This is a genomic window from Siminovitchia fortis (assembly GCF_007681465.1).
Lineage (GTDB): Bacteria > Bacillota > Bacilli > Bacillales > Bacillaceae_C > Siminovitchia > Siminovitchia fortis.
On the sequence record NZ_VEKZ01000028.1, the window covers coordinates 1 to 41,517 of the forward strand.

41 protein-coding genes are annotated in these 41,517 nt (G+C 44.0%); 28 read left to right on the plus strand and 13 right to left on the minus strand.

All coding sequences use genetic code 11. The features are described from left to right. Positions 1-276: 276 nt before the first annotated feature. Genes FS666_RS10510 through FS666_RS10525 form a run of 4 tightly spaced genes read right to left on the minus strand, consistent with a single transcriptional unit; the run spans position 277 to position 8,366 of the window. Positions 277-1,581 (minus strand): TIGR02679 family protein, encoded by a 1,305-nt coding sequence (locus FS666_RS10510; RefSeq protein ID WP_144462179.1) that lies wholly within the window; start codon positions 1,579-1,581, stop codon positions 277-279. Between the two features lie 6 nt (positions 1,582-1,587). After that, positions 1,588-5,709 carry a TIGR02680 family protein gene (locus FS666_RS10515; protein ID WP_144462177.1) on the minus strand — a complete coding sequence of 1,374 codons (4,122 nt, stop codon included), beginning with the start codon at positions 5,707-5,709 and terminating at the stop codon, positions 1,588-1,590. After that, on the minus strand, positions 5,696-6,868 hold the full coding sequence (locus FS666_RS10520) for a TIGR02678 family protein (protein ID WP_144462175.1): 1,173 nt from the start codon (positions 6,866-6,868) through the stop codon (positions 5,696-5,698). Before FS666_RS10520 ends, FS666_RS10515 begins: the two co-directional genes overlap by 14 nt. Further along, positions 6,840-8,366 (minus strand): TIGR02677 family protein, encoded by a 1,527-nt coding sequence (locus tag FS666_RS10525; protein WP_144462173.1) that lies wholly within the window; start codon positions 8,364-8,366, stop codon positions 6,840-6,842. Before FS666_RS10525 ends, FS666_RS10520 begins: the two co-directional genes overlap by 29 nt. A gap of 219 nt (positions 8,367-8,585) precedes the next feature. On the opposite strand from FS666_RS10525, the gene FS666_RS10530 reads away from it, so the two are divergent. Both FS666_RS10530 and FS666_RS10535 read left to right on the plus strand, forming a co-directional pair. Next, positions 8,586-9,017: a hypothetical protein gene (locus tag FS666_RS10530; RefSeq protein ID WP_144462171.1), complete on the plus strand. Its 432-nt coding sequence runs from the start codon at positions 8,586-8,588 to the stop codon at positions 9,015-9,017. A 229-nt stretch (positions 9,018-9,246) separates the two neighbouring features. Continuing rightward, complete coding sequence (locus FS666_RS10535) at positions 9,247-10,386, plus strand: YsnF/AvaK domain-containing protein (RefSeq protein ID WP_144462169.1); 1,140 nt, start codon at positions 9,247-9,249, stop codon at positions 10,384-10,386. Positions 10,387-10,502: 116 nt separating this feature from the next. On the opposite strand, the gene FS666_RS10540 is transcribed toward FS666_RS10535, so the two are convergent. Continuing rightward, complete coding sequence (locus FS666_RS10540; RefSeq protein ID WP_120070372.1) at positions 10,503-10,961, minus strand: low molecular weight protein-tyrosine-phosphatase; 459 nt, start codon at positions 10,959-10,961, stop codon at positions 10,503-10,505. A 169-nt stretch (positions 10,962-11,130) separates the two neighbouring features. Between FS666_RS10540 and tagU the strand changes: the two genes are divergently transcribed. Then, positions 11,131-12,057, plus strand: coding sequence for a polyisoprenyl-teichoic acid--peptidoglycan teichoic acid transferase TagU (gene tagU, locus FS666_RS10545; protein WP_120070369.1), 927 nt, complete (start codon positions 11,131-11,133; stop codon positions 12,055-12,057). Positions 12,058-12,128: 71 nt separating this feature from the next. Continuing rightward, positions 12,129-12,536, plus strand: coding sequence for a VanZ family protein (locus tag FS666_RS10550; protein ID WP_120070366.1), 408 nt, complete (start codon positions 12,129-12,131; stop codon positions 12,534-12,536). On the opposite strand, the gene FS666_RS10555 is transcribed toward FS666_RS10550, so the two are convergent. Beyond that, on the minus strand, positions 12,507-13,691 hold the full coding sequence (locus tag FS666_RS10555) for a M14 family metallopeptidase (RefSeq protein WP_120070362.1): 1,185 nt from the start codon (positions 13,689-13,691) through the stop codon (positions 12,507-12,509). The genes FS666_RS10550 and FS666_RS10555 overlap by 30 nt on opposite strands. Positions 13,692-13,800: 109 nt before the next feature. Here FS666_RS10555 and FS666_RS10560 point away from each other — a divergent pair, with 109 nt between their 5' ends. Beyond that, positions 13,801-14,664, plus strand: a complete 864-nt coding sequence (locus FS666_RS10560; protein WP_120070359.1) for an ROK family protein — start codon at positions 13,801-13,803, stop codon at positions 14,662-14,664. A 76-nt stretch (positions 14,665-14,740) separates the two neighbouring features. Here FS666_RS10560 and FS666_RS10565 read toward each other — a convergent pair whose 3' ends face one another. After that, positions 14,741-15,376, minus strand: coding sequence for a YigZ family protein (locus FS666_RS10565; protein ID WP_144462167.1), 636 nt, complete (start codon positions 15,374-15,376; stop codon positions 14,741-14,743). 153 nt (positions 15,377-15,529) lie between these two features. On the opposite strand from FS666_RS10565, the gene FS666_RS10570 reads away from it, so the two are divergent. From FS666_RS10570 to csrA, 11 genes are all read left to right on the plus strand, one after another. Continuing rightward, a complete protein-coding gene (locus FS666_RS10570) occupies positions 15,530-16,669 on the plus strand; it encodes a sensor histidine kinase (RefSeq protein WP_120070353.1) in 1,140 nt (379 codons plus the stop codon). Between the two features lie 28 nt (positions 16,670-16,697). Then, on the plus strand, positions 16,698-17,378 hold the full coding sequence (locus FS666_RS10575; protein ID WP_120070350.1) for a response regulator: 681 nt from the start codon (positions 16,698-16,700) through the stop codon (positions 17,376-17,378). Positions 17,379-17,627: 249 nt separating this feature from the next. Next, complete coding sequence (locus FS666_RS10580; protein WP_235870286.1) at positions 17,628-18,962, plus strand: ATP-dependent helicase ComFA; 1,335 nt, start codon at positions 17,628-17,630, stop codon at positions 18,960-18,962. Further along, positions 18,955-19,656: a ComFC family protein gene (locus FS666_RS10585; protein ID WP_120070344.1), complete on the plus strand. Its 702-nt coding sequence runs from the start codon at positions 18,955-18,957 to the stop codon at positions 19,654-19,656. The genes FS666_RS10580 and FS666_RS10585 overlap by 8 nt, the downstream gene beginning before the upstream one ends. A gap of 84 nt (positions 19,657-19,740) precedes the next feature. Further along, the gene (gene flgM / locus FS666_RS10590; protein ID WP_120070341.1) at positions 19,741-20,007 is read left to right on the plus strand and encodes a flagellar biosynthesis anti-sigma factor FlgM; all 267 of its coding nucleotides are present in this window, start codon (positions 19,741-19,743) and stop codon (positions 20,005-20,007) included. Positions 20,008-20,026: 19 nt separating this feature from the next. Beyond that, entirely contained in the window at positions 20,027-20,512 is a 486-nt protein-coding gene (locus FS666_RS10595) for a flagellar protein FlgN (protein WP_120070338.1), read from the plus strand. A gap of 36 nt (positions 20,513-20,548) precedes the next feature. Next, the gene (flgK, locus tag FS666_RS10600) at positions 20,549-21,985 is read left to right on the plus strand and encodes a flagellar hook-associated protein FlgK (protein ID WP_120070334.1); all 1,437 of its coding nucleotides are present in this window, start codon (positions 20,549-20,551) and stop codon (positions 21,983-21,985) included. Between the two features lie 13 nt (positions 21,986-21,998). Beyond that, positions 21,999-22,901: a flagellar hook-associated protein FlgL gene (flgL, locus tag FS666_RS10605; RefSeq protein ID WP_120070332.1), complete on the plus strand. Its 903-nt coding sequence runs from the start codon at positions 21,999-22,001 to the stop codon at positions 22,899-22,901. A 58-nt stretch (positions 22,902-22,959) separates the two neighbouring features. Next, positions 22,960-23,529 carry a DUF6470 family protein gene (locus FS666_RS10610; protein ID WP_144462165.1) on the plus strand — a complete coding sequence of 190 codons (570 nt, stop codon included), beginning with the start codon at positions 22,960-22,962 and terminating at the stop codon, positions 23,527-23,529. A 13-nt stretch (positions 23,530-23,542) separates the two neighbouring features. Next, positions 23,543-23,977 (plus strand): flagellar assembly protein FliW, encoded by a 435-nt coding sequence (fliW, locus tag FS666_RS10615; protein ID WP_120070326.1) that lies wholly within the window; start codon positions 23,543-23,545, stop codon positions 23,975-23,977. Positions 23,978-23,981: 4 nt separating this feature from the next. Beyond that, positions 23,982-24,209, plus strand: a complete 228-nt coding sequence (gene csrA / locus FS666_RS10620) for a carbon storage regulator CsrA (protein ID WP_120070323.1) — start codon at positions 23,982-23,984, stop codon at positions 24,207-24,209. A 212-nt stretch (positions 24,210-24,421) separates the two neighbouring features. On the opposite strand, the gene FS666_RS10625 is transcribed toward csrA, so the two are convergent. Then, entirely contained in the window at positions 24,422-25,024 is a 603-nt protein-coding gene (locus tag FS666_RS10625) for a PIN domain-containing protein (protein ID WP_120070320.1), read from the minus strand. Continuing rightward, positions 25,025-25,513, minus strand: a complete 489-nt coding sequence (locus FS666_RS10630) for a helix-turn-helix domain-containing protein (RefSeq protein ID WP_120070317.1) — start codon at positions 25,511-25,513, stop codon at positions 25,025-25,027. A gap of 901 nt (positions 25,514-26,414) precedes the next feature. Here FS666_RS10630 and FS666_RS10635 point away from each other — a divergent pair. Further along, positions 26,415-27,209, plus strand: coding sequence for an enhanced serine sensitivity protein SseB (locus FS666_RS10635; protein WP_186306497.1), 795 nt, complete (start codon positions 26,415-26,417; stop codon positions 27,207-27,209). Between the two features lie 198 nt (positions 27,210-27,407). Here FS666_RS10635 and FS666_RS20480 read toward each other — a convergent pair whose 3' ends face one another. The 3 genes from FS666_RS20480 to FS666_RS10645 all read right to left on the minus strand — a co-directional run bounded on the left by FS666_RS20480 (position 27,408) and on the right by FS666_RS10645 (position 28,574). Continuing rightward, positions 27,408-27,536, minus strand: a complete 129-nt coding sequence (locus tag FS666_RS20480) for a hypothetical protein (protein WP_260842109.1) — start codon at positions 27,534-27,536, stop codon at positions 27,408-27,410. A gap of 90 nt (positions 27,537-27,626) precedes the next feature. Then, entirely contained in the window at positions 27,627-28,229 is a 603-nt protein-coding gene (locus FS666_RS10640) for a Dph6-related ATP pyrophosphatase (protein ID WP_120070309.1), read from the minus strand. A 153-nt stretch (positions 28,230-28,382) separates the two neighbouring features. After that, positions 28,383-28,574 carry a hypothetical protein gene (locus FS666_RS10645; RefSeq protein ID WP_120070307.1) on the minus strand — a complete coding sequence of 64 codons (192 nt, stop codon included), beginning with the start codon at positions 28,572-28,574 and terminating at the stop codon, positions 28,383-28,385. Between the two features lie 197 nt (positions 28,575-28,771). On the opposite strand from FS666_RS10645, the gene FS666_RS10650 reads away from it, so the two are divergent. From FS666_RS10650 to FS666_RS19810, 11 genes are all read left to right on the plus strand, one after another. Further along, positions 28,772-29,131 carry a flagellar protein FlaG gene (locus FS666_RS10650; protein WP_120070304.1) on the plus strand — a complete coding sequence of 120 codons (360 nt, stop codon included), beginning with the start codon at positions 28,772-28,774 and terminating at the stop codon, positions 29,129-29,131. A 25-nt stretch (positions 29,132-29,156) separates the two neighbouring features. Further along, complete coding sequence (gene fliD, locus FS666_RS10655; protein WP_120070300.1) at positions 29,157-31,142, plus strand: flagellar filament capping protein FliD; 1,986 nt, start codon at positions 29,157-29,159, stop codon at positions 31,140-31,142. Positions 31,143-31,183: 41 nt separating this feature from the next. After that, the gene (gene fliS, locus FS666_RS10660) at positions 31,184-31,591 is read left to right on the plus strand and encodes a flagellar export chaperone FliS (RefSeq protein ID WP_120070297.1); all 408 of its coding nucleotides are present in this window, start codon (positions 31,184-31,186) and stop codon (positions 31,589-31,591) included. Then, positions 31,588-31,935, plus strand: coding sequence for a flagellar protein FliT (gene fliT, locus FS666_RS10665; RefSeq protein ID WP_120070294.1), 348 nt, complete (start codon positions 31,588-31,590; stop codon positions 31,933-31,935). The genes fliS and fliT overlap by 4 nt, the downstream gene beginning before the upstream one ends. Before the next feature lie 159 nt (positions 31,936-32,094). Beyond that, a complete protein-coding gene (gene hpf / locus FS666_RS10670) occupies positions 32,095-32,652 on the plus strand; it encodes a ribosome hibernation-promoting factor, HPF/YfiA family (protein WP_120070290.1) in 558 nt (185 codons plus the stop codon). Positions 32,653-33,058: 406 nt separating this feature from the next. Beyond that, positions 33,059-35,572 carry a preprotein translocase subunit SecA gene (gene secA, locus FS666_RS10675; protein WP_144462163.1) on the plus strand — a complete coding sequence of 838 codons (2,514 nt, stop codon included), beginning with the start codon at positions 33,059-33,061 and terminating at the stop codon, positions 35,570-35,572. Between the two features lie 47 nt (positions 35,573-35,619). Then, positions 35,620-36,718 (plus strand): peptide chain release factor 2 gene (gene prfB / locus FS666_RS10680; RefSeq protein ID WP_144462161.1). Its coding sequence is split into 2 segments (ribosomal slippage): positions 35,620-35,691 and positions 35,693-36,718, totalling 1,098 coding nucleotides; the frame shifts between segments, so codons are not numbered across the junction. A gap of 122 nt (positions 36,719-36,840) precedes the next feature. Further along, positions 36,841-37,185 carry a cytochrome c551 gene (cccB, locus tag FS666_RS10685; RefSeq protein WP_120070284.1) on the plus strand — a complete coding sequence of 115 codons (345 nt, stop codon included), beginning with the start codon at positions 36,841-36,843 and terminating at the stop codon, positions 37,183-37,185. Between the two features lie 574 nt (positions 37,186-37,759). Continuing rightward, entirely contained in the window at positions 37,760-38,446 is a 687-nt protein-coding gene (ftsE, locus tag FS666_RS10690) for a cell division ATP-binding protein FtsE (protein ID WP_144462159.1), read from the plus strand. Further along, entirely contained in the window at positions 38,436-39,320 is an 885-nt protein-coding gene (ftsX, locus tag FS666_RS10695) for a permease-like cell division protein FtsX (RefSeq protein WP_144462157.1), read from the plus strand. Before ftsE ends, ftsX begins: the two co-directional genes overlap by 11 nt. An 81-nt stretch (positions 39,321-39,401) precedes the next feature. Further along, positions 39,402-40,799 (plus strand): murein hydrolase activator EnvC family protein, encoded by a 1,398-nt coding sequence (locus tag FS666_RS19810; protein WP_164876279.1) that lies wholly within the window; start codon positions 39,402-39,404, stop codon positions 40,797-40,799. 263 nt (positions 40,800-41,062) lie between these two features. Here FS666_RS19810 and FS666_RS10710 read toward each other — a convergent pair whose 3' ends face one another. After that, complete coding sequence (locus tag FS666_RS10710) at positions 41,063-41,467, minus strand: leucine-rich repeat domain-containing protein (RefSeq protein ID WP_144462155.1); 405 nt, start codon at positions 41,465-41,467, stop codon at positions 41,063-41,065. Positions 41,468-41,517 lie beyond the last annotated feature (50 nt).

Sequence of the window (41,517 nt, forward strand, 5' to 3'; positions counted from 1 at the left end):
ATTATACCAAAGGCTGGAGCCCTTTTTGTATTTAATAACTAGATTTTACTTTCGTAATCCAGGTTTATAAGTGTTAATCGGAATATCTCCGCTTATATCTGCTTATTATGCCTCAAAATTTACAATAGACGGAAGTTCTCCGCTTATGAATTCTCATATCTATTTTTTGGCGGATCACTTGCGAATTACCACGCTTTTTCGTAAGTTATTTAACCTGCTTTTCCACATTTTGCACTTCAAAAGAGAACCCGTTTTTATAAATGCAGGCCTTTTTCTTTATAAGAGCTGTTTCTTCATATCTTTTAAAAGCAATGGAACCAACTCTTCCTGGTATCCGGCTTTCTTTGCTGAAATGATCTCTTTTTTCAAGCATAGCAGTTCATTTGATTCCAATTTATCAAGTTTTGCAAGGCGTTTCTTGGAAATATCCACTTTTGCCCGGCACGACCTGTAGTCTTCAACAGAATATCTCCAAAGCTTAATCTTGGAGGGGCATCGATTTAACAGCCTATTGGCCATTAACAATCCCTCCGGATCAAAATCACCGGAATAATAAATAAACGTGTTCCCGGCTGTAAGCAGATCGATCAACAGTAAAGAAGCAAGTTTGAACTGCCCGTTCGTACTGATTAATGGAGGAGGAGAAGGAAATGGCCACCGGTCAAGCAATTCGGAACACACACCTGAATTTTCCACGATAAAAACAGCATTCCCTTTTACTGGGCGGCAGGATCTCAATTTTGCAGCCTCCCTAAGGGGGAAGTTCAGCACCGCTTTCACTTCATTCGCCGCTTTTAAAACCGGGTGCTCGCCGGAAACAGTTTCTCCAGTTAATCCAGTGAACGTTACAAAATTCAAAAGGTCATCGCGAAGGAGCTGGAAATTTTGCAAAAGGTCATTTGCTTCTTCTGCATTTAATCTTCCGCGAATATAAGGAATTTCCCCTCTTTCCCATAACAGAAATTGCAAGGCGTGAAGCAGAATTCTACCGCCATGCTGATCCATGTCGAAGGCATGGGGGTTTTGCGTGATTTTCTGGGCAAAGAACGGGAGCCTCTCATATTTTGGTGCTGCGGGAAGCTGGGAGAGTGCATCACAAACGATGTGAATCAACTTCCTAAGATACTCCGGGTTTTCATCATATAGTTGGTGAATGGCCCTTGTTCCCCTTCCTTTTTTCCTTACGTACTCGATCCAGCTTCCGTATTGCGGGTGAACCTGCTGCAACTCCCGAAAAAAATGATATTTCTGCAATTGGTACAGCTCTTCAGCCTCATTCCTGGTGTAAACTTTCTTCCCTGCGTACGCATTTAATAAAGCCTGAATATCAATTTCGGCAAACTTCGTTTTTAGCAGGGCTTTTTCAAAAGCTGCGAATGAGATACTGGCTGATGCCTGCCGGCTGTAATCTTTTCTAAAAAACAAAGATAGGCTTTCTTTTTCTTCCGATGTCAAGTTTGCAAGCTTTACGCTCCCGCCGATCCGGCCTAATTGGATATATCGTTCGAGCAACGCGCGGAGCAGCCGATCCAGCCCCGGCTCGCTTCGCACATACTCAATCAATTCATCCATTAAACTCATGTCAAATCACACCTTCAACTGTTCAAACTCGTATTCATCATAAAGAAGCTGTTTTTCAGTCCCATTCCAGAAATAACGTATCACTGTCACGTAGGGGGCATTCTTCGGCCTTACAAGCTCGGCTATGGATAATTTTGATACGGTGTCGTAATCTCCCCACAGCGCCTGTGAGTTCATAATGTAGTTGAAGTCCAGCTCCTCAACGAGCTGAAACATATCCCTTATATTGTTCTCATCTACGCCGGCAAATGCTTCATCAAGCGAAATGACGAACGGAGCATCAGCTCTTGCTTCCTGGTAGCGGGAATAGGCTGCGGAAAAAAGCGGAATATACATGGCCATCGCTTTTTCACCGCCGCTGAACTTAAAGAAGTCGTTGTTCGTCAGCTCCTTTTTGCGTTCTCCTTCCCTTGTGTAATAAAGGGTGAAGGCGAACCATTGCCTGTAGTCGAGTATATCTTTTATAACCTGATGCAGCGTTGTGCCGAAGCCTTCGACCTCCGCAAGTTCCCGGGCCCTGGAAATTTTTGAACGGAAGTGGCTTGTAACCCGCTCCATGTCCGCCTCCATTAAAAGTCTTGGATCGGTCCTCAGTAAGTCAACCAAATCTTTTGTATCCATTTCCTCTTCCGCATCGGCTGTTTTTGGCCTCCATCTGATCGAAAAAGTAAGCCCTGAAGAAGGATCCCTGTTTTCCATTAAATGATTAATTTTTTTCACCCAATGCTCGGCACGATGTATCCTGCCTCTGATAATCCTTCCAACGCTGTTTAAAATGATCTCTTCATATAGCTCCCTATCCCGTTCATTTAAAACTTCGTTTTGTACATAAATGTCGTTTTCAACTTCTTTCAGCGCGGAATAGGGGCTGATGCGCTGGCCTTTGAATTCGAGCTTCAAAATGACCCGCCTGTTCTTTTCCCATAAATGGCGGCTATCCCATTCGGAGGATGATTCAAACTGAAATTGCTGTATTTCTTCGGTTAACCGATATTCCACAAGGTTTTGCTGTTCTTGGAAAAAAGCCCTTGTCAGTTTTTCATGTACAGATGTCCGGGTCTCTTTTCTCAAAATTTCTCCCGCTTCCTTGATAACAATCCGGGCCAGCTCATCTATCCCGGCAGTTTCCGGAACCGTAATGTCTGTCAACTGCAGTTTAATTTCCTCCGCCAGCATTGACTTTAATATTTTTGCAAGCTGCTCATCACGTGAAATGTCATTTATACAGGCATCCAAGTCCTCTTCGGCCCGTTCTTTGTCTTTTTGCGCCCCTGTTAATTCTCCTGCAAGCTCGGGAATGCGCTCATCAATATAGGCCAACTTTCCTGTCACCCGTTCGATTTCATTCCTGATTTCATCGGCACCCAGTTCATGAAGCCTGCTTTCCAGCTGCTGCAGGCTAAGCTGTGTTTTTTCCATCAAGTGTTGCAGACTGTTCATTTCACCCTTCAGTTGCAGAAGATCCTCCACGATTTCTTGCAAATTTTCCTGATGGGTTTCTATATGGCCCTTTGTACTTTTATAATGGCCATATGCCAGCTGTAGCTCCTGTAAGTGGTTGGAATAGGCGTTCATTTCGGCCTTTGCCTCATGATACGCATCGGAATTGAACTCTAATTCCAAATCTTTCGCAAGGGCATGGAGTTCAGAGCGGACAACTTCCCACTGATCAAAGGCGGCTTTCATTTTTTCGTTTTTTTCCTGCTTGTCAAGCTGGGCCATTTTCGTTTTTGCTTTAGCTTGGATGTATTCTTGATGGGCGGTTTGCACATCTGCATCACTCGGGAATTGTTCAAACGCTTTTCGGGCTGACTGCTGTTTCAAAACGGCCTCTTGATGATCGCTTGCCAACAATGAGACTTTTTCCTGAAGCTGGCTGATTTCCAGCTCCAGTTCCTTAATTTTTCCGAGCCGGTATTGTTCCCTTGCCAATACTCCGATCAGGCGGGGGCCTTCAAGGGGAGGCGCCTGACCTTTCACCATTGACAGGCGGTAACTTCCCGAAAGGGAAACGGATGCCCCAGCCGGATTTTCCTCATCCGTGATTTCAATGCTGGAGAGAACATCTTCAATCTCATGTGCCAGCATCGCCGTCTCTTCACTGAAAGCCGGCTGAAGCAAAGCTTTAAGTGTTTCTTTTCCTTTAACAGGGCAGGGAATCAACACTTTGTCATGCTTAATGGACGAGGTGCCTTTTTCCGCAATAAGCGCATCAAGAATCCCCGCTTCTTTCAGTGCAGCTTCGATTCTTTCTTTCATCTGTTCACTTACATGACCCTGAAATTCCACGGCTTTATAGAAGGGGACAAAGTCAATTCCCTGCTTCTTCAATAAGCTTCTCGCTTCAATTGTTTTTGGGTGTCTTTCCAGTTCCGGGTCTTTTTTATTCTTCCAATCATTCAATTCCTGTTCTTTTATGAGCTTCTGCTTTTCGACTGTTTTTATTTCAAAGTCAAGCGCCAGTTCCCTGTTTTTCCACTTTTGTTCAAATGCAGAAAGCTCTTTTTGGATCGGCTCTTTTATCTGTCCGTATGGATAAGAGTCATATAGACCGTGGATTAAATGGGATGTCTGCTGATACAACTCATTTGATGCTTCCATAAAATCGGCGTTTTCGTACCATGTGATGATTTCTTGCAGAAGCCTGTCTTTTTCCTCTGAAAATAAATGCTCCCATTTGTTTTCATCCCTAATAGTTTCATCCAGCTTTCTGTCAGCATCGCCATGGGCTTTGCTTGCATCCTCATAACGGCTCTTTTCCCTGTCATGCTCAGACCATTTCAGTAAAATTTGTTCTATCAGATTGGCGTACTGGCGGGCTTCGTTTTTCCATACTGTAAAATCAAATGTTTCCTCTTTTAATCTTGAAAAATCGGATGCATTAATGGCATGCTTATGAAAACCGGCGGTTTCTGCGTTGATTGACAGTTCCTCAAGCCAATCTTCCATTTCTTGTTCACTTTTATCCCGGGTAAGCTGCAGGTCTTCAATTTTTTTCTTTAATTCACCTTCACGTGCAAGCTTTTGATCATATGATCTTTCTTTTTGAGAGGACTCTTTGCTGTATTGTTCCAGCTCCTTCAGTTTCTTTTGCCTCTCTTCTTCAGCCTGAAAAACTTCGTGCTGTTCCAGCTGTCTTTTTGTTTCTGTAAAAACTTCCTTTTCCTGCCGCAGCCGATTGTCTTCTTTTTCTCCCTCTGCCAGCAGGTTTTCAAATTCGGAAATCATCTGTTCAAGTCTGTTTTTCTCTCCCGTACGCTCTTTGAGTGCTTTGACTGCTTTTATATAATCGTCTGCTTTTTCGGTCAGCATATATTGGTTATAATTGTCATATTGTTTGCAGAGACGCTGCAATGAGGCGTGGTCGCGTTCAAGCTGGTCAAGCTGCTGCTTGGTCTGATCCATCATTTCAATTGTATCGGACAAAGGACGAAGCTCGTCGTCCGATAATTCGGGAAGGGAACTTTCCAATATGCCGTAAATGACCGTAGGCTTGAAATCCTTCGAAAGCTTCGGGCTTCTCAGTTGGATAATCAATTTAATCAGTTCATCGTATGCATCCAGATCTTCGAAACCAAAGATGGATTTATTGACAAGGTCCATATATTCCTTTTGAGTGTAGACGACTTTTCCGCCAATCCCGATTTTTGTCTCCAGCTCTTTTTTCGTCAGGGGGATTTTTTCATAATCGCCGCCGTTTTTTTCTTCTTTATACAAGAAAAAATCCTTGCCGACCCGGCGGTTGTCCGTGATGGAAAAGCCCCAGAAATCCAGGCTTTTCTGCCGCTTGGCCCTAAGTCCGATCCCGGTTGTCACATATTGTTCGCTGCCTTGCCGTTTATATTCCAGAAACAGGTAGCCTGTCCGTTCATCACGCTGGGTGACATCTTTTTCCCCAAGCAGGTAATCTTCCATTTTTCTCGCACGTGACCCAAAGGGATCGAGGCGGTCGGGGCTTTTTCTTCCATCCAGCAAAACAGGTATCAGGCTTTGCATCGTCACAGACTTTCCGGATCCGTTGCTGCCCCGGAGCAACAGTTTACCATCGGCAAACTGGAATATTTCATCGTCATAATACCAGAAATTAACAAGGCCTGCTCTGTTCATCTTCCATTTATTTTCTGACATCCTTTTCTCCTCCTTGAAAATCGTCCGGGTACCTTCCTGTCAGCCTGCCAAGAAGAGGAAGAATTAAAATCATCTCTGTCTCCTCCTCCAACTCTGCCATTTTCCATTGACTCATGACTGCAAGAAGCTCTCTTGTCAGTTGTTTCGTGGAAGCTTCACGGTGAGCCTTGCTCCAGCCGGCACCGAACTGTTTCGAACACTCTTCCAAGAGTGATTCAAAATCGGTTGCTGTCATGCGAACAATCCCGTAATCATTCGGGGGGAACTGTAAAAAAGACTGGCGCAAAACATCGGAAAATTGCAGAACGATGTCCATGATGGCTTTTTGGTCCGGGAACAAAACAGCCTTTTGCTTCTTCTCCGGAGCGACCAGCATAGCTGCATTTTTATATAATTCGAACTGGTAGTCTGTATGTTCTTCAATATCATCTCTTAATCTGTTTCTGAAATTACGCAAATAGTGAAAGTCGGGATCATCTTGTTGCTTCCGGTACATGGCGGGCGACAAAAACAATTGTCTATATACACGATGCCGCCTCTCGTCATTGGATGAAGCTGCTTTATCGTATTGGATCAGTTCTTCGATTGAGTCAAACTGGAACAGGTCTTTTGGATAGGACCGCATGAAATATCGTGAAACAATGGGGACTTCATAAAGAACTTCCTGCTCTTCATTTAATTGGAATCCTTTGATATCGCCGTCTATGGCTTTTAGGATGCCAAAATCCATTGCCGACTGGATGACCCTGATCAATGACTTCCTATGTTCATAGTGGGTCCAGTCAAGCTGAAAAACGCCGGGATAAGTCGCGGATAATTCTTCAGTAAGATCGGATAATAGAAACTGTTCATCTACCGATTTGCTTTCAAGAAACCCAAGAAGGCAGCAAAACAAGGCGTAATCCATCGGAGACTGGAAGGATGTGATTCCCATCCAGCTTTCAGGCTCTGACGGGATTTTTTCAAGTTTGATAAAATGTTGGTGTACGATAAAACGGAATCCGAACTTTTCTTCTACATATCTGCGTACGCTGTGTTCCCGTTCCCGGATCAGTTGGTATTCTTCCGGCTGTGTTTCCCTTAATATCCAAAACTGTTCCATCAGCAGCTCCAACGCTGCTTTCGCTTTGTCATCGAAGATTTTTGTGTCTTTTTCCATCATCATCCTCCTGTGGGAGAAACTGTATTTGAAAATTGGGCATGTGCAATACCCCGTCTTTCGATTCCAGCCGGATCAGGGTCTCATCGATCAGGCCGACTGTCAGTACGCGGCCGGATTCGACTTTAATGGTCCGGTCTTTTTTGGCCATCGCTTTTCCGACCCACGACAACAGAACTTTTCTCACCTGCGGCTCAATCACCGGAAGGCTTTTAAAAGTGATTGTGTTTTGATCGATATATTGCTCGATCATCCGCTGCTCGGCTTCTTTCTGTTCCATATAATCATTAAGAGCGGCGATTTTCTCCAATTTATGGTTTTGAATGGCTGTCGGCTTGGTCTTCTCCCGGTATTGTCTTACACGCGGTTTGATGATTAATTCGGAAGGCTCCTCATCCCAAATATCCGAATAGATGTTTTCAGTACGTTTCTCCTCTGCGTATATATGACGTGAATGCGAAACGCCGAAAACGAGAGAGGAGAGGCAATGGGCCTCATTGATGTCAGTCAAATGGGCAAACCAATCCGCCAAATGAAGATAATCTTTTTTCCTGCTCCGAAAATGCTGATGTCTCTCACCAAGTCTCTGAACAAAGCGGGTCATTCTGCGGATTGTTTCATTCGTACTGTTTTGCAGTCTTTCCAACTCGCTGGGGCGCCCGTCTTTTCCCAAAAACCACTCCTTCAGGTTGTCCCATTGTTCCTGCACCGATTGTTGGATTTCTTCAGCGGTCAGTGTTTGCTGGTCCAGTCTTGGTATACTTGCCTGATAATCCGCCTCACGTTTGGCGACATGTTGAATTGTTTTTGATGGCAGGCCGCTAATGACCGATTCGATTTGCAGGCTTGTTTGCTGTAAGGAGATGATAAAATCACGCAAATATTGGGTGAAATGATCTTTATAGGTCAAAAAGGCTTCGGTCATCATTCGATCTTCAATATTTTCGCTTGACAGGTAAGCGATATAATCGGTCGAGTTTTGGACGATCTTCGTAAAATAATCATAGATATCTGTCCAAATCCGGTGCCACTCTTCGTCCGTCAAGTTTGAATCCGCATTTTTACCTGTTTCGGAAAGCTTTCGCAATGATTCATAGAGTCGATCGAATAATGTCTTTTCCAGTGAACCGCCAAACCCTTCACCCATGTTTTCCAAAGACATGACCATTCTTTCTATTTCTACCGTATACGGGCTGCACTGGTAACGGAATCTTTTCTTTTTAAACTCTTCTATTGTTTTCACGTTGCTCGTTTCTTGGCGGGCATATAAATTTTTCCACTTCACAAGCTGGTTTAAATCATGCTCAAGCATTTCTATCGTATATTGTGAAAAATGCTCAAACTGCCGCAAATGTTCATAGACCTCTTCAGGATAGAGGAAGTGTTGCATCCTTTCGTGCCTTTTGTAAAAATACCGCAAAATCGCCCGATATCTGCCGGCATTATCAGCGGTTAAATAAGATGCTTCACTGATAGGCTTTAGCAAACGCTCGTCCAATTGGCCTCACTGCCTTTCTATGTTATTTTTTGGGTCTTTTAAGAAAAAAATGATGATTGGGGAGAAAACGGGGAAGGTGAAGAAAAAAGGAGAATAGTCAATTTGCTTCATTATAACACAGAATAATAGGTAAATAGATTGGAAGTAATACGTAATATTTCATATACAAATATGCCGGCTATGCTATAATTGTCCACAAAGAGGAGGTGGAAAAAAGAAATGGAAGCAGTCCTGAAAGAAATTTTAACAAAGCTGGTCGATTTGGATAACGGTTTCCAAGAGGTGCGTACGGAGCTTCAGGAAGTGAAAACTGGCCAGAAAGCGATGCGTGCAGAGCTACAGGAAGTGAAGTCTGATCAGAAAGCAATGCGTGCTGAAATTCTGGAATTGCAGAAGGACCAGTGGAAGATGCGGTCTGAACTTCAAGAAGTCAAGTCTAATCAAAAAGCAATGTATGCAGAACTTCAGGAAGTTAAAACAGAGCTGCGCGGCAACAGTGAAAAGATTGATAACCTGACGAAGGAGATGCGCAGTCATTTTAAACAAGTCGAGGCCAGACTTGATGAACATCAATCTATTTTCAGCATTGTTTCAGATGAAATGAAAACAATGAAGGCTCATATTTCTGGGTGGAAAGGCAAGTATACATGATATGATGCCTGCGCGTTTAGCACAGATCATGCGGAGCAGATGACCCCTCAGGTTTGTCTTCACAAAGAATTCTTCATTCAAAAACCGCAAAAATCAACTTCAAATCCTTCTTTACAAGGCTCCGGACATCCGGAGCTTTTTCCTATTGAAAATAATTGTGTTTCCATATTCAAAACCCGGGTATACATTGAAACGAACCACAAAAGTCAACCCAAGGAGGAGAACACTAATGGATAAGGAAATCATCGGAATTTTCCACTCGGAAGAAGAAGCCATCCGGAAGGTTGAGGAATTGGAAACGCAAGGTTACGACGCAAGTGATATATATGCCGTTGCAAAAGATGAGGATGACGTGTCAATGGTGCGCGGCAGAACAAATATTGACGTGAAATCTAAAGGCGGCAACTGGTTTGACCGCTTTGTAGGATTTATCACAGGGGAAGAGCCGGTGAGGGAGGCCTTGCATAATGCGGGTCTGGACGGCCCTGAAATGGACGACTACTACCATGAGATCGATAACGGCGGAATTTTACTGTATGTGGACAAGGAATATGGCCGCATACATGATTCTCTTGAAGAACATATGAATGACAATCCGATGAATGTGCATAATGCCGATACTGAAATGCATACTGAATCGAATTTTGTGCCTCATAGCGAGGTGGACGCAACTTCTCAAACAAGCGGAATGAACACAAGCGAAGATACGGCTGAAGAAGCCCGCATGCAATTGTATGAGGAAAAGCTTCGTGTCGATAAAGAGCAAGTAGAAAGCGGCGAAGTCAGGGTCCGGAAAAATGTTGTGGAAGAGGAACAATCTTTCGATGTACCGGTAAGCCGGGAAGAAGTGTATATCGAACGCCGTCCGGCAGATGAAGCTAAAGCGATGGATGAAGCATCTGCGGCGTTTGAAGAAGATGGAGAAAGCATACGCATTCCGTTAAAGGAAGAACATGTGGAAGTGACGAAGAAGCCGGTTGTCAATGAAGAGCTCATTGTGGGCAAAAAGAAAGTTGAAGATACTGAAACCGTAAGAGAAACGGTTCGCCGTGAAGAGGCTGACATCGACGAAATGTATGGAGAGCATCGTGATGATAGTGAAAATATGGATAACAGCAATATAAATACGGCCGCCCGGATAAATGAGGAGTCTGACTTCGGAAATGCCTCCACCCTTGATGCCAGGATGAATGAAGGGCAGCCAAGCGGAAACAATGTGCTTGCAAATGATAGTGGAATAAATGTGCAGAACGATCCCAATATCGACGAAAGGAGCAAACTTGACGAAGAATTGGAGAAAAGAAGAGCTGAAGTGCAAGCGAAAAATTACAATCCTTATTCCGGCGAAAACAGAAACCATAGATTATAAGAAGAACAAAGCAAGGGAGCGGCTCCGAATCTGCTCCCTCTTTCGTTTTTCCGAAAAAAATGGTTCGCTTGATCAATCGGGGTTTTCTCACGGTAAATGAGGGATAACCAGCAACGCTACATTTCTTTTTTAATTTTTTCCAACAGAACACGGCACCCTTCACTCACCAAGTCGTATGTTTCCTGGAAGTCCCCTGTATAATATGGATCAGGTACATCCTTTTTTGCATCCGTCAAGTCAAGAAGCCGGACGACCTTGGGGTCGTCAGGCTGTCCTGTTATCCTGGAAATATTCCGGATGTTCGATTCGTCCATTCCCACTATGTAATCATATTCTTCGAAGTCTTTTTTGGAAAATTGCCTGGCAACAAGCCCTTCGGTGCTGACATTGTATTCTGCCAGCTTTTTCACCGTGCCTTTGTGCGGCGGTTCCCCGATATGCCATGAACCTGTACCAGCGGAATCAACCGAAATTTTTTCGCTCAAACCTTCCTTTTCGACCAAATCCCGCATGATCGCTTCAGCCATCGGCGAACGGCAAATATTACCCAAGCAGACAAATAATACTTTAACCATACACACGTCTCCCTATTGCGTCTAATGTACCTGATATAGTAGCATATAGAAATGGCAAAGTGAATCAACCTGCCCGGAATTGTTATTGATTTGTGGGAATTGTCATTTATAATGAATATTGGCAGATCAATAGATTTATAAAAACGAACCATTAAAAGGGGAAAAATTCATGGCAAGACATAAACCGAAAAAGAAATCAAAAACTTTAAAGATCGTGCTGTCTGTTATCCTTCTGCTAGTTGTTGCCACAGCCGGATTTGCCTTCTCGATCTATCATAATATTAATAAAACGGCCAAAAACATGCACAATCCGCTGGAACGTACTCCGGAAGTGGCGAGGGAGGCGAATCTTTCCCTTAATAAGAAAGAGCCTTTTTCAGTGCTTATGCTTGGGGTCGATGAACGCCCTGGCGACCGCGGCCGTTCCGACTCCATCATCGTGATGACCGTCAACCCGAAGACAGAATCGATCGATATGCTCAGCATTCCAAGGGACACGAGGGTCGAAATTGTCGGCAAAGGCATCGATGACAAAATCAATCACGCATATGCATTTGGCGGAGTTGAAATGTCAATGAATACGGTTGAAAAGTTTCTTGACATTCCGATTGATTACTATATTAAGATTAATATGGAAGGATTCAAGGAGATTGTGGATGCTGTCGGCGGTGTCGATGTTGACAACGACATTGATTTTTCTGTCGGTAAAAAACACTTCCCGGAAGGCCGGATTTCCTTGAATGGCAGAGATGCCCTGGCATATGCCCGCATGCGTTATGACGATCCGCGCGGAGACTTCGGACGCCAGCTGCGCCAGCGCCAAGTCATCCAGGGTGTGATCAATAAAGGAGCCAACATCTCGGCGATCTGGAAATATGACGATGTCCTTGATGCACTGGGAAAAAATGTTGAAACAAATCTTTCATTCGATGAAATGAAGGATATTCAAAAGAACTATAAAGAAGCGCGCCGGAAAATTGACCAGTATCAAATTGAAGGACAAGGGACCAAGATTGATGGCATTTGGTATTACCTTGTTCCCCAAGAGGAAAGGGAAAGAGTCCAAGGCGTGCTGAAGGAACATCTGAATATTTGACAAAACGGAAAAGGCGGGACTGCAAATGTCAAGTGTCCCGCCTTTATTATTCCAATAAAAAGAGGTGTTTCATGAGAAAACGTCACATATGGCTGATTGCAGCCATTGCATGGGCCGCGGCCATTTTTATCGCCACGCATTTGCCATCCTCCACAGGCGGAAATACACAAGTTTTAATAGAAAAATTGTTTGGTCTGTCTTCAGGGCAGGCAGCTCTTGTGAATGTGGCATTCCGCAAGCTGGTGCATCTGGGAGCGTTCGGACTGCTGGCGGTACTCCTTTTCAACAGTTTTGAAAAAAGCAGGTTTCTATTGGCATGGGTCATTACAACCGTGTATGCGGCAACAGATGAAATTCACCAATCATTCGTTCCGGACAGGACGGCTTCTGTATGGGATGTAGTGTTGGATTCACTGGGAGCCCTAATCGCTTTGGGTATGATCAAATTGTTAAATCAACGATCTTACAAAAAGTCCTAGCATGTGGGAATAGATTTCTTCAAATTGGGAAAGAGGCAGCGGATTTTGCCCTTTGCCCAGTTCAATGGTAAAGCCCGGCTTTCTGAAATCCTGGATGAACCAGTCTTTATAACCGGTGTAGTTGTCGATGTAGCGGACTGCTTCATATCCGCTGAGTCTGGCAAAATCCTTTGCAAGCTTCTTTGACTCCGGCGGCTCCAGTCCTTCATACCCCCAATAAATTTCCTGCCCTTGCGTATGAAGGGCGAGCAGCCGGTCATATTTTTCCGTTCTGGCCAGCCCGGCCATCGTTTTAGTCTCCGGTTCGGAAAGAGGGGTGTAGCCCGGAAAGTCACGGGGGCCCGGCTCTTTCGGCTTCCTTTCTTTTTCAAACTCCCACTTGGCCGGGAATTGCTTATTCAAATCCACCCCGCGAATATTCGCCTTCCAGCCGGAAAAGTCCCGGCTATCCCTATTCAGCCTGACAAGCTCGGCTTCCCTTTCGGGCGGGGGACCGTTCAGGACAAGATTGACACCATCAGGATTCACCATCGGGATGGCATACAGCCGGCTCTCCGTATACATCGTTAATGCAGGTATGCCCTTGATCGTCAAACCGCTGGTGAGGGCCAGCATGTAATCGTTTAAAAAACGCATGAAAATAGGTGTAGTGATCCATTCATTTGCATGAAAGGACGCATTGATCTGTACTTTTCTTCCCTTCCGTCCAATCTGCATTTCATGCAGGGGGTTCCCGAGTACGCTTTTTCCCGCTTCCCGCCTTTTAATAAAAGGATAAATCGCCATCAGCCTGTTCATATCGCGGGACATTTTCTGAAAATCATACGGTTCATTGCCATCGATGACCCTTGACATGACTCTTACCGGAATATTGATCTGCTGTCCGGCAGTTAGTTCATTCGGATTGATATCCTGGTTTAAAATCAAAAGGGCATCTACGTTTACACTCCGGTCTTGGGCAATTTTCCAAAAGGTATCGCCGGGCCTGATCGTATACGTTCCTGTTAGGTAACCGGGAATTTGGATTGTCTGTCCAACTTGAAGGGCGTTTGGATTGGCAAGATTCGCATTGGAATCGAGGATCAAAATGAACGGGATATGAAATAACTGGCTGTAATGCCAAAGCGTATCTCCTGACCGTACCCGGATTTCCATAACCGTCCCCCCAAAAATTGTCTTTATCATAACTAGGTGTATGTTCATAACAGATAAATATGATGATAGAATGAAAGGTGAATGATCTTTTTGAAGGAAGTGAACGAACATGCTTGGAGCGGTTGAAGCCGGGGGGACCAAGTATATTTGCGCTGTCGGAACCGAAGACGGGAAGATAATGGAGCGCGTGCAGATCCCAACGGAATATCCGGGAAAGACGATCCCGAAAGTGATTGAATTTTTTCAAAAACATCAAATAGATGCTCTTGGCATCGGTTCATTCGGTCCGCTGGACTTGAATGGGCAAAGCGATACATACGGATATATCAAAGCAACACCGAAGCCCGGATGGGTCAACTTCCCGCTTGTGGAAACGATGAAAAAAGCTTTAAATGTTCCGGTCGCATTTGATACGGATGTCAATGCGGCCGCTTGGGGTGAATTTCTTTTTGGTGCCGGCAAGGGGCTTGGCATCTGCTTGTACATGACCGTTGGAACAGGAATCGGCGCCGGAGCCGTTGTGGATGGAAAGATTCTTCATGGACTTTCCCATCCTGAAATGGGACATATTTTCCTTCGCCGGCATCCCCAAGACGAATTCGAAGGCTTTTGTCCATATCATGTGGATTGCCTGGAAGGTTTGGCAGCCGGTCCGGCAATCGAAAAACGGTGGGGGATAGAAGGGGCCGGGCTGCCGGAAAATCACCCTGCTTGGGAAATAGAAGCCCATTATTTGGCGCAGGCCCTGCTGCAATATATTTTGATTCTTTCACCCGAGAAAATCATCATGGGCGGCGGAGTGATGAAGCAGCCGCATTTGCTTCAGCGCATCCACCGTGAAATGGAGCGGTTATCCAAAGGCTTTCTCACATTGCCGCAGCCGGAAAACTATATTGTTTCACCAACACTCGGCGATGATTCAGGGATATTGGGTGCCCTGATGATGGCGAAAGACATTGTCTATGGAAAATAAATTCTATTGTCAAAAAGAAATTTTCCCTAATAAAAAAGACGGGAGTCTTTACTCCTGTCTTTACAAAAAAAGGATCTTACTTTATGTCTGTTTCCATGTATAGCTGCCCGCCTTCGGATATGCCAGCTTGCCCATTTGTCAGCTCCGTCATCCATTCCCGGAATTCGTTGACCTGATCCTCTTTTACATAAACTTCGATTTCAACAAGGTCGGAATAATGGATGTCTTTCAATTGAAATTCAGAGGAGCGGATTTCGTTTTCAAGTTTTCCAAGCCATGTATAATCGGCTTTCACATGCATGACGGTCACGAGAGTCCGCCGGACGGTCCCGACGGCATCAATCCCTGCAGAAACCGCTCTGCCATAGGCGCGGATGAGCCCTCCGGCCCCTAACTTAATGCCCCCGAAATACCTTGTGACGACAACAACTGTATCTTTCAAATTTCTTTTCTTCAGCACTTCAAGCATTGGAACTCCGGCGGTTCCGCTCGGCTCGCCGTCATCATTTGCTTTTTGGATCTGGTCATTTTCACCGATCATGTAGGCTGAACAGTTATGGGTGGCATTCCAGTGTTCCTTTTTAATTTCTTGAATGAAAGCCTGCGCCTCTTCCTCAGTCTCGGCCCTTTTAACATGTGCGATGAACCTTGATTTTTGAATATTGATTTCATGGGTACCCGTCGCTTTTACCGTCAAATATTGTGCAAGCACGACCCTGCTCCTTTCAAAAGGCTAATTATTTTCCCAACTAAAATAGTGTGTTTAATAAAATTATACATGATATAATACTTTTAGTAGAATGGTAGGTATGTCTTATCACCTATTTCCAGTATACCGATCCGAAAGGGGGACCCCTCGAGGAAAATGGCACTTAAGAAAGTGAATATAAAAGAGCTGGATAATATTGTCGAACAGATGATCAACACCGTGGACCGCAGCAAGCACGAGATTTTCCAGATTGGCGAGCAGTGCCGCCGTGACCATGACAGCATATTAAAAGAACTGGAAAAAATCAAGGAAGAAGTCAGCAAAGTCATTGATGAAGGCGATAAACTGGAAGTGCAATCAAGGCTCTCAAGACAGCGCCTGTCCACCATAAGCCTGCACTTTAAGGAATTCAGCGAAGAACAGGTGCGCACCGCATATGAACAAGCCCATGATCTCCAAACGAAATTAATGATAAACCGGCAACTGGAAAAACAGCTCAGAGAGCGAAGGGATGATCTTGAAAGGCGCTTGCTTATTCTGCAGCAAACGATTGAGCGGGCAGAGATGCTTGTCTCGCAAATTTCGGTCGTATCCAATTATTTGGTAAGCGACATCAAAGAAATGGGTGAAGCCCTGGAAGATGCGAAAATGAAGCAGGACTTCGGTTTACGCATCATCGAGGCTCAGGAAGAAGAAAGAAAGCGGCTGTCCCGTGAGATCCATGATGGGCCCGCGCAATTGCTCGCAAGCGTCCTGATCCGTTCCGACTTGGCGGAAAAAATGCATAAAGAAGAAGGACCGGAGCGATCACTTGAGGAAATACGCAGCCTCAAGAAAATGATCCGTACGACCCTATATGAAGTCAGGCGCATTATTTATGACTTGCGCCCAATGGCCCTTGATGATCTCGGGCTGATTCCGACATTGAAGAAATATTTGGCGACAGTCGAGGATTACCACAAAACAACGAACATCGAGTTCGTTTATTTAGGGAAGGATACGAGACTTCCATCGAAATATGAAGTGGCTCTTTTTCGGCTCATCCAAGAAGCTGTACATAATGCGTTAAAGCATGCTAAGGCAAAGACCATCCAGGTAAAGGTTGAAGTGCAGCCTGAGAAGGTATACGTTCTTGTGAAGGATGACGGCATCGGCTTTGACGTCAGCGTGAGAAAGAGCGGAAGCTACGGTATGATGGGAATGAGAGAGCGCGTCGAAATATTGGACGGCCTGTTCACAATCCATTCCAAACAAGGAGCGGGAACAGTCATTTCAATCAAGATACCCATCATTTGATTAAAAAACAATCAAGGGGGAATAACGAATGCAAACAAAAATAGCCATTATTGATGATCACGAATTGTTTCGCGAGGGTGTAAAGAGAATCCTGGAATTTGAAAAGACTTTCTCTGTCGTGGCAGAGGGTGAAGACGGCTGTGATGCAGTTGGGATTGTTGAGGAATATTCCCCGGATGTAGTCCTGCTTGATATTAATATGAAAGATACAAACGGCATCGAAGCAACAAGGCAGCTGATGGAGACTCATCCGGATTCAAAAGCGATCATCCTTTCCATCCATGATGAGGAAGCATATGTGACGCATGCCATGAAGACCGGTGCCGCGGGCTATATGTTAAAAGAAATGGATTCAGACGAGCTGATCGGTGCAATCAAAGTTGTGGCGGACGGAGGTTCCTATATTCATCCGAAGGTCACCCATAAACTGGTGAGGGAATACAGGAGACTGGCCAACCAGCACAATAAAGGAACAGGCTACCAGCAGCCGGAAGTGAGAGTGCCCCTGCATTTGCTGACAAGCCGCGAATGTGAAGTCCTGCAGCTGCTTGCTGACGGAAAAAGCAACCGCGCTATCGGGGAAACGCTTTATATAAGCGAAAAAACAGTCAAAAACCACGTGAGCAACATTTTACAAAAAATGAATGTCAACGATCGTACCCAAGCGGTCATCACAGCCATCAAGAATGGATGGGTCGAAGTACGATAATATTGAGGCCGGGATGCAAAGAGGCATTTCGGCCTTGTGCGGTCTGAATATGAGGCGGCCAACCGGGCGCCGGACAATCTCTGACTTTCTAATTGAGCGTATTTTAGATTATTGCTGCCCGCGCGATATTCTGAATAATCGCACGAATGGCAAGTGATGAGAGGTGATATATTGAATACGAAGTTTTCTCGTTTATCTGACCCCCTGCAGCAATTCTCTCCTGAGCTTCAACGATTTTTATTCGGACGAATGCTCCTCTTGAATGAAATCCCATTTTCCAAAGAAGAGATTAATGTACATATCAAAAATGGATATATTGAAGAAGTCCCCGGATTAAGGCTCAGTAACACAGGATGGCTGTGTCATCGCTGCGATAACCGGGTTGGCAGGCTTTTTTCGAAATTTCCTTGTGCATCATGCGGAAAGGACTGCGTCTATTGCAGGAAGTGCCTCATGATGGGAAGAGTGTCACAATGCACGGACTTTTATCGTTGGACCAGCCCTCCTTTGAAATGGGATTCCGGTAGCCATTTGCAATGGGACGGTCAGCTTTCCAAAGGACAGGAAGCTGCTTCTGAAGCGGTGGTTGCCGCTGTCCGGAACAAAGATGAATTTCTTGTATGGGCGGTATGCGGCGCTGGAAAAACCGAGGTGCTATTTTCAGGCATCAATGAAGCGTTGAAGCTTGGCCATCGGATCTGCATTGCGACTCCGCGGACGGACGTTGTATTGGAGCTGGCGCCCCGTATTCAAAAAGTGTTTCCCTCTGCCGAAGTCTCCGCACTGTATGGCGGCAGTGAAGACCGTCACCGATTTTCTCCCATCACGATTTCCACTACTCATCAACTCCTTCGTTTTCACCATGCGTTCGACACGATGATTGTCGATGAAGTCGATGCTTTTCCATATACATTTGATGCAAGCCTGCAATGGGCAGTAAAAAAATCGGCCAAGCCGGAAGCTGCGCGAATCTATTTGACCGCAACCCCGAGCAGGAAATGGCAGGATGAATGCCGGTTTGGAAAGCGAAAATTCATTAAAATACCTGCCCGCTTTCACCGCAGGCCGCTGCCGCTGCCGCGATTTGCATGGTGTGGAAATTGGCAGAAACGGCTGGAAAAGAGCCGGCTTCCCTATAATGTAATGGAGTGGACGGAAAATCGGCTGAAGCTCGGAAAACAGGCGCTTATTTTTCTTCCGCATATTGAGCTGATGAAAAAATCCCTTTCCATTTTTCAGAAGCTGCATCCGGCGATTGAATCCGTTCATGCGGAAGACCCGTTAAGGAAGGAAAAAGTAAAAAGAATGAGAGCGGGGGAGACACCGATTCTTCTTACAACAACCATTTTGGAAAGGGGCGTCACTTTTCCAAATATAGATGTGGCAGTGCTTGGTGCAGAAGATGATATTTTTACTGAGGCTGCCCTTGTTCAAATTGCCGGCAGGGTGGGCAGAAGTTCGGAATACCCCTCAGGGGATATTACTTTTTTTCATTACGGCAGGACAAAAGCGATGATCCGGGCTTTGCTTCATATCGACCATATGAACAAGGAAGCGCAGAAGGCGGGGCTGCTCGATGAATAATCATTGTTTGTATTGCGACGCGGTCATTCAGGAGGAGATGACATGGAGAAAGTTTCTATTTGGGGCGCCTGAACAAAGTTTATGCAAAACGTGTAAAGGAAAATTGATAATCATCACGGATCCGGTTTGCCGGAAATGTTCCAGGCCGTTTGCCAAGCTGGAAGCTGAGTATATTCATGAAGATATTTGCCATGATTGCTTTCGCTGGGAAAAAGACTCGAAGTGGAAGGGCGTCCTTGAACGAAATGTTTCCATATATGATTACAATGATTTTTTAAAAGAAATGTTGGCACGCTATAAATACCGGGGGGATTATGCGTTGGCGAAGGCATTTTCGCCGGAGGTCCGAAGCATCGTTTCAAGGGCGTCCTTCGATTTGGCCGTGCCGATTCCGTTGAGCAGTGAGCGGCTGATGGAGCGGGGGTTCAACCAGGCCGCCGCTTTGGCAGCTGAGGCCGGGTTTGAAACGTTTGATGCGCTCGTGCGGATCCACGGTGAAAAGCAATCGAAAAAATCCCGGGAAGAGAGGATTCACCTGAAACAGGTTTTTAAAGTGAATCAAGACGTTTCAGGAAAAGTTATTCTTTTAATAGACGACATTTATACGACAGGATCGACGCTTCATCACGCAGCGCATGCCCTGATGGAGGCTGGTGCGAAAAGTGTAAGCTCTTTTACATTGGCGAGGGGGTGAATTTTTCAGCGAAGATTATCTAAACAATTATTCCGATAAACCGATATAATAGATACGAAACGTTGAAAGCAAGGAGGTTATCTGATGAAAATCAATTCTTTCAACAGGCCTGATACGAATCCGTATTCTAAGCAGATTAATCATGTAGAAAAGCAAACCCGCACAGAACGTATGGATGCGGATCAAATACAAATTTCCAAAGAAGCCAAAGAGCTCCAGCAGTCATCCAGATTTGATGCAGAGCGAAAAGCCCGCGTAGAGCAATTGAAAAATCAGATCGAGCAAGGCAATTATAAAGTCGATCCGAAAAAAGTTGCTTACAGCATGGCCAAATACTACTTCAACCAATAAATCGAAAGGAGGCTGTTCCATGTCTGCGGAGACTTTGATCAACAATCTGACCAGGCAGTATCAACTGCATGAGAGCCTGCTGAAAAATGCGGTCAAGAAAACGGAGGTCCTGAAAAAAGGTGATGTGGACAGCCTCCAGGAGATTATGCGCGAAGAACAGAAGCTGACAACAACCATCACCATGATGGAAGACGAACGGCAGACGGTTGCAAAAGCGTTTTTAAAAAAGAATTGGGACGGCCAAATCACGATTGCGGACTGCATAGCAGCCGCAAACCCCGAAGCGGCCGAAACGCTGAAGGCGCTGCAGGAACAGCTGATAACAGTGATTGAAAGGCTTCAGAACCAGAACGATCTGAACAAGCAGCTCATCTACCAATCATTGCAGTACGTCAACATGAACCTCGACCTGTTGCAGCCGGAAAAGGAAACGGCCGCCTACGGCAGGCCGGATGAGAAAAAACAACCCAAACCAAACAAGTCCTTCTTCGATTCAAAGGCTTGATTAATATAATTGAATGAGAAATATGGAGGAAATAACATGTCATCTACCTTTCATGGCCTGGAAACGGCAAGAAGAGCACTGAACACCCAGCAGGCCGGGCTATACACGACCGGACATAACGTAGCGAACGCCAACACACCGGGCTATACTCGCCAGCGGATCAATATGCAGGCCTCAGAAGCGTATCCGCCTGCATCGATGAACCGGCCGATGATTCCGGGCCAGATCGGGACGGGCGTTTCGGCAGGTTCCATTCAACGTATAAGGGAATCCTTCCTTGACACGCAATATCGAAAAGAAAATGCAAAGCTGGGGTATTTTGGAACAAATGCAGAGGCCCTCTCCAGATTGGAAGATATATTAAATGAGACAGGTAAAGAAAGCACAGGTATTTCCAGGGTGCTAAACGACTTTTGGCAGGCCCTCCAAGACCTGAGCGTAAACCCGGAAAACTCCGGTGCGAGGGAAGTTGTCCTTGAGCGCGGAAAAACCGTAGCAGATACATTTAACCACATATACAACACGATGGAGGACTATAGGCAGGATTTGAAGGTCCAGCTAAATACATACCTAAACGAAAGTGGAAAAGATGATGATCCAAGGGGAATCAATTTATTGTTGAAAAACATCAACGAGCTAAATCAAAAAATAGCGGAAGTTGAACCGCTGGGTTATGTTCCGAACGACCTGTATGATGAGCGGGACCTGCTTGTGGATGAGCTTTCCAAGTTTATGGATATAGAGGTGCAAAAGGTACCCAGCCACAAAAATCCCAAAGGCGAGATGGAAGGGATCTATGTCATTAAAATGAAAGGTGACAGTACTACGAAGGAATATGAACTTGTCAGCAAGGATTTCAAATTTGCAGAAATCAATGTTTCATATGGTGAGGAGCCGGATGTTGTAACTGGGCTTAAGATTGGTGAAGAGGATATTCTTAAAGATTTAACAGATGGAACATTGAAAAGCCTCATTGAGAATTATGGGTACCAAGGTCAAGAAGGGGATTCATATATAACTGTCATGAAAGAATTGGATAGTATAGCGGATCTTCTGGTGGAAAAAGTAAATGGGGCATTTGATGGTGATTTTTTTAATAATAACGCGGGTGCAAGTGACCTTGAGATGATACTAAAAGATACAGAAGGATTAAAACCGGAGGGTTCTCCTGGTGACGGATCAAAAGCATTGGCTATGGCCGATTCATTAAAAGATGTAATGACCAAATATCAGGAGTTAATTGGGAGTCTAGGCGTTAAAGCGCAATATGCCAAAGGGCAGGCAAAGAATGTCAGCACCCTTCAGGCCGCAGTTGACGAAAAACGGCTTTCGGTCAGCGCTGTTTCTTTAGATGAAGAGATTATGAATATGATTAAGTTCCAGCACGCTTATAATGCGGCTGCAAGGAATATAACTGTGATTGATGAAATGCTCGATAAAGTAATTAACGGCATGGGCGTTGTCGGGAGATAGGGGGTAAATTGATATGCGTGTTACACAATCTATGATTGCAAACAACTCACTCAGACATTTGAGCAATACTTACGGCCGTCTTGGGATGCTGCAGGAACAACTGAATACAGGGGTAAAGATTAGCAGGCCGTCAGATGATCCGGTTGTTGCCATGAAAAGTCTTGCCTATCGTACTAATGTTAAGCAGAATGAGCAGTTTAAACGGAATTTCACAGAAGCGCATAACTGGATTGACAATTCGGATGCGGCTTTGGATCAGGCAACGAAAGCGATGCACCGCATACGTGAGTTGACAGAGAGTGCAGCCAATGGAACGTTGGATCAAAGCCAACGTGATGCTATTGCTGAAGAGATAAAAGAACTGACCGAGCAATTAGCAAATATCGCCAATACGGAAGTTGCCGGAAGGTATATTTTTAATGGAACGGATACGGATGCATCTTCGGATGAGATAAAAAAACCTGTAACCCCTAAAGACGATGGAACTTTTGATGTAAATAATAATAATGAGGCAGTTAAAATAGAGCTTAGTAAAGGCATCGAGATTCCGATTAATGTGACTAATGTTTTTACACAAGAATTATTCAATAAGCTAAAAGAACTGACCGATGCCATTGAAGGAAACCCTAATGATGAAAATAAAGATATCGGCAGCTATCTTGGAGATCTCGATATTGAGATTGATAATCTTTTAACCAAAAGGGCTTCGCTCGGTGCCCGCGCAAATCGTATTGATCTGATGGAGAACCGGATTGATCAGCAGGAAGAGATTTTAAAGAAGATGGTCGCTGATAATGAAGGTGTGGAATATGAAAAGGTCATCACCGAACTGGTGATGGAGGAGAGCATGCTTAGAGCATCGTTGAGTGTAAGCGCACGGATTGTTCAGCCGACGCTGGTTGACTTTTTAAGATAGAAAGCTACTTTCGCTGGGTAGCTTTTTTCTCTTTTAAAAAGCAAACGGAGGTGCTTTTATGAGATTGATGCCACAAATTCGGATTGAATCCACTATAGGGCAGATTGGCATGCGGACAATCCCGGCAAGGCAGTCGATAGAACAGCCTAGAGCGGTATTGGAGATTCAGCAGCCTCCAGCTGTTATGCAGATTGAACGTACGCCTGGAAAGCTTACGATTGACCAGACTAAAGCCTGGGAAGATATGAATTTGAAGTCTACACCAAGGCTTGTGGAAGAGTTTGCTCAAGATGGACGCTCACAGCTTCTTGAGGGCATTGCAAGGCGAGCGGAAGAGGGAGACGAGCTGATGCGGATTGAGCTGGGCGGCGGCAATCCAATTCCGCATATAGCCAAGCGAAATTTTGAAAAACCGCAGGCTTCGTTGAATATAACATTCATACCTTCTCCTTTCAGTGTCAAAGTCAATTATGAGCCGGATGTATTGCACATCCAATGGAAACAAAATAAGCCGATCATCCATGCGGAGCCCCAAGAGCCTGTGATCGAAAATGAACCGGGAAAAGTGGATATTTATATGGAACGCGAGCCGTCGTTAAAAATAGATTTTGTCAATTTGGAAGCATGAAAGGAGCGGGGAAATGAACATTGAAACGAAATATCATGGAACGCAGCAGATAAACGAAGAAGCTGTTTTGAGGTTTGACAGCGGGATTCCCGGATTTCCGGAAGAGAAGAATTTTGTCTTGCTGCCATTGGATGAGGGCACTTTGTTGGTGATGCAGTCAGTTAAAACACCGGAAATCGGCTTTATCGTCACGGATCCTTTTTCATTTTTCCCGGAGTATGACTTTAAACTGAGCGAATCAGCGATTGAGCAGTTGGCTCTTAAACAGCCGGAGGATGCAGTGGTCTACGCGATATTAACCGTGCAGGATCCGTTTGAAAAGACGACGGCTAACCTGCAAGCACCGGTGGTCATCAACAGACATAATAATAGGGCGAAGCAAGTGATTCTGAATGACACCGATTATAACACCAGGCACCCCCTGTTTGGACAGAAAGTGAAGGGGTGACGTCATGCTGATATTATCGAGGAAAAAGGGCGAGGCTATTCAAATTGGACCTGACATAGAAATCTCTATTACAGCCATTCAGGGGGATCAAGTCAAAATCGGCATTAACGCGCCTAAGAATGTAGAAGTCCACCGCAAAGAAGTGTGGCTGGAAATACAGAATGAAAATACGGCAGCGCTAAAAGAAGTTACGGATCTCTCGGGCATTTTGGCAAAAACGAAAAAAGAATAATTTCCACCTTCTACGCATACAAACAGCAGGTAAAAGAGCCATTGACTCAGTATTCCGCTTTGTGAATATGGCGTTGACAATAGCGGGATTGAAGAAGTTTTAAATGGGCGACAAACTGGTGCAACGAAGCCGATATGTATCCAAGTGATTGCTTTTGAGTGGAATGCACTGGTAAAAGCTATATCCTCCCGTACTTTACCTTGCAAAAAAAATCAGTAATTTAAAAGTTGTACAAGTTCCTGTTTCATAACATTGAACTGCTTATCATTAGTTATTGTTTCATGTACTATTGGGTCCAGTACAACATAGTTTTCGGTAATAGGGTCATATAGTTTTAATGCATCCGAGTCAAAGAGTAAGGGAAATAACATAAAGTCTTTAATGTTTGCTGTAACCAGGATACAATCGTATTGCCATGCATTTAATAGAATTCTAGAGTCGGAGACAGAAGGATATTCTACACCGCGTTTTATGACATCTAACTCCTTTTTATAATTTGATCGAATATATGCGGAGATTTTTCTTATCATATGCTCTGCCTGCCTATTATTAATTTCAGGTAAAATGGTGAGGAATCCCCTAACTGCATCCAATCTGCGTTTTTCCTTGTCCATCATTAAGTAGGATTGGATCTCAAGCTCCCTTAGCACTTCATGGGGGACAAAAATCTCGCTCTCGCCAATTTCCATTTCGGAGAGTATCATTGTCCAAAACTTTTTGGCTTCATTTCTATAGTGGGAGCTTGAGTCTATTTTATATCTAAAAATGTTTGTATCCAGCATATATCTCTTTTCCGAAAGAAAATTTTCCGGCATTTAGTCCTCTTCCTCTTCTTCATCAATGCCTTGCAATACGAGATCAATCGCTTTCATTGATTTCATTCTATTAATTTCTTTCTGTTTTAGATGCTTGGAAAATTCAGGTTTTGCTAAAAATTGTTCTGTAGGGATAAGCCATTTGCCGGAATTCTCCATGCGTTGTTTTGCTTTAATCTTCCCTTCAGCACAATATCTTCTTACCATCTGCGGCGTAACATTCAACATTTGTGCTACTTCTGTTACCGGCATATATTCTGGCAGTCTCGTATGGAAAACGTCTTTCAGTACATGTTCTACTTCGGTTTTTTCATCATCGTTCAGTTCCAGATAAAACATTTCTTTCTCTTGATCGATTTCAATGGATTGATGGAGCAGTTGTACATATTGCCTGGCGTTTTCACTGATATTTTCCTTGTTAACTTGGGCCATGACGTCAGAGATGCCTTTAAAAACAACTCCCGTTTTTACAGCCATATGTTTTTTCACTCCTCTCACCTCCAGTATAAATTATTCAGAAAAGAAACAAAAGACATAAAAAGGAAACAAACGAAACTTGCTTTATTTTTATATAGAATACCCGTTTTTAGACATAATATTCTTGAGGAAAAAGATGACTGGTATATGGACCTTTTTGAAGGTAGCGTAATAAGAGTAGAATCTGATAATGAAGGTGAAGATCAGGGTATGGGATTGTTATGAGGCAAGGGCAATGCGATTTGTGCTATAGTGATCGGAAGACATCCGGGCAGATAAGATAACAAGTAGAATCGATATCACAATAGCCCTAACAAAAAAACCAAGTCTCGAAAGACTTGGCTCACTGAATATATCTATATGCAATATCTAGGTGCTTATACCTTAGTTACGTTTGTTTAAGACTCTTGCTGTTCTGACTCGTACGAAACCCTCGTATTTGTTGACTAGGCCATTAATGAAAGTCTTCATTTAACCTACCCTCTTTCGTATCATTGTAATTTCATTATCATCTTTTTCCTTAAAATAAACAAAGTCAGAAAAATTGAATGAAAACGAAAACAATGTCAATGAAAGCGAATGTCATTGTTGTTTTCCTCATTTAATCTTACAATTGCTCGCTTTTTCAAGGTTGCCTTTATAATGTGGGCTTTTCCTGGGAAAGTTGACTTTATGACTGTTTGTCAGCGGGAATTCCGATGCTGGTCCAAGCATCCAGGAAACTTTATCGCTCCATGTTCGTAACATAAGTATGAGCAGCTGAAAAAAGAATTTCTTCACGGCTGCTTCTAATACGAAGATAAGGCCAACGTTTTATGAAGGAAAAAATGGAAACATGGGTGCTGACAAAGAACTACATATTGCCATGGTTTGTCTTTTTCATAAAAGAACACGCATAGAAAGGGTGTCCACGATGGTAGACGTAAACAAGCCTGTCACAAATCCGGATTTGGTGAAGAGTGTTGCTGTATTGAGGGAGGAACCGAGCCGCGGAAATGAGCAAGCTTTTTTTCACGAGCTGCTGAAAGCCCACTTTCTCGCTCCGGTCATTATTGATCCTATGCCGGAAAATACGGGCGGGGAATCAGTTCTTGAAAAAGACACAAAGATACAATTTGCCGGAATCACCACTCAGGATGGAAAGACTTTCTTCCCGGCGTTCACAGACTGGGATGAACTTCGGAAGTGGAGCAGTGAGCCCAATCAGCAGACCTTGATTACCACTTTCAAAGATTATGAGAGTATGCTGGGGAATGGAAGTTTCGAGGGGGTTGTGATCAATCCATTTGGCGAGAATCTTTTGATTGACGGGAATCTGATCGAAATAATAAATAACAGCGCTCTGCAAATGGATGAAGGCGAGTCGGTGATGATCGGCATTCCAAATGACTATCCGACGGAGATGATTGATGCATTAAAGAAGCAACTTCCGAAAATGGCCCATGTGAAGAGTGCTTATTTGCTTTTGATGGTGAGAAATCAAACGGACCAAAGTTTTTTGATGGTCGTTGATACAGAAAACGATCCTAGAGATACATTTGCTGAGATGGCTGAAGTGGCCACGCCCTTTTTAAAAAAGAATGAAAAACTTGATTTTGTTCCTTTGGGTGATTCGTTTGGCAAGGACGCCGTTAAGGATCAAAGTCCTTTCTATGTAAAGAAAGAGAATAAGGGAGGATTTCTAAAAGGCCTATTCAAGAAACGGTAATTTTGCCTCTTCGTTTCAAAGGAGTGTCAGCTTAATCAAACTATGACTTACAGGACATGGGCAGCCTCCCAATTTAAATTTATATCTTGCAAATAGGATAATGGAAAAGTTTGTGTAAAGAAAGGGATATACAAAGTTTACTGTGGGGGTTGTCCAAATAAAAACAGGCGAGCCCAATACCCGCCTATTTCATCACTATTATTTAGATTTCTTTGTAGTTCCCAAGGACTTCAGCTGATTTTTGAGTTTATTGCGGGATTTTTCATTTCTCATCAGATACGCGGCTCCTAGCGCCAAACCTGTCATCATGGCTTTGTTTCTATTCATAAGTTGTCACCCCTTTGCTTTTGTATGTTTCTTTTTCCCGGTCCGTTCAGAGAATAAACAGGAAAATATTTCGTAGTGACTGTGTGAAAGTTAGCTTCTTACTTCCTTTTTAAATAAAGGACCATCATAAACAAATGTATGGTATTCTCCAGATTCCCCCATCGGGCAGACATCTTTTTCGCTAATGTCTTTTATAAAACTTTCATCTAATAGACGGCCGACCCAATCCAAAGGCAGCACATCTTCCCGGACCTTGATGACCTCAGCTTTATATCCGCTATTTATGAATTTATTTAACATCGTCAGCATTTCCGATTGCTCAGACCATAAGGGGTACACCGCTTTCAATCCTGCTGCATCCGCCAGTTTTTGCCCCCATTCCCGATGGCCCTCCAAATACATATCTCCAAACGCGATGGCATCCAGCCTGTATTTCGTTTTCAATTTCACCAATTCTTCCAGGAAGTCTTCGGTATATGTATCATATGTGCAGTGGACTAATTCCAGTGGAATTCCCAGTGATTCTGCCTGAGCTTCCATTTTTTTTATGTCTTCGTTATGGGCAAAAGTTTTTCCTGTTTCCTGTGGTACAGTCGTCAGCAGGCAGGCGACCTCGTCCCCTCTGTTTATCAATTCATGAAGGGCCATGCAGCTGTCTTTGCCGCCGCTCCATGATAATGCGATTCGGACCATTTTTTTCACACCTCAACATCTTTGTGATGACTATATTATAGTACATTTTGAAAAGCGGATTTGACAAAAAGACAAAAAACGAGCATTTCCTGGGAAATTATGTGGAAATTGACGAAACCGGACATATGGTCTGTCCGGTTTCCGAATTCTCTTTTACCAGAAAAACGGAAAAAAAGGAAAGCCGAATCCAAATCCCCATGGCCTGAAAAAGGGGCCGCCAAATCCCCAGCCCCAACCCCAGGGCCTTCCCCAAAGCCTTTCATCTCCACGAGGCATTGTCATCACAGGATATCCGTAATTTGCCATGGGATATCCATAAGGATCTGTTTGATAATAATGATTCAATTCAGGTCCTCCTCATCTTTTTTTATTAAAATGTTCAACTTATCCTATGAATTTGACCTATAAAAGGGCATTGGAATCAGGACGTGGGAAACAAAATGGGCATTTCTCATAGATTTCAGGAGATTTTTATAAAGGAATTCGACACTGAGCCGATAATACCTGTAAGAATTCAATTTTTACCGAAGGAGAGAAAGAGGATGATTGGATCGATCGGAGGAAGGCTTCCAGTGGAAGGTGCTGCGATGCCTGTACGCTCTGCTATCGGGATCGGAGAGTCTAACCGGGAGTCAAACGCAACGAAAGAACGATCATACGAACTTTCGGAAAAAGACGCGACAGCGTTGCTTGAAAGAGCAGTTGCATTCACAAACAGCCACTTAAAAACGTCGAAGCAATACTTGAAATTTGAATATCACGATCAGCTAAATAAATATTACGTTAAAGTCGTAAATGAAGAGACGGATGAAGTGGTAAGGGAAATCCCGCCAAAAAAGCTTCTCGATATATTTGCGGCAATGGCGGATGCCATGGGCATCCTCGTAGATAAAAAAATATAGGGAAACTAAGGAAGTGAAGTAACAAATGCGTATCGGTGGATTGGCAAGCGGGATGGACATTGACCAGATCGTCAAGGATATGATGAAGGCCAAAAGAATGCCCCTTGATAAAATGAAACAGCAGAAACAGATTCTTGAATGGAAGCGGGACGATTACCGTTCCATCAATACAATGTTGCTCGGCTTCCGTGACCGGTTGGCTCAGTTGAAGCTGACGAGCAACTACCGTGCAAGAATGGCAGCCTCCACAGACGAGGCGAAAGTGTCTGCAACTGTGACGAGCGGAGCGGCGCAGGCCTCGTATAGCATTTCGGAAATAAAACAGCTGGCGTCGGCGGCTACCAAAATCAGTGGGAAGCTAAGCGATGGGAATGAAAAATTTAATACATCACAAAAACTTATAGAACGTGAAGGTATCAGTTGGGAAAAGGGAGTTGTAGAATCAAAAACACTCCGTACGGAAGGGAATTCAGTCAGCTTAGGCTTAAATGGTGACAAACTTGTCGAAGGTACATTGAGTGTGAAAATCAATGGAAAATCATATGATGTGGTTACAGAAGAATCCGATCTGGCGAGTGGGAAAGTACTTTTGGCTGATGGAAAGCTTACGTTTACCAATGAGGTGGCCAGTGGAAGTGCGGTAAAGGTTGACTACGTGCTCGAAGAAAAGACCGCATCTTTTACGGTAGGCGAAAAGCAAAATATGATTAGTCTTGGTAAAGGATCACTGCTTGAAGAGGGTTTCTCCGTAAAGGTTACAATTGGTGAGGAAACTGAAAACCTCGTCATAACAAAAGGGCCAACAAATGGTATTGCTGAATTAAGCAATGGTTGGAAGGTCGACCTGACTTCGGGAAATATTATGTTTGATGATAAAGCGCCTGGGGAAGGTGCTAAAGTTGAAGTGAAGTTTAAGCAAAACTACACCGATTTCACTATCGGCACCCATACATCCAAGGGCGAAGTGAACGAGCGGATTTTCGTTACCGGAAATGATACATTGGATACGGTGATCCGAAAGGTGAACGAATCACCCGCCGGCGTAACGATGTTCTATGATTCTTTTTCCGACAGTTTGACGGTGACCAGGAAAGAGACAGGGAAGTTCAATGAATCGGGAAATGATATTAATATTTCTGGTGATTTTAATAACCAGGTATTAAAGTTTAATAATGAAGAGAAAAGTGGCCAAAACGCCAAATTCACCATCAACGGCCTTGAAACAGAACGCCAATCCAACACCTTCTCGATGAACGGTGTCACCTTTACGTTGAAACAAACCTTAAAGGAAACAGATCCGCCGATCACGGTGAACGTCTCCAACGACTCGGAAGGTGTCCTTAACACAGTCAAGGAGTTCGTCGACCAATATAATAAATTGATTGAAGACATCAATAAAAAGCTGAATGAAGAGCGCAACAGAAAATATCTTCCGCTCACTGATGACGAGCGTGAGGAGCTTTCTGACAAACAGCAGGAGAAATGGGAAGAGCTGGCTAAAAGCGGGCTTCTCAAAGGTGACCCATTGTTATCCGGTGTTCTGACAAATATGCGCATGGATATGTCCAGTTCTGTTGAAACGAATGGCCTCTACAGGCAGCTGGCTGCGATCGGCATCACAACAACAGCGAATTACCTTGACGGCGGGAAGTTGGAAATTAATGAAACAAAATTAAAAGAAGCAATTGAAAAGGATCCGGAGGCTGTGGAAAATCTATTCCGGGGCACTGGAACAAACGATTCGGAAAGGGGCGTCATCCACAAGCTCTATGATTCGGTGAACCAGTCCATTACGAAGATCCAGGATCGTGCCGGCCGGGCAACTTCAACGAACCAACAGTTCGCCTTGGGAAGGGAATTAATCTCAGTTGATAAAAACATCGACAGCTTTGAGACAAGGTTGAAAATGCAGGAAGACCGCTTATGGAGACAATTTGCTGCGATGGAAAAAGCCATTCAAAGGGCAAATGATCAATCCCTTTACTTGATGCAGCAATTTGGCGGAATGTAGGATAATATTGCTTTATGACTTTTTACGTTAGGAGTGGAAATATGGCAAGCAGGAATCCGTATGAAGCGTACAAAAACAACTCAGTCACGACTGCTTCACCGGGAGAATTGACACTGATGCTGTATAATGGCTGCCTTAAATTTATCAATTTGGCAAAGCATGCAATAGAAAATAAAGAAATTGAGCAGAGGAACACAAACATCCAAAAGGCGCAGAATATTATAAGTGAACTGATGTTAACTTTGAATATGGATGTCGAAATTTCAAAAAACATGCGCTCCTTATATGAGTACGCAAACAGGCGGCTGATGGAAGCGAATATCAAACAGGATATTTCCATCCTCGAAGAAGTCGAAGGGATTATTACTGAATTTCGCGATGTATGGAAACAGGTGATTCAATTGAACAGGCAGCGCCAGCATGCCCCTCTGGAAAGCGTGAATCGATGAGTGCGGTCCAGGAATGCCTCGCTGTTACAAAGGCGCTCGTTGACATATTAAAAAATAAAAGTGACAGCAGCCGGGATGAGGCCATTAGTCAAATGGAGAAAATGCTTGCTGAGAGGGAGGAGCTGCTTCCGGAAATCCGGCCTCCCTTTTCTTCTCAAGATGAGGCTGCAGGAAAAGAACTTCTGAAGCTGAATGAGGAATTGGCATTTTTGCTTGAAAGGCTTAATAAGAATATCATACGGGATCTGAATGCGATTGAATTGAAAAAGACTTCTGCGGCACGTTATAATAATCCTTATACAAAGGTGCAAAATGACGGCGTTTTTTATGATAAAAGGCGGTAGAGGGACTATTTTTGTGCCAAAGCTTTTATCTTACTTTAAAAGCCTTGACATCAATCATCGTCTTTCTCCGAAATTCGACAAAAACTTTCGCTTTTTTTTGCAGGATTCCGAGGTATGATATAGAAGTATATATACATAGCCTTTAAAGGAGGAGTTTATATGCTAAGGTATCAAATCCGCGGTGAAAACATCGAGGTAACTGAGGCAATTAGAGACCACGTAGAAAAGAAAGTGAACAAGCTAGAAAGATATTTCATCGAAACTCCTGAAGCAAATGTGCATGTTAATTTAAAAGTAAACCCCGATAAAAAATCTAAGGTTGAAATAACGATTCCCCTTCCGCAGCTTGTTTTAAGAGCTGAAGAAGTGAACAATGACATGTATGCTGCGATCGATCTGATTGTAGATAAGCTTGAACGGCAAATCCGCAAACACAAAACAAAGGTAAACCGCAAATTCCGTGAAAAAGGGGATTTGCAACAATTGTTTGCCACTGGAGTGAACGGAGCAGCTGCTGAAACAACGGAAGACGACGATGAACTGACAATTGTCCGCACTAAACGTTTCGACCTGAAACCGATGGACAGTGAAGAAGCCGTGCTTCAAATGAATATGCTCGGCCATAACTTCTTCGTCTTCACGGACGCGGAAACAAACGGAACAAACATCGTTTACAAACGCAAAGATGGAAAATATGGATTAATTGAAACAAGCTGAATGAAACATTAAGAAGCACGCCGCCTTTTTGAGGTGGGCGTGCTTTTGCTGTGCATCTGCTAAGCAGGCGTCATACTTTCGTACAAAAAATGAAACTCCCGTTGGATCGGATTATATAGGGCAAGTTTCCGCTCATATCCCGATTAAAGCAGATCGTATATTTTAATTTCTCGCTCATATTCCAACTATAGCCGTTCATATAATCCCATTCCCCACTCATACGCAGTTATTTTTGAAACCTCCAAATTCCTCCACGAACCGCATCCACGTCTTCCCCCTCCCCACGTTATTGTCATGAACCAATTATTAATGTTAAAATATAAAGATGATGATTATGTTGATTATCAACCAGAATCAGTATGTAATGTCGCCCGTATTTGATCATAAAGGGAGAGTAAAATATAAAATGATGGCTTTCATAACGAAATTATTCGATTCAAACACTCGTGAATTACGACGTCTAGATAAAATGGCAGCAGAAATCAAAAAGCTTGGCTCCGAGATGGAACAGAAATCGGATGAAGAACTCAGAGAACAAACGGAAAGGTTTAAAAGCCGTTACGCAGGCGGTGAGTCACTTGACAGCCTGCTTGTCGAGGCTTTTGCTGTGGTCCGCGAAGGAGCGCGCCGCGTGCTCGGCCTTTATCCGTACCCTGTCCAATTGATGGGGGGAATTGCCCTCCACGAAGGAAATATCGCCGAGATGAAAACAGGAGAAGGTAAAACATTAACGGCTACCCTTCCTGTTTACTTGAATGCATTGACAGGCAAAGGGGTCCACGTTGTCACTGTGAACGAATACCTGGCCAGCCGGGATGCCCAGGAGATGGGGCAGTTATATGAATTTCTTGGCCTTACTGTAGGGCTTAATCTGAACAGTATGACCAAGGACGAGAAAAAAGAAGCATATGCAGCGGATATTACGTATGGAACGAATAATGAATTCGGTTTCGATTATCTGCGTGACAACATGGTGCTCTATCAGGAAGACCGCGTCCAAAGACCGCTCCACTTTGCCGTCATTGACGAAGTGGACTCGATTTTGATCGATGAAGCCCGGACGCCGCTCATCATTTCCGGCCAGGCTCAAAAATCGACCCAGCTTTACCTTCAGGCGAATGCTTTTGTGAATACATTGAAAAAAGAAGAAGATTATACGTACGATGAAAAGACGAAAGGCGTCCAGTTGACGGAAGAAGGGATCAACAAGGCAGAACGCGCTTTCCACATCGATAATCTGTTTGATATTTCACATGTGACATTGAACCATCATATCAACCAGGCGTTAAAAGCCCATGTAAGCATGCATAAGGATATCGATTACGTAGTTGAAGAAGGCCAGATTGTCATTGTTGACCAATTCACCGGCCGCCTGATGAAAGGCCGCCGCTTCAGCGACGGCCTTCACCAGGCCATTGAAGCCAAAGAAGGCGTCGAAATCCAAAATGAGTCCATGACAATGGCGACGATCACATTCCAGAACTATTTCCGGATGTATGAAAAGCTTGCCGGGATGACGGGTACGGCAAAAACGGAAGAAGAGGAGTTCCGCAATATTTATAATATGCGTGTCATTGCGATTCCTACAAATAAACCCATTATCAGGGATGACCGGCCGGATCTGATCTATGCTTCAATGAAAGGGAAATTCCAGGCGGTCGTGGACGACATCGCAGAGCGCCATAAAAAGGGACAGCCTGTCCTCGTCGGTACGGTGGCGATTGAAACCTCCGAATTGATCAGCTCCCTGCTTAAGAAAAGAAAAATACCGCATAATGTATTGAACGCCAAAAACCATGAGCGCGAAGCGGAAATCATCGCAGAAGCCGGAAATAAAGGCGCAGTGACCATTGCGACCAACATGGCCGGAAGGGGAACGGACATTAAGCTTGGAGAAGGAGTTTTGGAACTGGGCGGTCTGGCTGTTATCGGGACAGAACGCCATGAATCCAGAAGGATCGACAACCAGCTCCGGGGTCGTTCAGGCCGTCAGGGAGATCCGGGTGTTACGCAATTTTACCTCTCCCTGGAAGACGAGCTGATGCGCCGTTTTGGAACCGACAACCTGAAATCGATGATGGAAAAATTCGGAATGGACGATACCGAGCCGATTCAAAGCCGCCTGGTGTCCAAGTCTGTTGAATCCGCGCAGAAGCGTGTTGAAGGTAATAACTTTGATGCCCGTAAGCAACTGCTTCAATACGACGATGTGCTAAGGCAGCAGCGGGAAATCATCTACAAACAGCGTGATGAAGTCATGGAGGCGGAAAACCTTCGCGATATCGTGGAAAAAATGATTCAAACCGTGATCCAGCGTGCTGTTGGCGCCCACACACCTCGCCACGAAGAGGAAGAGGAATGGAATCTGCAGGGAATCGTGGATTATGTCAATGCGAACCTGCTTCCTGAAGGCGACATCACAGTCGATGATTTGAAACGCAGGGATCCAGAAGAAATGGCGGAGCTTATTTTTGAAAAAGTCAAAGCCCGCTACGATGAAAAAGAAGAGCTTTTGACGCCTGACCAAATGCGCGAATTTGAAAAGGTCATCCTCCTCAGGGCTGTCGATACGAAATGGATCGACCATATCGACGCGATGGAGCAGCTTCGCCAGGGAATCCACTTGCGCGCGTACGGACAAATTGATCCGCTTCGTGAGTATCAAAACGAAGGCTTCAACATGTTTGAAAACATGGTGGCTTCCATTGAGGAAGATGTTGCAAAATATATCATGAAAGCCGAAATCCGCAACAATCTGCAGCGTGAAGAAGTGGCAAAAGGGCAGGCTGTCAATCCGAAAGAAGAAGGCGGGAAGGCGAAAAGGAAACCTGTCCGCCGCAAAGAAACTGTCGGACGCAACGATCCATGTCCTTGCGGTTCCGGCAAAAAATACAAACATTGCCACGGCCGTCTTGGTTAATTGAAACGGCCAACGTACAAATTAAACAAAACATCCGAGGTGGTAGTATGGAACTTTTTGAAATAAGAACTGAACTGGAAAATACGGCTAAGAGGTTAGCTGACTTTAGGGGGTCTCTTTGACTTAGAAGAAAAAGAGACGAGGATTGCCGAACTGGAAGAGCAAATGGCCGCCCCTTCCTTCTGGGATGACCAATCAACCGCACAGACCGTAATCAATGAAGCCAACGCTTTAAAAGATTTGGTTGGCGAATATAAAGGGCTCGTTGAAACCCAGGAGGATCTCGAAGTTACCCACGAGCTTGTCAAGGAAGAGGGAGACGCTGACCTTGAAGCAGAGCTGGAAAATGACTTGAAGGAATTCAAGGAACAGCTTGATAAGTTTGAACTCCAGCTTCTATTGAGCGAACCGTATGATAAGAATAATGCCATTTTGGAGCTTCATCCAGGTGCCGGCGGGACCGAGTCCCAGGACTGGGGATCGATTCTTCTCCGAATGTACACAAGATGGGCTGAAAAACATGGCTTCAAAGTAGAGACTCTCGATTATCTTCCGGGTGATGAAGCCGGAATCAAAAGTGTGACCCTCCTGATCAAAGGGCATAATGCCTACGGTTATTTAAAATCTGAAAAAGGCGTTCACCGCCTTGTACGGATCTCTCCTTTCGATTCTTCAGGAAGGCGCCACACTTCCTTCGTGTCTTGTGAGGTCATGCCCGAGCTGAATGAAGACATTGAAATCGAGGTCCGGTCCGAAGATTTGAAAATTGATACGTACCGCTCCAGCGGAGCAGGCGGCCAGCATGTCAATACAACAGACTCTGCCGTCAGGATCACGCATTTGCCGACCGGTATTGTCGTGACGTGCCAAAACGAGCGGTCACAGATCAAAAACCGGGAAAGTGCGATGAAAATGTTGAAGGCCAAGCTTTACCAGCGCGAAATCGAAGAAAAAGAAAAAGAGATTGCCGACATCAGAGGGGAGCAGAAGGAGATTGGTTGGGGCAGCCAGATCCGGTCCTACGTGTTCCATCCATATTCCATGGTAAAGGATCACCGCACAAATACAGAAGTCGGAAACGTCCAGGCGGTGACCGATGGAGACATTGATGTGTTCATTAACGCGTTTTTGCGTTCACGTTTATAAAGGGTCCCAATAGTTGTCACTAATTTTCCATTATAAGGAAATGCCCGCATCCTTATTTGTTTAAAAAAGCATGTTAATTGGTATACTAAAAGAGCACCATTTTTAAAAAGGAGATGTATACCTTGAAGAAAAAAATGTGGGCCCTAATAATGAGTACTGGATTGGCCATCGGACTTGCTGCCTGCGGCGGTGGCGGCAATGATAATGACAATGCCGGCGGAGGAAATGAAGGCGGCGGAGCAACTGCTACAAATGACGCGGAAGCTATTTTCAAGCAAAACTGCTCAAGCTGCCATGGTGAAAACTTGGAAGGACGCAATGGCCCTAATCTACAAAAAATCGGCGGAACATTAAGCCAAGATGAAATCCATGATGTAATCGAAAATGGAAGGCCAGGAATGCCGGCAGGCATCATCAAAGGTGATGATGCAGACAAAGTGGCTGCATGGCTGGCAGAGAAAAAGTAAATAGGATTAAGAAAAGCGCAAGGCGCGCAGTCTTAGGTGACAAGCATAAGCCAATCGCTGAAGAAGGCGTGGTTTGCCTTCATCAGCGATTGGCTTAATCCTTGCGCCGATGGCGCCTGGAGCTGGACAAAAGAGACAAGCTGAAAATGGATCGGCTTGTCTCTTTTTTTTTGAAGAAAACTGTTCGGCCTTTGTTAATCGCTTAACCGATCAATCCGTTTGTCATAGGTCTTTATATCCGGTAGTCAGTAAATGCTTAAAAGGGATATTTTTACGGAGCAGGCAGTTTTTTCATGAATGTCTAATCATCTCGAATATTACCGTAATATGACATTTTGAAACACAAATGTAATATAAATGTACCTTAAATTATGGGCGCCAAGTGTTATAATGAGTCTGGGCTTAAATTTCGATATAATTTGACGAGTTTTTCATAACATGCGGCTTACCGGATAAGCCGCGCTTTGTATGGAAATGTTTATTTTCCATCCGCTTGTCATGAGGAATTTCACCTTGACACAATGTGAGCAAAATACATAGCGAATGATTTACTTAAAGGAGTAAGGTGGTTTGTATGATTGAAATGCAGGATGTAAGCAAGAAATATCCTAACGGTATTATTGCTGTAAACGGCTTGGACATCCTGATTAACCAAGGTGAATTTGTATATGTAGTAGGTCCCAGCGGTGCTGGTAAGACAACTTTTATTAAAATGGTGTACCGGGAGGAAAGTCCTACTTCAGGAAAAATCATTGTCAATGGAGTGGACATATCAAAACTTAAGAATAGGGAAGTTCCATATTTACGTCGAAACATCGGAGTAGTTTTTCAGGATTTTAAACTCCTTCCGACTCTTACAGTTTTTGAAAATGTAGCATTTGCGATGGAGGTCACTGAACACTCTCCCAAAGAGATTAAGAGAAGGGTCATGGAAGTTTTGGCACTGGTCGGCTTGAAGCATAAAGTCCGAATGCTTCCATCTGAGCTTTCCGGCGGGGAACAGCAGCGGGTTTCGATCGCAAGGTCAATAGTCAATAGGCCGCAGGTCGTCATAGCTGACGAGCCTACAGGGAACTTGGATCCTGAAACATCTTGGGAGATTATGAATTTATTGGAAGAAATCAATGCACAGGGCACAACGGTCATTATGGCTACCCATAACCGCGAAGTCGTAAATACGATCAAGCACCGGGTTGTCGCCATTGAAAATGGAATCATTGTCCGTGATGAACAGCAGGGGGAATACGGTTATGAAAGCTAGGACGTTTCGGCGCCATCTGGGAGAAAGCTTCAAAAGTCTGCGCCGCAATGGGTGGATGACCTTTGCCTCCGCAAGCGCAGTCACTGTCACGTTGTTGCTCGTTGGTGTTTTTTTCGTCATCATGCTGAATATGAATAAATTTGCCACAGATATTGAGAATGATGTCGAAATTCGTACGCATATAGAATTGACGGCCAAGAAAGAAGACAAGGAAGCGCTAAAGAAAAAAATTGAAGAAATCGATCAGGTGGAGTCGGTTGCTTATTCATCCAAGGAACAGGAACTCGACCATTTGATCAAAACGATGGGAAAAGACTGGAAGCTGTATGAACAGGAAAACCCGTTGCATGATGTCTTTATTGTGAAAACGAAAAGACCGGTTGACACGCCGGTAGTTGCCAAGAAAATCAGCTCTTTTGATTTTGTTGACTCAGCGCTCTATGGAGAGAAAAAAGTCGAAAAATTATTCAATACGTTAAAGACAAGCCGTAACATTGGTCTTGTTCTGATTGTCGGATTGCTGTTTACAGCAATGTTCTTAATCTCAAATACTATTAAGATCACTATTTTTGCAAGACGCAGGGAAATTGAGATTATGAAACTGGTAGGAGCGACGAATTGGTTCATACGCTGGCCGTTTCTCTTTGAAGGCATGTGGCTCGGATTGATCGGTGCGATTATTCCGATTGCAGTTGTGGCGGCAGGCTACTATTATGCCTATGACTTTTTGGCTTCGCGTATTCCGAATCAGGTCATTCAACCGCTTTCTTATAGTCCATTTGTATACCAATTAATTGGACTGATGCTGTTGATCGGTGTCATTATCGGTGCCTGGGGTAGCTTTATATCTGTCAAACGCTTTTTGAAAATATGAGTATATAGTTAATTTTACCCAGACGGTAAAATCTGAAACGTAAATAAAAATTTCGTGCCAGGGAGAAAGGGGAATTAGTTCTTGAAGAAACGTTCATTACTATCAATTACTGTAGCAGGCGTCATAGGTTTTGGAGGAACATTCTCATTAGCCGGCGGGGCATCCGCAACATCACTATCTGACTTGAAAGACCAACAGTCTCAGGTTGCTTCTGAACTGTCCGATATTAACAATTCTTTAGCCCAGAAAGAAAGTGCACTGGCTGATTTGACAAACCAGCTTAATAATATGCAAGCTGAAGTAAAGAAGCTGGAAACGGAAATAGATACCACTAATACAAAAATAAAAGGAAAAGAGCAGGAAATAGAAAAAACGAAAGCAGAAATTGAAAAGCTTGAAAAAGAAATAGAAGTATTGAAACAAAAGATAGAAAAAAGAAGTGAACTTCTTAAAGAAAGAGCAAGGAGCATCCAACAAAATGGCGGATCAGTCGATTACATCGATGTTTTGCTAGGGGCTGAAAGTTTTAGCGATTTCGTTGACCGAGTTTCTGCAGTAACAACTATTGTCAGTGCAGATAAAGAAATCATGGAAGAGCAGCAGCGAGATAAGGATGCACTAGAGGAAAAGCAGGCAAAGGTCAAAAAGAATCTGGAAAAATTGAATGGTATGCTTAAAGAGTTGGAAGACTTGAAAGCCGATCTTAACTCTCAAAAAGCACAAAAAAATGAAGCAATGAAAAATGTGAAGGCTGAACAAGCAGGCATCTCAGATGAAAAGAAATCTCTGGAAGCAGAAATTTCAAAGCTTAATGCCAAGCAGTTAGAAATCCAAGGGGCCATTAGTACTGAGGAGTCCCGTATTGCAGAAGAAGCCAGAAAGGCAGAAGAAGCAGAGAAAGCTAAAGCGACAGCCCGTGTACACGAAGCTTCCAATTCATCAGGAACTACTTCATCTGGAACTACTTCATCTGGAACGAAGACAGCATCAAAATCTTCTTCACCAGGAAAAAGTAAAGTAACTACTACATACCACAAGCCTTCTGCTCCTGTAGGTAAAGCACCTGCAGTAAGCTCAGGAATGTTTACACGTCCTGCTTCTGGAATATTTACATCCGGATTCGGTACCCGTTGGGGTGCAATGCATAATGGGGTAGATATTGCAGCAGGAAAAGGTACGCCGATTGTAGCGGCAGCAAGTGGAACTGTAGAGGTTTCAACATTTGGTTCACCTGGAAATTGGGGTGGCTATGGAAATGTTATCATCATTAACCACGGGAATGGCTATAAAACACTTTACGGCCATATGAGCAGCCGCTCTGTTGGAGTAGGTACCAAAGTATCCAAGGGTCAGGTAATTGGAGCTATGGGTAACACAGGAGATGTTGTAGCAGGAAAAGGCGGAGATGGAACACACCTTCATTTTGAGATCTTTAAGAATGGAAGCCGTGTAAATCCGGCAGGTTATATAAATTTATAAATCTCTAAAATATATAGAGCCGCATCCAAATGGATGCGGCTCTTCTTTCTACAGCACTCCATCTCATGGGCTGCCCGGATATGCCCCCTTGTCGTTCCATTTCAGGGGTAAAGGTAAGAGCAATGTAAGTAAAGCGGCCATTTTAGTCTTTGTATTCTCCCGGTTATTTGTGGATTCTACTTTTGATATTGATTGATTTTCATATAATTGAACCAATCATTCCACCATTGTATTCGCTTTTTTCATTGGCCCATAAGGGGTATCTATCTTATCAGTTCAAGTAGTTCCAGATCCTCCACCGGGCTGAAGTCATCAATGTGATTTTCGGAAAGGTCCAGGTGAAGCAGGGATGTCATGTTCGTTAAAGGATCAATTTCTTTAATGGCGTTCTTGGATAAAATGAGAGTCGTCAATGAATCGAGGTTTGACAAGGCGTCAATTGTTTCGATGCTGTTGCTGGACAGATCCAATTTTGACAATGACGTCAGTTTTGATAAAGGCGATATATCCGTTATCTGATTTCCACTTAAGTTCAAAGTTTCCAATTCAGTTAAAGGCGATAAAAAGGAAATATCAGTCAAACCGCTTGTACCCAACCCCAAAATCCGGAGTTCTTTCAGCTCTTTTAACGGGGAAAAGTCAACAATGTCATTACTGTAAACTAGCACATTATTTCAGACACCTAATTTCAAATTAACTCCGGTGAAAAACCTGAAAT

Bases quoted from the DNA above. Each gene is read 5' to 3' on its own strand.
- FS666_RS10510 (WP_144462179.1), bottom strand. From the start codon at position 1,581: ATGAGTTTAATGGATGAATTGATTGAGTATGTGCGAAGCGAGCCGGGG.
- FS666_RS10515 (WP_144462177.1), bottom strand. From the start codon at position 5,709: ATGTCAGAAAATAAATGGAAGATGAACAGAGCAGGCCTTGTTAATTTC.
- FS666_RS10520 (WP_144462175.1), bottom strand. From the start codon at position 6,868: ATGGAAAAAGACACAAAAATCTTCGATGACAAAGCGAAAGCAGCGTTG.
- FS666_RS10530 (WP_144462171.1), top strand. From the start codon at position 8,586: ATGGAAGCAGTCCTGAAAGAAATTTTAACAAAGCTGGTCGATTTGGAT.
- FS666_RS10535 (WP_144462169.1), top strand. From the start codon at position 9,247: ATGGATAAGGAAATCATCGGAATTTTCCACTCGGAAGAAGAAGCCATC.
- FS666_RS10540 (WP_120070372.1), bottom strand. From the start codon at position 10,961: ATGGTTAAAGTATTATTTGTCTGCTTGGGTAATATTTGCCGTTCGCCG.
- tagU (WP_120070369.1), top strand. From the start codon at position 11,131: ATGGCAAGACATAAACCGAAAAAGAAATCAAAAACTTTAAAGATCGTG.
- FS666_RS10550 (WP_120070366.1), top strand. From the start codon at position 12,129: ATGAGAAAACGTCACATATGGCTGATTGCAGCCATTGCATGGGCCGCG.
- FS666_RS10555 (WP_120070362.1), bottom strand. From the start codon at position 13,691: ATGGAAATCCGGGTACGGTCAGGAGATACGCTTTGGCATTACAGCCAG.
- FS666_RS10560 (WP_120070359.1), top strand. From the start codon at position 13,801: ATGCTTGGAGCGGTTGAAGCCGGGGGGACCAAGTATATTTGCGCTGTC.
- FS666_RS10570 (WP_120070353.1), top strand. From the start codon at position 15,530: ATGGCACTTAAGAAAGTGAATATAAAAGAGCTGGATAATATTGTCGAA.
- FS666_RS10575 (WP_120070350.1), top strand. From the start codon at position 16,698: ATGCAAACAAAAATAGCCATTATTGATGATCACGAATTGTTTCGCGAG.
- FS666_RS10580 (WP_235870286.1), top strand. From the start codon at position 17,628: ATGCTCCTCTTGAATGAAATCCCATTTTCCAAAGAAGAGATTAATGTA.
- FS666_RS10585 (WP_120070344.1), top strand. From the start codon at position 18,955: ATGAATAATCATTGTTTGTATTGCGACGCGGTCATTCAGGAGGAGATG.
- flgM (WP_120070341.1), top strand. From the start codon at position 19,741: ATGAAAATCAATTCTTTCAACAGGCCTGATACGAATCCGTATTCTAAG.
- FS666_RS10595 (WP_120070338.1), top strand. From the start codon at position 20,027: ATGTCTGCGGAGACTTTGATCAACAATCTGACCAGGCAGTATCAACTG.
- flgK (WP_120070334.1), top strand. From the start codon at position 20,549: ATGTCATCTACCTTTCATGGCCTGGAAACGGCAAGAAGAGCACTGAAC.
- flgL (WP_120070332.1), top strand. From the start codon at position 21,999: ATGCGTGTTACACAATCTATGATTGCAAACAACTCACTCAGACATTTG.
- FS666_RS10610 (WP_144462165.1), top strand. From the start codon at position 22,960: ATGAGATTGATGCCACAAATTCGGATTGAATCCACTATAGGGCAGATT.
- fliW (WP_120070326.1), top strand. From the start codon at position 23,543: ATGAACATTGAAACGAAATATCATGGAACGCAGCAGATAAACGAAGAA.
- csrA (WP_120070323.1), top strand. From the start codon at position 23,982: ATGCTGATATTATCGAGGAAAAAGGGCGAGGCTATTCAAATTGGACCT.
- FS666_RS10625 (WP_120070320.1), bottom strand. From the start codon at position 25,024: ATGCCGGAAAATTTTCTTTCGGAAAAGAGATATATGCTGGATACAAAC.
- FS666_RS10635 (WP_186306497.1), top strand. From the start codon at position 26,415: ATGGTAGACGTAAACAAGCCTGTCACAAATCCGGATTTGGTGAAGAGT.
- FS666_RS20480 (WP_260842109.1), bottom strand. From the start codon at position 27,536: ATGAATAGAAACAAAGCCATGATGACAGGTTTGGCGCTAGGAGCCGCG.
- FS666_RS10640 (WP_120070309.1), bottom strand. From the start codon at position 28,229: ATGGTCCGAATCGCATTATCATGGAGCGGCGGCAAAGACAGCTGCATG.
- FS666_RS10650 (WP_120070304.1), top strand. From the start codon at position 28,772: ATGATTGGATCGATCGGAGGAAGGCTTCCAGTGGAAGGTGCTGCGATG.
- fliD (WP_120070300.1), top strand. From the start codon at position 29,157: ATGCGTATCGGTGGATTGGCAAGCGGGATGGACATTGACCAGATCGTC.
- fliS (WP_120070297.1), top strand. From the start codon at position 31,184: ATGGCAAGCAGGAATCCGTATGAAGCGTACAAAAACAACTCAGTCACG.
- fliT (WP_120070294.1), top strand. From the start codon at position 31,588: ATGAGTGCGGTCCAGGAATGCCTCGCTGTTACAAAGGCGCTCGTTGAC.
- hpf (WP_120070290.1), top strand. From the start codon at position 32,095: ATGCTAAGGTATCAAATCCGCGGTGAAAACATCGAGGTAACTGAGGCA.
- secA (WP_144462163.1), top strand. From the start codon at position 33,059: ATGATGGCTTTCATAACGAAATTATTCGATTCAAACACTCGTGAATTA.
- ftsE (WP_144462159.1), top strand. From the start codon at position 37,760: ATGATTGAAATGCAGGATGTAAGCAAGAAATATCCTAACGGTATTATT.
- ftsX (WP_144462157.1), top strand. From the start codon at position 38,436: ATGAAAGCTAGGACGTTTCGGCGCCATCTGGGAGAAAGCTTCAAAAGT.